Source organism: Companilactobacillus huachuanensis (assembly GCF_005404815.1).
Taxonomy (GTDB): Bacteria; Bacillota; Bacilli; order Lactobacillales; family Lactobacillaceae; genus Companilactobacillus; species Companilactobacillus huachuanensis.
On record NZ_BJDF01000016.1, the window covers coordinates 1 to 57,671 of the forward strand.

General features: G+C 36.0%; 55 protein-coding genes (1 of these 55 running past the window's edge). 15 read left to right on the plus strand and 40 right to left on the minus strand.

The features are described from left to right. Positions 1-518: 518 nt before the first annotated feature. The 16 genes from FFM71_RS09495 to rpsU form a co-directional block, all read right to left on the minus strand. Positions 519-1,973, minus strand: a complete 1,455-nt coding sequence (locus FFM71_RS09495) for a C40 family peptidase (RefSeq protein ID WP_137611935.1) — start codon at positions 1,971-1,973, stop codon at positions 519-521. A gap of 11 nt (positions 1,974-1,984) precedes the next feature. Further along, positions 1,985-3,205, minus strand: coding sequence for a C39 family peptidase (locus FFM71_RS09500; protein ID WP_137611936.1), 1,221 nt, complete (start codon positions 3,203-3,205; stop codon positions 1,985-1,987). 455 nt (positions 3,206-3,660) lie between these two features. Next, positions 3,661-4,905: a peptidase T gene (gene pepT, locus FFM71_RS09505; RefSeq protein WP_137611937.1), complete on the minus strand. Its 1,245-nt coding sequence runs from the start codon at positions 4,903-4,905 to the stop codon at positions 3,661-3,663. Between the two features lie 13 nt (positions 4,906-4,918). After that, entirely contained in the window at positions 4,919-5,710 is a 792-nt protein-coding gene (locus FFM71_RS09510; protein ID WP_137611938.1) for a Nif3-like dinuclear metal center hexameric protein, read from the minus strand. Next, positions 5,710-6,399 (minus strand): tRNA (adenine(22)-N(1))-methyltransferase, encoded by a 690-nt coding sequence (locus FFM71_RS09515; protein ID WP_137611939.1) that lies wholly within the window; start codon positions 6,397-6,399, stop codon positions 5,710-5,712. Before FFM71_RS09515 ends, FFM71_RS09510 begins: the two co-directional genes overlap by 1 nt. An 8-nt stretch (positions 6,400-6,407) precedes the next feature. Beyond that, positions 6,408-7,604, minus strand: a complete 1,197-nt coding sequence (locus FFM71_RS09520) for an SAM-dependent methyltransferase (RefSeq protein WP_137611940.1) — start codon at positions 7,602-7,604, stop codon at positions 6,408-6,410. A gap of 280 nt (positions 7,605-7,884) precedes the next feature. Continuing rightward, complete coding sequence (gene rpoD / locus FFM71_RS09525) at positions 7,885-9,000, minus strand: RNA polymerase sigma factor RpoD (RefSeq protein ID WP_137611941.1); 1,116 nt, start codon at positions 8,998-9,000, stop codon at positions 7,885-7,887. Between the two features lie 22 nt (positions 9,001-9,022). Beyond that, entirely contained in the window at positions 9,023-10,849 is a 1,827-nt protein-coding gene (dnaG, locus tag FFM71_RS09530; RefSeq protein ID WP_137611942.1) for a DNA primase, read from the minus strand. Positions 10,850-11,467: 618 nt separating this feature from the next. Beyond that, entirely contained in the window at positions 11,468-13,528 is a 2,061-nt protein-coding gene (glyS, locus tag FFM71_RS09535) for a glycine--tRNA ligase subunit beta (protein ID WP_137611943.1), read from the minus strand. After that, entirely contained in the window at positions 13,521-14,432 is a 912-nt protein-coding gene (glyQ, locus tag FFM71_RS09540; protein WP_137611944.1) for a glycine--tRNA ligase subunit alpha, read from the minus strand. Before glyQ ends, glyS begins: the two co-directional genes overlap by 8 nt. Positions 14,433-15,091: 659 nt before the next feature. After that, the gene (gene recO, locus FFM71_RS09545; RefSeq protein ID WP_137611945.1) at positions 15,092-15,850 is read right to left on the minus strand and encodes a DNA repair protein RecO; all 759 of its coding nucleotides are present in this window, start codon (positions 15,848-15,850) and stop codon (positions 15,092-15,094) included. Next, complete coding sequence (gene era / locus FFM71_RS09550) at positions 15,850-16,764, minus strand: GTPase Era (protein WP_137611946.1); 915 nt, start codon at positions 16,762-16,764, stop codon at positions 15,850-15,852. The genes recO and era overlap by 1 nt, the downstream gene beginning before the upstream one ends. A gap of 2 nt (positions 16,765-16,766) precedes the next feature. Further along, positions 16,767-17,198 (minus strand): cytidine deaminase, encoded by a 432-nt coding sequence (locus FFM71_RS09555; protein WP_506256163.1) that lies wholly within the window; start codon positions 17,196-17,198, stop codon positions 16,767-16,769. Between the two features lie 72 nt (positions 17,199-17,270). Beyond that, positions 17,271-17,741, minus strand: coding sequence for an rRNA maturation RNase YbeY (gene ybeY, locus FFM71_RS09560; protein WP_137611948.1), 471 nt, complete (start codon positions 17,739-17,741; stop codon positions 17,271-17,273). Between the two features lie 15 nt (positions 17,742-17,756). Then, the gene (locus FFM71_RS09565; RefSeq protein WP_137611949.1) at positions 17,757-18,734 is read right to left on the minus strand and encodes a PhoH family protein; all 978 of its coding nucleotides are present in this window, start codon (positions 18,732-18,734) and stop codon (positions 17,757-17,759) included. 213 nt (positions 18,735-18,947) lie between these two features. Beyond that, positions 18,948-19,130, minus strand: coding sequence for a 30S ribosomal protein S21 (gene rpsU / locus FFM71_RS09570; RefSeq protein ID WP_057879777.1), 183 nt, complete (start codon positions 19,128-19,130; stop codon positions 18,948-18,950). A gap of 123 nt (positions 19,131-19,253) precedes the next feature. Between rpsU and FFM71_RS09575 the strand changes: the two genes are divergently transcribed. Next, entirely contained in the window at positions 19,254-20,075 is an 822-nt protein-coding gene (locus tag FFM71_RS09575) for a pyruvate, water dikinase regulatory protein (RefSeq protein ID WP_137611950.1), read from the plus strand. A gap of 519 nt (positions 20,076-20,594) precedes the next feature. Here the strand turns inward: FFM71_RS09575 and FFM71_RS09580 are convergent. The 6 genes from FFM71_RS09580 to hisS form a co-directional block, all read right to left on the minus strand. Further along, positions 20,595-21,494, minus strand: a complete 900-nt coding sequence (locus FFM71_RS09580; RefSeq protein WP_137611951.1) for a deoxyribonuclease IV — start codon at positions 21,492-21,494, stop codon at positions 20,595-20,597. A 175-nt stretch (positions 21,495-21,669) separates the two neighbouring features. Continuing rightward, positions 21,670-22,548: a YitT family protein gene (locus FFM71_RS09585; RefSeq protein WP_137611952.1), complete on the minus strand. Its 879-nt coding sequence runs from the start codon at positions 22,546-22,548 to the stop codon at positions 21,670-21,672. Between the two features lie 67 nt (positions 22,549-22,615). After that, positions 22,616-23,134, minus strand: a complete 519-nt coding sequence (msrA, locus tag FFM71_RS09590) for a peptide-methionine (S)-S-oxide reductase MsrA (protein ID WP_137611953.1) — start codon at positions 23,132-23,134, stop codon at positions 22,616-22,618. Further along, positions 23,135-23,578 carry a peptide-methionine (R)-S-oxide reductase MsrB gene (gene msrB, locus FFM71_RS09595; protein ID WP_137611954.1) on the minus strand — a complete coding sequence of 148 codons (444 nt, stop codon included), beginning with the start codon at positions 23,576-23,578 and terminating at the stop codon, positions 23,135-23,137. 818 nt (positions 23,579-24,396) lie between these two features. Continuing rightward, positions 24,397-26,166 (minus strand): aspartate--tRNA ligase, encoded by a 1,770-nt coding sequence (gene aspS, locus FFM71_RS09600; RefSeq protein ID WP_137611955.1) that lies wholly within the window; start codon positions 26,164-26,166, stop codon positions 24,397-24,399. 2 nt (positions 26,167-26,168) lie between these two features. Then, on the minus strand, positions 26,169-27,440 hold the full coding sequence (hisS, locus tag FFM71_RS09605) for a histidine--tRNA ligase (protein ID WP_137611956.1): 1,272 nt from the start codon (positions 27,438-27,440) through the stop codon (positions 26,169-26,171). Positions 27,441-27,973: 533 nt separating this feature from the next. Here hisS and FFM71_RS09610 point away from each other — a divergent pair. The 3 genes from FFM71_RS09610 to FFM71_RS09620 all read left to right on the plus strand — a co-directional run bounded on the left by FFM71_RS09610 (position 27,974) and on the right by FFM71_RS09620 (position 30,694). Then, positions 27,974-29,275: an N-acetylmuramoyl-L-alanine amidase family protein gene (locus FFM71_RS09610; RefSeq protein WP_137611957.1), complete on the plus strand. Its 1,302-nt coding sequence runs from the start codon at positions 27,974-27,976 to the stop codon at positions 29,273-29,275. A gap of 516 nt (positions 29,276-29,791) precedes the next feature. Further along, positions 29,792-30,319: a histidine phosphatase family protein gene (locus tag FFM71_RS09615; RefSeq protein ID WP_137611958.1), complete on the plus strand. Its 528-nt coding sequence runs from the start codon at positions 29,792-29,794 to the stop codon at positions 30,317-30,319. A gap of 15 nt (positions 30,320-30,334) precedes the next feature. Beyond that, positions 30,335-30,694, plus strand: coding sequence for a hypothetical protein (locus FFM71_RS09620; protein WP_137611959.1), 360 nt, complete (start codon positions 30,335-30,337; stop codon positions 30,692-30,694). A gap of 563 nt (positions 30,695-31,257) precedes the next feature. On the opposite strand, the gene FFM71_RS09625 is transcribed toward FFM71_RS09620, so the two are convergent. Continuing rightward, positions 31,258-31,971: a GntR family transcriptional regulator gene (locus FFM71_RS09625; protein ID WP_137611960.1), complete on the minus strand. Its 714-nt coding sequence runs from the start codon at positions 31,969-31,971 to the stop codon at positions 31,258-31,260. 137 nt (positions 31,972-32,108) lie between these two features. Between FFM71_RS09625 and FFM71_RS09630 the strand changes: the two genes are divergently transcribed. Further along, positions 32,109-32,828, plus strand: a complete 720-nt coding sequence (locus tag FFM71_RS09630) for an SIS domain-containing protein (RefSeq protein WP_137611961.1) — start codon at positions 32,109-32,111, stop codon at positions 32,826-32,828. 577 nt (positions 32,829-33,405) lie between these two features. Here the strand turns inward: FFM71_RS09630 and FFM71_RS09635 are convergent. The 10 genes from FFM71_RS09635 to FFM71_RS09680 all read right to left on the minus strand — a co-directional run bounded on the left by FFM71_RS09635 (position 33,406) and on the right by FFM71_RS09680 (position 43,239). Then, complete coding sequence (locus FFM71_RS09635) at positions 33,406-33,801, minus strand: hypothetical protein (RefSeq protein WP_137611962.1); 396 nt, start codon at positions 33,799-33,801, stop codon at positions 33,406-33,408. An 11-nt stretch (positions 33,802-33,812) separates the two neighbouring features. Beyond that, positions 33,813-34,436, minus strand: coding sequence for an HAD hydrolase-like protein (locus FFM71_RS09640; RefSeq protein WP_137611963.1), 624 nt, complete (start codon positions 34,434-34,436; stop codon positions 33,813-33,815). Between the two features lie 2 nt (positions 34,437-34,438). Further along, positions 34,439-34,876: a D-aminoacyl-tRNA deacylase gene (dtd, locus tag FFM71_RS09645; protein ID WP_137611964.1), complete on the minus strand. Its 438-nt coding sequence runs from the start codon at positions 34,874-34,876 to the stop codon at positions 34,439-34,441. Further along, positions 34,876-37,110 (minus strand): RelA/SpoT family protein, encoded by a 2,235-nt coding sequence (locus tag FFM71_RS09650; RefSeq protein ID WP_137611965.1) that lies wholly within the window; start codon positions 37,108-37,110, stop codon positions 34,876-34,878. The genes dtd and FFM71_RS09650 overlap by 1 nt, the downstream gene beginning before the upstream one ends. A gap of 88 nt (positions 37,111-37,198) precedes the next feature. Then, the gene (locus tag FFM71_RS09655) at positions 37,199-37,537 is read right to left on the minus strand and encodes a hypothetical protein (RefSeq protein WP_041501079.1); all 339 of its coding nucleotides are present in this window, start codon (positions 37,535-37,537) and stop codon (positions 37,199-37,201) included. A 10-nt stretch (positions 37,538-37,547) separates the two neighbouring features. Beyond that, positions 37,548-38,297 carry an RsmE family RNA methyltransferase gene (locus FFM71_RS09660; protein WP_137611966.1) on the minus strand — a complete coding sequence of 250 codons (750 nt, stop codon included), beginning with the start codon at positions 38,295-38,297 and terminating at the stop codon, positions 37,548-37,550. Beyond that, the gene (gene prmA, locus FFM71_RS09665; protein ID WP_137611967.1) at positions 38,278-39,195 is read right to left on the minus strand and encodes a 50S ribosomal protein L11 methyltransferase; all 918 of its coding nucleotides are present in this window, start codon (positions 39,193-39,195) and stop codon (positions 38,278-38,280) included. The genes FFM71_RS09660 and prmA overlap by 20 nt, the downstream gene beginning before the upstream one ends. Before the next feature lie 519 nt (positions 39,196-39,714). Next, positions 39,715-40,116, minus strand: coding sequence for a hypothetical protein (locus FFM71_RS09670; RefSeq protein WP_137611968.1), 402 nt, complete (start codon positions 40,114-40,116; stop codon positions 39,715-39,717). Positions 40,117-40,470: 354 nt separating this feature from the next. Further along, positions 40,471-42,675 carry a glycoside hydrolase family 31 protein gene (locus tag FFM71_RS09675; RefSeq protein WP_137611969.1) on the minus strand — a complete coding sequence of 735 codons (2,205 nt, stop codon included), beginning with the start codon at positions 42,673-42,675 and terminating at the stop codon, positions 40,471-40,473. 381 nt (positions 42,676-43,056) lie between these two features. After that, entirely contained in the window at positions 43,057-43,239 is a 183-nt protein-coding gene (locus FFM71_RS09680) for a hypothetical protein (RefSeq protein ID WP_137611970.1), read from the minus strand. A 672-nt stretch (positions 43,240-43,911) separates the two neighbouring features. On the opposite strand from FFM71_RS09680, the gene FFM71_RS09685 reads away from it, so the two are divergent. After that, the gene (locus FFM71_RS09685) at positions 43,912-44,418 is read left to right on the plus strand and encodes an aminoacyl-tRNA deacylase (RefSeq protein WP_137611971.1); all 507 of its coding nucleotides are present in this window, start codon (positions 43,912-43,914) and stop codon (positions 44,416-44,418) included. Between the two features lie 41 nt (positions 44,419-44,459). On the opposite strand, the gene FFM71_RS13820 is transcribed toward FFM71_RS09685, so the two are convergent. Next, a complete protein-coding gene (locus FFM71_RS13820; protein ID WP_263390696.1) occupies positions 44,460-44,594 on the minus strand; it encodes a hypothetical protein in 135 nt (44 codons plus the stop codon). A 151-nt stretch (positions 44,595-44,745) separates the two neighbouring features. Between FFM71_RS13820 and FFM71_RS09690 the strand changes: the two genes are divergently transcribed. After that, positions 44,746-44,925, plus strand: a complete 180-nt coding sequence (locus FFM71_RS09690; RefSeq protein ID WP_137611972.1) for a DUF2207 domain-containing protein — start codon at positions 44,746-44,748, stop codon at positions 44,923-44,925. 332 nt (positions 44,926-45,257) lie between these two features. Here the strand turns inward: FFM71_RS09690 and FFM71_RS13440 are convergent, their stop codons facing one another. Continuing rightward, entirely contained in the window at positions 45,258-45,431 is a 174-nt protein-coding gene (locus FFM71_RS13440) for a hypothetical protein (protein WP_171000528.1), read from the minus strand. Positions 45,432-45,529: 98 nt separating this feature from the next. Between FFM71_RS13440 and FFM71_RS09695 the strand changes: the two genes are divergently transcribed. Continuing rightward, positions 45,530-46,756 (plus strand): M20/M25/M40 family metallo-hydrolase, encoded by a 1,227-nt coding sequence (locus FFM71_RS09695; protein WP_137611973.1) that lies wholly within the window; start codon positions 45,530-45,532, stop codon positions 46,754-46,756. 118 nt (positions 46,757-46,874) lie between these two features. Then, the gene (locus FFM71_RS09700) at positions 46,875-47,420 is read left to right on the plus strand and encodes a TMEM175 family protein (protein WP_223876521.1); all 546 of its coding nucleotides are present in this window, start codon (positions 46,875-46,877) and stop codon (positions 47,418-47,420) included. A 34-nt stretch (positions 47,421-47,454) separates the two neighbouring features. On the opposite strand, the gene FFM71_RS09705 is transcribed toward FFM71_RS09700, so the two are convergent. From FFM71_RS09705 to FFM71_RS09715, 3 genes are all read right to left on the minus strand, one after another. Then, the gene (locus FFM71_RS09705; protein ID WP_137611974.1) at positions 47,455-48,108 is read right to left on the minus strand and encodes an RpiB/LacA/LacB family sugar-phosphate isomerase; all 654 of its coding nucleotides are present in this window, start codon (positions 48,106-48,108) and stop codon (positions 47,455-47,457) included. Positions 48,109-48,969: 861 nt separating this feature from the next. Next, complete coding sequence (locus tag FFM71_RS09710) at positions 48,970-49,443, minus strand: Rrf2 family transcriptional regulator (RefSeq protein WP_137611975.1); 474 nt, start codon at positions 49,441-49,443, stop codon at positions 48,970-48,972. A 30-nt stretch (positions 49,444-49,473) separates the two neighbouring features. Next, complete coding sequence (locus tag FFM71_RS09715) at positions 49,474-50,055, minus strand: NAD-dependent epimerase/dehydratase family protein (protein WP_137611976.1); 582 nt, start codon at positions 50,053-50,055, stop codon at positions 49,474-49,476. A 113-nt stretch (positions 50,056-50,168) separates the two neighbouring features. Here FFM71_RS09715 and FFM71_RS09720 point away from each other — a divergent pair, with 113 nt between their 5' ends. The 4 genes from FFM71_RS09720 to FFM71_RS09735 all read left to right on the plus strand — a co-directional run bounded on the left by FFM71_RS09720 (position 50,169) and on the right by FFM71_RS09735 (position 52,956). After that, positions 50,169-50,600, plus strand: a complete 432-nt coding sequence (locus FFM71_RS09720; RefSeq protein WP_137611977.1) for an SRPBCC family protein — start codon at positions 50,169-50,171, stop codon at positions 50,598-50,600. 86 nt (positions 50,601-50,686) lie between these two features. Then, entirely contained in the window at positions 50,687-51,682 is a 996-nt protein-coding gene (locus tag FFM71_RS09725) for an aldo/keto reductase (protein WP_137611978.1), read from the plus strand. Between the two features lie 123 nt (positions 51,683-51,805). Continuing rightward, the gene (locus FFM71_RS09730) at positions 51,806-52,363 is read left to right on the plus strand and encodes a TetR/AcrR family transcriptional regulator (protein ID WP_137611979.1); all 558 of its coding nucleotides are present in this window, start codon (positions 51,806-51,808) and stop codon (positions 52,361-52,363) included. Between the two features lie 8 nt (positions 52,364-52,371). Then, a complete protein-coding gene (locus tag FFM71_RS09735; protein WP_137611980.1) occupies positions 52,372-52,956 on the plus strand; it encodes an NAD(P)H-dependent oxidoreductase in 585 nt (194 codons plus the stop codon). A 285-nt stretch (positions 52,957-53,241) separates the two neighbouring features. On the opposite strand, the gene FFM71_RS09740 is transcribed toward FFM71_RS09735, so the two are convergent. Next, entirely contained in the window at positions 53,242-54,063 is an 822-nt protein-coding gene (locus FFM71_RS09740; protein ID WP_137611981.1) for a Cof-type HAD-IIB family hydrolase, read from the minus strand. A 329-nt stretch (positions 54,064-54,392) separates the two neighbouring features. Here FFM71_RS09740 and FFM71_RS09745 point away from each other — a divergent pair, with 329 nt between their 5' ends. Continuing rightward, the gene (locus FFM71_RS09745; protein WP_137611982.1) at positions 54,393-54,659 is read left to right on the plus strand and encodes a hypothetical protein; all 267 of its coding nucleotides are present in this window, start codon (positions 54,393-54,395) and stop codon (positions 54,657-54,659) included. A gap of 147 nt (positions 54,660-54,806) precedes the next feature. On the opposite strand, the gene FFM71_RS09750 is transcribed toward FFM71_RS09745, so the two are convergent. Next, the gene (locus FFM71_RS09750; protein ID WP_137611983.1) at positions 54,807-55,628 is read right to left on the minus strand and encodes a Cof-type HAD-IIB family hydrolase; all 822 of its coding nucleotides are present in this window, start codon (positions 55,626-55,628) and stop codon (positions 54,807-54,809) included. A 249-nt stretch (positions 55,629-55,877) separates the two neighbouring features. Here FFM71_RS09750 and FFM71_RS09755 point away from each other — a divergent pair, with 249 nt between their 5' ends. Then, on the plus strand, positions 55,878-57,671 hold the 5' portion of the coding sequence (locus FFM71_RS09755) for a cation-translocating P-type ATPase (protein ID WP_137611984.1). 981 nt of this gene lie beyond the right edge of the window; 1,794 of the gene's 2,775 nt are visible here — the first part of the coding sequence; it begins with the start codon at positions 55,878-55,880; its stop codon lies beyond the right edge, outside the window.

Consider the following 57,671-nt stretch of genomic DNA (forward strand, 5'->3'; position numbering starts at 1 on the left):
GTAAACGACTAACTTGATCATCGGAAAGATTGATGTGTTGTTTAACAGGTCTGATATCTGATTTCATAAAATATATCCTTTTTTGAATTGATTATATCAGAATATAAAAGTGAGAGCTATACTCCACTAGTTGGAAGAGCTGAGAGTATTCAATTGCAGCGAAAGTGGCGTTATTGCTTCAGCAATTACACCATCGGGCGTTTGAAGACTCGCGGGTTTTGCGAGGCTTCAAACGAGGTCCGAGACCGCTTCCCAGGCTCGGGCCGTTCCGCGCAGCAATTGAATACTATCAGCTCTGGAAACGGCATACTTAACTAAACTCTCAACCTTTAGTTAACAAAATGAGTTGTACCACACCTAAGTGATTCTTTAAGTGTAGTACAACTCATTTATGTAATTACTTATATTTAAATTGGTCAGAAGACCTGACACGACCGACTTTTAACTAAATCAAAGGACGCACCCCGATTGGGATTACCAAGTTCTTTTGATTATATTATTTCACACCTACTAATTAATTAGGCAAATACACGTTTAACACCAACAATGTTTCCACGTGATGAATAGATTGAGTGAACTTGGACGGCAAATGGCCATGATTCAATCATTGTATCTGAGTTTAGTAAAATACCAACGTGCCAAACAACACCAGTTGATGAATCAGCGAAGAAAATCAAATCTCCACGTTGACGATTATTAAAGTTTACACGAGGAAGTCTGTTATCAGCCCAGTAGTCACGACTATTCCATTCATGACCTGGTTGAGCGTGCTGAATATTTGAAATTGGTGATGAATCAATACCAGATGCGTAAAGTGCTTGAGTAACCAATCCAGAACAGTCAACACCATATGATGGCATTGAAGCAGCACCTGAGATCCAAGGTTGACCAAGATATTTGTAGGCTTGGTTGATCATAGCTTCAACATGGTCTGAACGAGTGCTTGTAATATTGGTTTGTAATGGAGCAACATATGAGTCGATACCATACCATGTGCTCTCGACAAATCCCATAGCCTTCCATGTAGCCAAGTTAACAACACCTGTTACAGGAAGACCTTTTCTTGATTGAAGAGCTCTAACACTAGCAGCTACAGAACCATCATAGATTGTATGAGCATTAGAATAACCAAAGTATTTTCTTACTAAATATGTCTTAATACCTTCAACACCGTTGTATAGATCATACCCAACAGCACCACCTGAAGATTGAATTTGACTGTTATGAATTTGTAACCAACCATTTGGATTTTGATATGCAGCAGCAGTTGTAGCATCGTCACTGTTTAGCCAAACGTTGTTAGCAATTTGATAGTAAGTCAAACCATTAACTTTATCAGTTTTGTTGTATCTCCAAACAGAATTAGCTGCTTGGTTTGCTTGACCATTTCTAACAAATCCTTGGTCATTACGTGAAAAGTTAACGGCACCTGATGATTTAACACGAATAACACCATCGGCAGCGTTACCGTATGTCAAAACAACATCTTGGCCGTCGGTGAATTCGTTGGTAGCAACACGATAGTATGTCTTGCCATTATATTCTAGCTTTTGATCAGTATACCAAGCTGAATTAGGTCCAAGTTGACGATCAGTAATTGCAGTACCATCTTGTTTGTAAAGCGTTGTTGCTTGATTCTTAGTTGTGGCTACACCCTTTATTTGAGTGATATTTGAAGCTGTAGAGTCAGCCTGTGTATCAGCATTTTGATCATTAGTACCCGTTGTGGTTGCTTGGTCACTAGTTGTGTCTGCTGTATCAAGTACATTTTCTTGAGCATTGGCTGTATCATCAGTAGCTGTTGCAGGTGTATCAACTGCTTTTTGATCGTCTGTAGTTGTTACAGCTTGAGTAGCTTGAGAAATTGCTTGATTATTGTTAGTTGTGTCAGCCTTAACATTTTGTTGCGTTGTAACAGCCAACATTGTTAGTGCCATACCACAAATAAAAGATAGTTTTGCTTTTTTATTCATCTGTTTATCCCCTAATAACTTATTGCACGTCTATTTTGCGTGTTCCAATTGTTAATAAATTGATTAATCCCCATTTGAAGTGTCTGATCGGTCCAACAGTCATTGTAATAAACATAATTTGGATCGTATCCTGTGACAACCAAAGCGTGGTATGGGAAACCATACAATGTATGCCATGTTACAACTGGATGGCCAATATCAATTTGATACTTGATTGCATCGAAATTTTGACCTGTTAAATCTTTAGCCGTTCCCGCATATTTTTCAACTAGATTCATCAAGGCTGATGGAAAAATTGTGATACCCGTTTGATCCCATGGTTGACCAATGTAACCATAACTAGGATTGCTACTACGTGGCATTTCACGGGCCATTTGCATCTTATTAACTTTGGCACCAGCATACTGAAGCATCATCGTTACGGCAGTAATTTCACAGCCATTTGGTAATTCAGGACGTTGTGCAATCAAAGGTACACCAGAAATCCATTTGGAATCCTTGTATTGACCGTTATTAATAACGACATAATCTTGTGGAACCCAAGTATCATTACCGATTTCATACCATTCTTTGCCGTTAACTTTGGCATAATTGCTTACTTTCCACGTACTACCCGTGGGCACATTGTTACCTTGATAAGTAGCTTTGTTACCATAGTGTAAGAATGTGTGAGCATTGGACCCCTTTTGGTAAACGACCGTTGCATTACCTTGGTAGGATTGAACATATGATGTAAATGTTCCATTATTGCCATTAGCAAATTCATCCGTAGCAACCCGGTAATAATTATTACCATCACTCATCGTCATATGAGTATCTGTATACCAAGCGGTATTTGGACCCAAAGCACGATCAGTTATTTGTGAACCATCGGCACGATGTAAATATGTCAATTGACCTCCAACATTGTACACACCATCAACAGGTTGTGATTGTACTTGTGATGGGTTAGCAGTAGTATCGTTAGATGTTTGAAAATCCCGTATCTGTGTTTGCGTAGTAGTTTGAACTGGTTCCTGTTCCCCTTTTGATTCATCAGTTGTTGCTGTTGCAGCATCCGACGTTTTATCTGTAGCTGGTTCGGTCGCTTCTTTATCAGCAGTTGTCGCGATACTTTGGCTAACGGTTGATTCATCATTGTTAATTACAGTGTCAGCTTTAACAATATTTGTTGAAAGCAGACAACTGGACGCAAATAAAGTTGCATAAAATAGTTTCCTTTTTAACCCCATATATTTTTACCCTTCATTTTAAAAATAAAAATAGATACTTTACTTATCGAAATGACCCTATGACATTTGGAATAAGAGATTATATCAGTAAATTTTTTATTTCCATGCAATGGCTTTTATAAATATTTTAATACAATAAGTATACCATCAGAATAATAAAAAAAAGAACAGCATCCGTTAAAAATCGGAAGTATTCCTAATTTTATGATTTTATTTTCTAACAATCATTTACAATCCATATTATGTGACTATTTGTTGATATTTATAATAATTCAGGTATAATTTTGTTTTTGTTTTGTTGTTTAAGATATATGTTTTCGTAAAACATATATCTTAATATTCGATGTTTATATTCAGTTAAGGTTACATAAGATATTTTTATTGAAGCTGAGAGTACAAAAAATAGGAGTTGATAATTTTACGATTATCAACTCCTATTTTCCAAATTTTTAATATTATTTCTTTTGACTATTTAATCTAATAATTTCAAGAACGACATCAACGGCTTTTTCCATAGCTTCTTCAGAAACATATTCAAAGCGTCCGTGCATATTCTCTCCACCAGCAAATAAGTTTGGTGTTGGCAAGCCCATAAATGAAATTGTTGATCCATCAGTACCACCACGAACTGGTGCCTCATCTGGTTCAATATTCAAGTTCTTCATGGCTTCTTCAGCAATTCTAACAACATCCATGTGATCTTTCATAATATCATACATGTTGTAATATTGATCTTTCATATCAATCTTAACAGTACCCTCACCGTGCTTTTCGTTCAGAGCCTTTACGATCTCAGTAATTTTATTCTTACGAGCCTCGAGACCATCACGCTTGAAATCACGAATGATATAAGACATGTCAGTATGATCAATTGTACCTTGTTCATCGCACAAGAGATAGAATCCTTGATCACCCTCAGTCATTTCCGGAACTTCATCTGCTGGTAACATGCTTTGGAATTCACTAGCAATCAACATTGAGTTGACCATGATACCCTTGGCACCTGAAGGATGAACATCCTTACCAGTAATGTGAACTTTCAAACCAGCAGCACTGAATGTTTCAAATTCAAGTTGTCCAACAGGACCACCATCAACTGTATAAGCAAAGTCAGCACCAAAATCTTTCACATCAAAGTGGTCAGCACCTGTACCAATTTCCTCATCTGGTCCAAAGCCAATCTTAACTTTGCCATGTTTGATTTCTGGATGATTGATTAAGTATTCCATCGCAGTCATGATCTCAGATACACCTGATTTATCATCTGAACCTAAAAGAGTGTCACCACTAGTAGTGATAAGTGTTTGACCAGCATAATTCTTCAATGAAGCAAAGACTGCTGGGTCGAGTGTATACTTACCTGCCTCATCAAGCTTAATAACACTCTTGCCATCGTAATTTTCAACGATTTTTGGTTTAATATTCTCTGAGTTAAAATCAGCAGTATCAACGTGAGAAAGCAATCCCAAAACTGGAACATCATAATCAATATTTGAAGGTAATTCAGCGGTCAAATATGAATCGACTTTGCGAATCTTAACATCGTTCATACCAATTTCCATCAATTCCTCAGCTAACTTCTTGAGAAACTCTGTTTGTCTCTCAGTTGAAGGAATTGTCGTGGAGTTTTCGTCCGAACGAGTATTTTGCTTTGCATATTCCAAAAAACGTGGAATCAATTTTTCATATTTTATTGCCATTTTTATACGCTCCCTATAAAAAATTATATGGTTCTGTATCCACCTCTGATTGTACTATATCTAATTCCAATTTATTAGACCTTTTCCAATCATTTAGGATATTTGCCATTTCTTTAATAAAGATTGCTTCAATATGATGTCCTGGATCAATCACATTCAACCCGTTAGCCATCATATCGTGTGCTGTGTGGTAATAAACATCGCCTGTAATAAAAGTATCGGCACCAGCTTTTAAAACCTCTGGATAGAATTTACCGGCGTCTCCTCCGATAATAGCGACTTTGTGAACCTTTTGACCTAAGTCTGATTTAACATAACGTAAATTTTGGACATGATATGCATCACGAACCATCTTGGCAAAATCCACTAAATCCATTGGTTTCTCAGTTTCACCCATTCGACCAATCGAATAGTCATCATTTTCATCTAAGAAACGGACATTTTGAAGACCAAGTTCTTCCATTAACCAATCGTTCATCCCACCATGTGCCTTGTCTAGATTAGTATGACTAGCGTAGACAGAAATGTTATGTGATAACAAATCACGATACATTTGATTTTGTGGTGAAGCCAAATCTAAATTATGAGCAGCATTAAACATCACTGGATGGTGTGCCACGATTAAATCAACCTTCTTATCGATGGCCTCTGCCACAACACTGGGACGAACATCAAGAGTTGTCATAACACGATTGACCGTCTGTTCTTTGTCGCCAAGTTGAAAACCAGTAGGATCGCCATCCATCTTAATTGATAATGGGGCAAATTCTTCTATTTTATTAATAATATCCTGAACTTTAACCATTAGATAATCTCCTCAATATATTTAATATATTGGTTCATTACATCAATTTTTTCTTGATCAATCTTTTTAGCGTGTTTCATATTAGCGACTGCTTTATGGTAACCGTTTAATTTATGCTGCCACTTAGCAATAAAAGTTGGTGTCTTTTTCTGCATCAAGATGGGTCCCATCAAAAATTCTGCTTCGTTCAAGACGACAGGTGCAGTGACTTTTTGGGCTTTGATAATTTCGTAAACGTGATGATCTTCTTCGACAATATCTTCATCAACAATTGCAAAGTTATTTTCAACCAACCAGTGACGTACAAGCGGTTCACCGATATTAGGTTGTAATACTAAAGTTTTTACATTCGATAATTGCTCAGAAGTTGCTCGGGTCAAAATACTTTGAATCAGAATTCCACCCATACCGGCAATCACTACTGTATCAATTAAATCATTAGCTTTGATAACGGCTAGACCGTCACCCAAACGAACGTCGATTTTGTCACTAAGGCCAAACTTTTCAACATCTTCTTTAGAACGCGACATTGGTCCTGGGGCAACTTCACCAGCAATAGCATAATCAGCCATTTTTTCTTCAAGTAACTCCACTGGTAAATAGGCGTGATCTGATCCAATATCAGCCACTCTTGTATGTTTATCAACCATTTGGTAAACGGCTTGTAATCTCTTTGAAAGTAAAGTCACTTTAACCTCTATTCTGCAGTCTTTTTGTCTAAGTCTGTCATGTATTCACGTGTCATTGGCATAGCAGTACCACTAGGTCCATTCGTTAATAAGAACTGGATAACATCAATGTTACCACTTTCAAATGAGGCCGCACAGGCTTGAAGATACATGTCCCACATACGAACAAATCTTTCACCGTACATTTCATCAACTTGATCTTTAACTTTGTTGAAGTTACGATCCCAAATTTCCACGGTCTTTTGGTAGTGACGACGTAATGGCTCTAGGTCATCAATCTGGAGACCAGCATCTAAGATATGACCAACATTTTCTTTAACATCAGGAATGTAGCCACCTGGGAAGATATATTTAACTAGCCAAGCATCCACGCCGACACCATAATGTTGACCAGTAATACCATGGATCAAAGCATTCCCGTCAGGTTTCAAAAGTTTCTTGACCATTTCGAAGTAACCAGGCAAGTTTTCCTTACCAACGTGTTCGAACATACCTACGGAAACGACATGATCAAATTTTTCGTTAACCTCACGATAATCCTCGAGCATAACTTCCATTTGATCACTGAGATTCTCATCTTGAATTTTCTGATTAACAAAGTCGTACTGTTCTTGACTAAGAGTAACACCCTTAGCCTTCAATCCATATTCTTTTGCTGCAGTGAACATCATTGTTCCCCAACCGCAACCGATATCAAGGATTGTTTCACCCGGTTTAGTATTCAACTTATTCAAAATATGGTGCACCTTGTTCATCTGTGCTTGTTCCAAAGTGTCTTCTGGTGTGCGGAAATAGGCACATGAGTAAGTCATGGTATCATCAAGCCATAATTTGTAAAAATCATTACCGATATCATAGTGTTCTTGAATTTCTTTTTTATTTCCTTCTTCAGTGTGACTGAACTTAGGAATGTATTTCTTCAGCTTTAAACTGGACATGAAACTATCCGATTGTGTATAAGCAGAAGTAATCAATTTTTGAATTGAACCGTCAATTTCAATCTTTTTGTCCATATAGGCTTCACCTAATGTCAAAGTAGCATGCTTAACAACTTCAGAAATTGGAACCTTTTCATTAAACTTGATAGTTATATCAGATTTCCCCTCTGGTCCATAACTATTTTCTTTGCCATCCCAATAAACCACTTTAATAGGAATAGTAAAGGAACGTGAAAATATTTCATCATAAATCTTTTTATCTAACATAACAAACCTCCAAAAAATAGATATATTAATTGTAAATCAAATCTTGAAAGAATATAAACTAAAAGTGCTATTTTTTCAGAAACATATTTACTAAAACGTCTCTTTTATCAAATGTTCTCTATCATGTTATTTATCTGTCCCCATCATTAATTAATTAGATAATTATAAGAATTTTGATTTTCAATAATAAAAAATGAAAATTTACGTCACTTTGAGGCAGAATATTTAGAAAAACAAAAAGGCCACCATAATGGCAGTCTTTTAAAATAAACAAATTTTATTATTCAAGGAAATCCTTAAGTTGTTTTGATCTTGAAGGATGACGCAATTTTCTTAATGCTTTGGCTTCAATTTGACGAATTCTTTCACGCGTAACACCGAACACTTTACCAACTTCTTCAAGTGTTCTTGTGCGGCCATCATCCAAACCGAAACGAAGACGCAGAACATTTTCTTCACGGTCTGTCAAAGTATCAAGCACATTTTCCAATTGTTCCTTCAATAACTCATATGATGCGTGGTCTTCAGGACTAGTTGCATCAGAATCTTCAATGAAGTCACCCAAATGAGAGTCATCTTCTTCACCAATAGGTGTTTCCAATGAAACTGGTTCTTGAGCAATCTTCAAGATATCACGAACTTTACCAGTTGGCATATCCATTTCAGCACCGATTTCTTCAGGAAGTGGTTCCCGACCTAGATCTTGAAGTAATTGACGTTGAATTCTGATCAATTTGTTGATAGTTTCAACCATATGAACAGGAATACGGATAGTTCTAGCTTGGTCAGCAATAGCACGAGTAATGGCCTGTCTGATCCACCAGGTTGCATAAGTTGAGAACTTAAATCCTAGACGGTAATCAAATTTTTCAACAGCCTTCATTAGACCCATGTTACCTTCTTGAATCAAATCCAAGAATTGCATACCACGTCCAACATAACGTTTAGCAATTGAAACAACCAAACGCAAGTTAGCTTCAGCAAGTTCTTGTTTAGCCACTTCATCACCTTGTTCAATCTTCAAAGCAAGGTCAACTTCTTGTTGGGCATTCAACAATGGAACACGACCAATTTCCTTTAAATACATACGAACTGGATCATTAACTTTAATATCAGTTGGTGAGGTAGTTTCTTTCTTAGTCTTGGTAGCTTCCTTCTTTTCCTTTAGAAGCGCAAGTTTACTAGGATTACCCTTTTCGTCAACAACACCAATACCGACATCTTCAAGTTCACTAACAAAGTTAGTTAAGGCATCGCCCTTAAGTTTATAAGGTTTGATGATTTTTTCTTGCAAATCATCTTCGGTGATCTTACCTGTTTTCTTAAGGTCTTTAATAAGCTTCTTTGTTGCTGCTTTTAATTCTTTTGATACTGCTGGTTTTTTTGCTGTAGCCATATATATTTTTCCTCCAGTATGCTTAATTGCTAAGGATTCTTCTTACATCAACCAATTGCTTCACTAATTCCATCTGCAATTTGTTGTCACCGACCATCGCCGCCTTTTTGAGTTGTTCGTTTAGCTCGTCTAACTTAACTTCTAAATCAGAATTTTGGATATTATGTACATAATCATCAATTTCTTGATCATTATATTCATCAGGCATATTCATCATTTCTAATTCTGCCAAAAGATTTTTGTCGCCATTATCTAAAACATTCATGAAATCGGAAACATTAATTTCATCATCGTCGACATCATCCTGCTCCACATATGCTAATAGCGCGTCAAAAATTCGTTGGTAATTTTGATGAATAAAGCTAAAGCCTTCACCTTTTAAGTTAATTCTGACCTCAGGAAAGTTAATCGCCCAATATAATAAGAAACGTTCAGACTTCTCTAAACGATTATATTTAGGTCTAACACTCGAAGTGGTTGTCTCTATGGTACGTTGTTGAACATCTTTATAATTATTGGCTGGTTGTTGAACTGCTTGTTGACGTTTGAGTGCATCTAATTCCTTATTGATAGCTTCCTTAGACACATGCATTTCGTCAGCGACCTTGCCAACATACATATCGATTTCAACCGGTGATTGTAATTTTACTATTTCGTGTAACGATTGATTCAGAAATTCTAACTGATCATGTTCATTATTCAGGTTATAGTTCCGTTTAAAATAATTTAGGATAAAAGCAATTGGGGTTTGAACGCCACCATTAGCCAAATTCTGAAATTTTTCAAAGCCTTCACTCCTGATATATTCATCAGGATCTTTCTTGTCTGGAATACTAATTACACCATAACTGAAACGTTCATCCGTTAACTGAGTTAAAGCACGATATGTAGCTTCAACTCCGGGATCATCTCCATCATAACAAACATTGATCTTATCGGTTAATCGGCTCAACACATAAAGCTGCTGGTCAGTCAAACTGGTACCCATTGATGCAACACCATTGGTAACACCAGCTTTATATGCACTAATAACATCCATGAAACCTTCAAATAAAATTACGTTGCCCTTTTCACGAATCTCTTTTTTGGCATTATTCAGATTGAACAACGTTTTACCTTTATTAAAGATTTCCGTCTCCGGACTGTTGAGATATTTCGCCGTTGAGGCTTCCTTATCCAAAATACGTCCAGAAAAAGCAATGATATTACCTGATTCATCAGTTATAGGAATCATCACTCGGTCGCGAAAACGGTCGAATAATTCACCTTCCTGATTTTCAGCGAATAGCCCTGATTTTTTCAAGACATCTTCGCTGATATCTCGGTCTTTGAAGAACTGTAACAACAGATTATTATTATTAGGTGCATATCCGATTCCAAAAGTCTGAATTAAATCATCCGAAAGATCACGATTCTTTAGGTACTTCAAAGCTGGAGTACCATTTTCAGTCTTAGTCAAAATGTGACTATAAAGTTTAGCCGCATCGGCATACATTTTTAACAATGTTTGACTGTCAGAATTCTGATATTGCGTGCTTCTAGCTTCATATTGATCAGGAACAGAAATATTTCCCATCTGGGCAACTTCAATCACTGCTTCAGGGAAAGTCTTGTTCTCCATCTCCATGATGAACTTATAAACATTGCCACCACGACCACAACTAAAGCAATGAAAAATTTGCTTGTCCTCTGCAACTGAAAACGAAGGAGTTCGTTCTTCATGAAACGGGCAAAGTCCAAACAAATTCTTACCTGACTTCTTTAATTGTACATACTTACTGATAACATCGACAATATCTGTCTTCGAGGTAACTTCATCAATGAATTCCTGAGGAATTCTCGTTGCCATGGCCGTCACCTCCTCATATGTTTATAAAAACAGAGAAATATAATCTAACACATTAGTTTTAGTAAAACAAACATGTTGTATTGTTCCACGAGCGACTAGAAATAAAACAGTGCTCCCATAAAAGTGCAAAATGGGACCACTGTTCTCTTGTCAACTACTTATTATACACGGTTGTTTGTAAAAGTCTATATAAACGACTACAAAATATTTACAATTAGCAATCAACAAATTAAAACAATATTAAGGTGATAACCATCTTCATTACCTAATATGATCAGCGTTTCATTCACATTTTAATTATTTACACAATCTTAGTAAATGCTATACATTCTTAACAAAATTAATAGATGACATGTCGCACACGATGAATGTTTTTCATCGGCATAATTTACTAGCTAAAGGTTGAAAGGTGAAAAACTAATATAACCATTGTTGTTACAGGCATAGAACAAGTTCACTTAAAAGTTTTCATTTTATTTGTTCCTGCAATTAAAAAATAAACTAGTTGGAAGAGCTGAGAGTATTCATTTGCCGCGAAAGCGGTGTAATTGAATACTCTCAGCTCTGGAAACGGCATACTTAACTATAATTTCAACCTTTAGTTACTAGAACAAAGCATTATTTAGTAACAACCTTGGACAAATCACCCAAGTTTTCAATCAAGTGATTTGCAATAACTAATTGTGTCAAACGATTGTTCTTAACACTTTCATCTTTAGCCATGATCATATTTTCATCAAAGTATGAATCAATTACAGGACGTAAAGCAGCTAATTGTTTGAATAAATCTTCGGCATTGTCATCACTGACTTTAGCGACTTGCTCCTTTAATTGTGATTCTGAAGGGTTTTCAAACAACTTTTCATCAACTGTTAAATCATCTGAGTAACCAAACTTAGCTTTTTTAGATAAGTTAACAATTCTGCCAAGAGCTTCCATAACAACCTTGAAATCATCATCTTTAACATGATTTTGAAGAACTTCAGCAACATCGATCATTGCAATTGGATCAACATTTGAGCCAGATGCAACTGCGTCAATAATATCATTTCTGATATCTTTTTGATTTAACAATTGACGTACACGATCAATCATGAATTCATTGATAGCCTTTTCGTTCTTGCCGAGATCAAGCTTAGCGGGAACTGTTAAGTTGACTTTCAAGAAGTCTTGTAAGTCCTCAAGATTTAATGACCATTGATAATTATCAAGAATTCTGACGATACCATAAGCTTGACGACGCAAAGCATATGGATCATTTGAACCACTTGGAACCAAGTCAACGGCATAGAATGTCACTAGCGAATCGATCTTATCAGCAATAGCTAAAGCAGCACCTACTTTACTTGCAGGCAAATCACCTTCAGCTGAAATTGGCATGTAGTGTTCACGAACAGCTTGTGCAACCGCCTTAGTTTCACCCATGATCTCAGCATATTTTTCGCCCATAACACCTTGTAATTCAGGGAATTCGTCAACCATGCTTGTTACCAAGTCAAACTTATAAATATCACTGGCACGTAATAGATCCTTTGTTTCAGTGGCATCAAATTTGAATAATTTTGCCAAATGTTCAGCAATTTGATGAACTCGAGCCATTTTTTCAAACATAGTACCAATTTTAACGTGGAAGTTAACTGATTTAAGTTTTTCAACGTAATCAGCAATTGTCTTCTTTTGATCTTCCTTAAAGAAGAAATCAGCATCTTCAAGACGAGCAACCAAAACTTTTTCATTACCACGAACAACGTTTTCAATATGTTCTGAATTACCATTTCTAACACCGATGAAATATGGTGCAAGTTTGCCTTCTTGGTCACGAACATAGAAATATCTTTGATTATCCTTCATTGAAGTAATCAACACTTCTTCGGGGATTTCCAAATATTTTTTGTCGAATGAGCCAGCAAATGTAGTTGGAAATTCAACTAAGTTGTTAACTTCTTCAAGCAAATCAGGATCAACATCGATATCCCAGTTGTTATCAGAAGCAATCTTGTCGATTTGGTCCGAAATAATTTGTTTACGTTCTTTAGCATCAACGATTACAAATTGTGATTTAAGCTTTTCAACATAATTTTGTGCATCATCGATTTCAACGTCTTCTCCTAAGAAACGGTGACCACGTGTCATGCGACCAGATTCAATATCAAGAATCTTCACTGGAACTTCTTCGGTATCAAGTAGTGAAACTAACCAATGAATTGGACGAATATATTCGAAATCGTATGAACCCCAACGCATTCTGGTTGGGAATGTGATGGCCTTGATAACTTCATCCATATGGCTCAAAACATCTTCAACTTTTTTACCATCCTCATGCTTTTGGATGTAAGCATATTCAACACCTTTTAATTCTTCAAAGAAAATATCGTCAGGTGTCATCTTTTGACCACGGGCAAAACCTTGAGCAGCCTTAGTCCAGTTACCATCAGCGTCCTTGGCAATTTTCTTTGAGGGACCTTTAGCCTTAATATCAATATCAGTTTGTTTTTCGGCAATACCTTTAACAAAAATAGTTAAGCGTCTAGGAGTTGAAAACTTTTCGATTGAGTCAAAAGAAATACGATTTTCCTTGAGAAACTTTTCAGCTCTTTGAGCAAATTGATTAACACTCTTTGTTACAACATGGGCTGGCATTTCTTCCAAACCGATTTCTAATAAGTAATTTTTAGTCATTTTCGTTCTCCTTTACTGCATTGCTATTTGCCAAAAGTGGGAAGCCACGTTTCTTTCTTTCTTCAACGAAGGCCTTAGCAACCTTGTGAGCCATCTTTCTGATTCGTGATAGGAAAGCTGCACGTTCAGTAACAGAAACGGCACCACGGGCGTCCAGTAAGTTAAATGTATGTGAACACTTCAAGATGTAGTCATAAGCTGGATGAACTAATCCTAGATCCATCAAACGATTAGCTTCTTTCTCATAAGCATCAAAGAAAGTGAATAACATATCTTGATTGCTTTCTTCAAATGAATACTTTGAATGTTCGTATTCTGGTTCTTTGAAGATATCACCATAAAGTACGCCATCGCCCCATTCCAAGTCGTAAACAGAGTTAACATCTTGAATATATGAAGCTAAACGTTCAACACCATAAGTGATTTCACTAGTTGTTGGGTGACATTGAAGTCCCCCGACTTGTTGGAAGTATGTAAATTGAGAAACTTCCATACCATCAAGCCAAACTTCCCAGCCAACACCGGCACATCCCATTGAAGGATTCTCCCAGTTATCTTCAACAAAACGAATATCATGCTCCAATGGTTCAATTCCCAGAGCTCGTAGTGAATCAAGGTAATATTCTTGGATATTTTCTGGAGCTGGCTTCATAACAACTTGGAATTGATGGTGTTGGTATAAACGGTTAGGGTTTTCACCATAACGACCATCGGCAGGACGTCTTGATGGTTCAACGTAGGCTGCATTCCAAGGCTCTGGTCCAATTGCACGTAAGAATGTATAAGGACTCATTGTCCCGGCACCCTTTTCTGTATCATATGCTTGCATCAACATACAACCTTTATCACCCCAAAATTTTTGAAGTGTTAGAATCATATTTTGAACATTTAACTTCTTTACCATTTTTTCTCCCTTCAGGCAAAAACACAAAAAAATCCCTTGCAGTGTACACTTAGGCACTTTCTGCAAGGGACGAGTATTCGCGGTTCCACCCTAATTCAGGACCGAAGTCCTGCTCTTTTATATTCAAATTAATCGTACGCCATAAATCTGATCGAAGCTTTCACTGTCCTTCGTCGCTGTTTCAACATAAATCAATATAACCATTTTTTGGATAATTGTCAATTTAAGTTGTTGGTTTTGCTGCCGTCTCCGGTGGCCAAGAGAAGTAATCTGCTGTGAGGACCGGTTCGAGCCAAAGTACGGTCTCGAACCTCGCTTTTGAGCCGAAAACCACGTCTCCAAAGTCGTCCGTGGCGTAAGAGCTAAAGCTCTAACGCCACCTTCACTGCAGATTACTTCTCTTGGCCACCTCCGACTAGATATTACTGGATAAATGTTAAAAGGCGAAAAATTTTCTGTCGCATCTTGAAACCAAACATAGCAAGACTATATCTAATTTTTAGTATTAAGGACTAACGGTCGAAAAACGAAAAATTAATATAGCCATTGTTGTTACAAGTCTAAAGCTAATTTATTTAAATAAGCAGAAGTGTTTATTTTACCGTTCCGCGCAGCAATTGAATACTCTCAGTTCTGGAGACGGCATACTTGAATCGAATCTAAATATGCCATCTTTTCATTTTATCGATAAATGTCTTACTCTTTGGATAATATCCCACTGTTCCAAGATAGATGGAATCAATTGCATGTTGAATCAAATCTTTATTATTCTCTTTGATTTCAATTTTACCCACTTGATCTAAGCCGATTTTACTGAACAGTCTAAGAAAATACACGATGCGTTTGGGAATGTGTAATCGATGAATGTCGCTATCAAAATGTTTTGAACACAATAGGCCACCTAGAAGAACTGAAAAATCAAAGTTTCCCTCGGTTTCTCCTCCAACGACACAAGAATCCATATTTGGTGATACTCCAAAGGCATCCAGTAACTTCATCTGCATAATATTAACGATAATCTGGGCATCATAGCCATTTTCAATGTATAACAAGGCCTTAAATAACTGACGATACCAAACATCGGGTACGGGGTCATCAATAAATGCTTCGTGATATAAATCAAATAAAAATGTTGCATAGGCGTTTAATTCAATATCTTGCATAATTTCATCAAACTGCTTGATATCACTAGCAGAATTTAAGAATGATAATCCATTATCCTTGATTACTCCTGAGTATTCGCCATATGAAAATGTTATCACCGAACCTGATATTTTCGACTTAGCATTCTGTGTTCCTCGTACAAAAAAGGTTTTAAAACCATATTCTTTGGTTAAAATTGTGACTAATGCATCCCGTTCTTTGTAACGTTGGCGCCGAACTACAATACCAAAAAAATTAGTAGGCGTGTTGGCCATTAATCTTTCAAGTCCTTCATTGAATATCCAGCACTAGCCAAAAATGCCTTATCATCACGCCAGTTCTTCTTCACACGAACCCAAAGTTTTAAATTGATCTTTTCGCCAAGCAAATGTTCAATTTTAATACGCGAACCGATACCGATATGTTTCAACATGGCACCGCCACGACCGATAACGATTGGTTTTTGACTATCACGCTCAACGTAAATGTTTGCTTCTACTTGAAGCTTTCCGGCTTCACTACGTTGATTCATTGATTCTACAACAACGGCAATTGAGTGAGGAATTTCGTCACGCGTATCTTCCAAAATCTTTTCACGAATCAATTCTCCGACGATGAAATATTCAGGGTGATCAGTAATTTGGTCATCGGCGTAATATTGTGGTCCAACAGGTAAATGTTGTGTCAAAGTATCGATTAAATCGTCAATATTATTACCATTAGTAGCTGAAATAGGAATAATTTCGGCAAAATCCATCAAATCTTTGTATTCATCAATTTGAGGAGCCATATCATCAGGATTGATCAAATCAATCTTATTAAGTACTAAAAAGACTGGTGCCTTAACCTTCTTCAATTCTTCAATAATAAATTTATCACCAGGGCCTGATTTTTCACCAGCTTCAGTCATGAATAAGACAGCGTCGACTTCTTTTAATGCTGAAATAGCGGCCTTATCCATATATTGATCCAAGTCATTATGTGGCTTGTGGATACCAGGTGTATCCAAGAAGATAATTTGGCGTTCGTCGTCTGTATAAATTCCTTGGATCTTGTTTCTGGTTGTTTGGGCCTTTGGCGAAGTGATGGCAATTTGTTCCTTAATAATGCGGTTCATAAAGGTTGATTTACCAACATTGGGGCGTCCAATAATGGCAACGAAACCTGATTTGTAATTTTTATTATCCATAGTTAATCCATGTCCTTATCACTGAATGCTAGTGGCAAAATTTCTTTAAAGGTATATTCTTTAAAATCATTGGTGTTATTTGCTAAAAATACGGTATCCTCAGATCCCATAAACTCGCTCATAACTTGACGACATGCGCCACAGGGTTTAGATAATTCTTCGGTCCCATTGATGATAACAATTTTAGAAATGTGCTTAGCACCTTCAGAAATAGCCTTGAAGATGGCTGTTCTTTCAGCACAATTTGTTAAACCATATGAGGCATTTTCAACATTAACACCAGAATAGATTTTCCCATCGTCACACAGAATGGCAGCGCCAACCGTGTAATGCGAATAAGGAGCATAGGCATTAGTCATAGCCTTATTTGCTACATCAAATAATTGCTTCTCATTAATTTCCACTAGTTCAGTCTCCTTTTTTGTATATCTCAGTTAATAATTATAATACAGATGATCGGTCAAAAAAAAGAATATCGGGCTTATCGTCCAATATTCTTTTTTAATTTATTTCTCTAAACCATATGCACTCAAAATTTTCTCTTGTAAACCGATCATAACCTTCTCTTCTTCAGGTTTGATATGGTCGTAACCATTTAAGTGCAAGATACCGTGAACAATCGTATAACCCAATTCGCGGTCAAATGAATGTTCATAATCTTGGGCATGTTCATCAACAATTTCGACACTGATGAATAAATCGCCTAAATCAACTGGCAAATCAGGAATTTGTGCTTCTAAGTAATCTAACGAGTCCTCACCATCATTGATAGCGAAACTGATTACATCTGTTGCTCGGTCAGTATCTCGGTATTCTTTGTTAATTTCATGAATCTTATCTTTAGTGACAAAATGGATCGACAACTGCGTGTTGTCCTTTAGTTCCAATTTGTTAAAAGTAAATTGGACAATATCTTTCACCCAATCTTCACGTGCTTGATCAATTAAATTATCATCATTATAAATTTCTAAGTCCATAATAATCCCCAGTAATTATTTTTCGATTTTATCTGATTCATCGTAAGCATCAATAATTTCAGCAACAACCGGATGTCTAACAACATCAGCTGAACTGAAATTAACGAATTCAACATGTGGTAAATTTTTCAAAATTGATTGTGCCTGAACTAATCCACTGCGAGTGTGTCCGGGTAAATCAATTTGAGAAATATCACCGTTGACGATCATCTTTGAACCAAAGCCTAAACGAGTTAAGAACATTTTCATCTGTTCACGAGTCGTATTCTGAGCTTCATCCAAGATAACAAATGCTTCATCCAAAGTCCGACCTCTCATATATGCCAAAGGAGCTACTTCGATAACACCACGCTCAAGTAAACGGCTAGTATGATCTGAGCCCATAATGGCATATAAGGCATCATAGATTGGTCGCATGTATGGATCAACCTTTTCCTTCAAATCACCTGGTAGAAAGCCTAAGCTCTCTCCAGCTTCAACTGCAGGACGAGTTAGTACGATTCTTTGAACTGAACCTTGTTTCAATGCGGCTACAGCCATAACTACGGCCAAATAAGTTTTACCCGTACCAGCTGGTCCAATTCCAAAAGTAATGTCATTATGTTCAATGGCATTAACATATTGTCTTTGACCAAAGTTACGTACTCGCACAGGTTTGCCACTAAAATCTTTGATCAACTCGTCTTTATAGAGATCACCGAAGTAATCCAAAGTTCCTCGTTCAAGCATCTTAAGACCACTGACAACATCAGCAGAACCTAGACTAATTCCAGATTGAGTTAGTTCCATCAATTTTTTCAACAACGCCATTGCATTGGTAACATCACTTTCAACACCAGTTACGTCTAAACGGTCACCGAATGCATGAATCGCAACATTGAGACCCTCTTCAATCAAATGCAAATTACTGTCATTAACGCCAAAAAGGTTAACTGCATTTTGAGGATTTTTGATCTGAATGCTTTTTTTAATTTGTTCAACGTTTTCTGTCAATAAATTTCGACCCTCCCGTGTATCACCTGATATAACAGTACATCAGGTAACACAATTCACTTTTACGGTGCATATCTTGGCACTTATTATTTTACCACTAACATAACACTTGTTCGACTCTGGACTGCCGTTTCCGAATTATATAATTAAGAGCAAAAAAAGGCCTGACAGGCATAATTGCCAATCAGGACCTATTTTCTTAGAAACTATCGATTAACGACGTTTCTTATTGCGCTTACGGGCAGCCTCAGACTTTAACTTCTTCTTGACACTTGGCTTTTCGTAAAACTCGCGTTTTCTATATTCTTGAAGAGTACCACTCTTTGAAACTGAACGTTTGAATCGACGAAGAGCATCATCAAGCGACTCGTTTTCACGAACGACGGTTTTTGCCATATGATAATCCCTCCTTCCGATTTAAAACGTAACTGTACTATTGCTCTAGCAGTTCATATGTTATTATAACAAAAAGAAGCTAATGTTCAAATATTTTTTTACATTTTTTTGGAGGAATTTATTATGAATCAAAAATTAGACGTTTTTGTTCTGTCCGATGGTGTCGGAGAAACTGCTCTGAGAGTTGCTAGAGCAGCATTTATACAATTTCCAGAGATGGATAGCACTTTTACAAAATATCCATTTATAAAAAAAGATGATCAGTTAAAAAACATCTTAAACATGGCAAAAGAGAAAAAAGCTGTGGTTTTACACACAATTGTCTCAAAAGAGATCTGTGAAATCATCAACGAATTTTGCCAGAACAACGGGATCGTTTATTACGATATTTTGAATCCAATCATCGGAACTTTCTCACAAATGACTCACCAAACGCCTTTACGAAAAAAAGGTTTGCTCCATGAACTTGATAAAAATTACTTCGATATGATTTCGGCTATGGAATTTACCATCACAAATGACGATGGTCAAAATCCTAAAGGACTTCTAGAAGCCGATTTAGTTCTACTGGGAATTTCTAGAACCTCGAAAACACCATTATCACTCTATCTAGCCAATAAAAACATCAAGGTTGCTAATCTACCATTGGGACCAACAACTAACCTACCAGAGCAATTATGGGACGTTGACAAGAAAAAAATCATTGGCTTGACTAATGATATGAATGTTTTGCTTAAAATTCGTCGTCAGAGAATGATCGCCTACGGATTAAATCCCGATACAACTTACTCTGATAGCGATGAAATTAAGAAGGAACTTGATTATTCAAATCAAATTTACAAAGAACTTGGTTGTCCAGTAATCAATGTTGCCGACCGTTCAATTGAAGAAACAGCTGCAATTATTATGGAAAAGCTTAATTTTAACGGTTATCAGAACAGCTAAAACTATTTTTTAACAAATACCAAACGAGAGTTGAACAAAATAGGGGCAATTTTCGAATATTAAGACAAATAGGCATCATAATCCGATTTTGAATTATGATGTCTTTTTTAATCCGTTAAATACATCCATCTTAGTCTGTTAGCTTTTGATTATCAAAGCTTAAAACATTTTTAATATAATCTAAAGGTATTCCTGCCATTGACTCCATGGAAAAAAATCCAGCTAAAGGTTGAAAGGTGAAAAACTAATATAACCACTGTTGTTACAGGCATAAAAAAATAAACTAGTTGGAAGAGCTGAGAGTATTCATTTGCAGCGAAAGTGGCGTTATTGCTTCAGCAATTACACCACCGGGCGTGTTGAAGACTCGCGGGTTTTGCGAGGCTTCAACCGAGGTTCGAGACCGCTTCACAGGCTCGGGCCGTTCCGCGCAGCAATTGAATACTCTCAACTCTGAAAACGACATACTTTCAACCTTTAGAAATCCAGCTTAAACCACACTTAAAGCCTTTTGAATATCTATTCTCCAGCAATCAATTTATTCTTCATTTCTGGATCAAAGACATTATTCCGTAACATTTCAATTTCAAGCTTATATGGGGCAACGCCCTTCTTATCGTTTTCATCCTTCTTAACGTAAGGAGTTTCCATAATCTTAGGTACATTTTCCAACTGTGGATGACGCGCAACATAGCTCAATGCATCGAACCCAATAGTACCAAAGCCAATATCATCATGACGATCCTTATGTGAACCCATTTCATTTTTCGAATCATTCAAATGAATCACTGATAATTTATCTAAGCCAATAATATGGTCAAATTCATTCAACACGCCATCAAAATCATTTTTAACATCGTAGCCAGCATCGCTCATGTGACATGTATCCATCGTTACTGATAATTTATCATTTTGTTGGCAGTTTTCGAAGATCTCGGCAATCTGTTCAAAAGTAATTCCAACTTCAGTTCCTTTGCCAGCCATAGTTTCAATTGCCACACTGACCTTTTGGTCCGGCATGATAGCTTCATTCAGTGCTTGACCAATTTGTTTTAATGCCACTTCAGGTTCGGCTGTCAGATGTGCTCCTGGGTGAAAACTGATAGCTTCAATGCCTAATGCATCAGCACGTAAAAATTCATCATGCATAAAAGAAATCCCAAATGGTAGTTTATCTGGTTTAACGGTATTTCCAAGATTAACGATGTATGGTGCATGACCGATAATGTGCTCAATACCATATTCTTTTAAAAGCGCCTGCCCTTCAGGAATTCTCATTTCTGAAACGTCTTTGCGTCGCGTATTTTGTGGAGCACCTGTAAAAATCATCATCGCGTTAGCACCATAACTGTGTGCTTCTTCGGCTGAACCAACAAGCATCTTAGGTGCCTTCATTGCAACATGTGAACCAATTATCATCAAAAAACCTCCCTGACTTAACTACCCGAATTATATCATACGGGATAAGTCCCCAATAATAGTAAGACTAAACTATTTCCATTAAAATTAAAGAGACACCGTAAGCCAAAATAGGATTACGGTGTCTCTTTAATTTTATACTCGAAAGCTGACAATTTTTGTCCCACTCTCGTAATTAATATATATGAGCCTGATAGAACCGGCCCATGACTGTGACCGTATCGGTAACACTCACAAACGCATGTTGATCAGAGAGAGCCATCGCATTTTCCAAATCGTGTAATTCAGAACGTGAGATAACTGTGAAAAGAATCGTCTTTTCTTCGTGCTTATAAGCACCTTCAGCATCATGCACAATTGTTATACCACGGCGCATTTCATTTTGAATTTGTGTAATGACGTTTTTAGGCTTAGAGGTAACTATCATAACTTGAAGTTTTTGATCCTTGTTGTAGATCATATCAATAACTTGACCATTGATGAAAATACTAACTGCACTGTAAAGCGCATGCACCCAACCGAACAAGAATCCAGCACAGACAACAATGAAAACATTGAACATAATATTAATCGTTCCGACACTCTTACCTGTTTTCTTACGCAAAATAATTCCTAAAATATCGATACCACCAGTTGAAATACCATTTCTCAAGGCCATACCCGTACCAAAACCATTCGCAGCAGCACCAAAAATGGCACAGACTAGTGGATCAGCCGTAATTTTTACTGGCGGTAATAAATGCATCATCAAACTGGCTAAGGCTACCGCAATTACCGTGAAAACAGTAAATTTGTGGTCGATTTTACGCCAAGAAAGTACAAATAACGGTGCATTTAATCCGAAGTACATTACCGCAGTTGAAAGATTAAATGGTAACCACCGATGTGAAATTGTCGAGATCAACTGGGCAGCACCGGTAACACCAGAACCATAAATTCCACCTGGTGTCCAGAACATGTTAACCGCAATTGAAACAGCAATTGAATATAAAAATGCTATTGAAATTTTGGATAAGTTCTGATGTCTTTCAATCAGCTTATCTAATTCACCCATTCTAAAAGTCTCTCCTAGTCGTCATAAGTTACCTAAACATATTAGCACAAATAGCAAAGTTTTCAGCTTATTTTTGATGTTTTTTCATAAAACTAGCGCGGCCACCACTCTCTTCAAGTTCAAAACGTTCGGGATTCTTTTTATAAAAGTCTTGGTGGTAATCCTCGGCAGGATAGAAAGTTGTTGCTGCTTGAATTTTCGTCACAATTGGATCTGAAAATTCACCTGAATCGGCCAAAGACTTTTTTGATGCTTCAGCAATTTCTTTTTGAGTTTCATTTTGATAGAAAATAATCGGGCGATAGCTGTCACCGCGGTCTTGAAACTGTCCCATAGCATCTGTTGGATCAGCGATTTGCCAATATAATTCAACTAAATCTTTATAAGTAACAATTTCACTATCAAAAGTTATTTCAACTGATTCCGCATGCCCTGTGGTTTCAGTACAAACTTGTTCGTAAGTTGGATTAGCAACGTGACCGCCACAGTATCCGGATACGACCGAAATAATACCTGGTTGTTCATCAAATGGCTTGACCATACACCAGAAACAACCCCCGGCAAAAATTGCAGTTTCTTTTTTCATCTATTCTGCATCCCCATTTTCAACGTATTCTTTATAATCAGTATATCCCTGTTCATCCATATCTTCATAAGGAATGAATTTTAATGACGCTGAATTAATACAATAACGTAATCCACCACGATCCTGTGGCCCATCAGTAAAGACATGGCCCAAATGAGAGCCAGCTGATTTACTTGTAACCTCAGTCCGCTCCATTCCAAATGATTGATCACGATGTTCTCTTAGCTTAGAAATTGGTTCGGTGAAAGATGGCCAGCCACAACCTGCATCGTACTTTTTAGCAGATGAAAACAAGGGCTCTCCGCTAGTTATATCAACGTAAATCCCCTTTTTATAAAAATCATCATACTTACCAGTAAAAGCACGTTCAGTAGCCGCATTTTGAGTCACTTGGTATTCTTCGTCAGTTAGATTGGTTAGATCTTTCTTATATTCTTCAGACATCAAATCACTCCTTCGCTTATATACAATTTAGTATATGCTTTCACTAAATTATTTCTAGATATTTGCTTATTATTGGTTGTTAAAATTTGCCGTCTCCAGAGCTGAGAGTATTAACCTGCTATGCGGACTGGTCCGAGCCTGAGGAACGGTCTCGTACCTCGGTTTGAAGCCTTACCAAAGATCGGTAAGTCTCCAAACTCGCCCGGTGGTGTAACGGCTGAAGCCGTAACGCCACAACCACAGCCGGTTAATGCTCTCAGTTCTTCCGACTAACTTATTCTTTGATAATAGTAAACTGATTCAATTTATTTTTAAAATTTTGTATCAATCAACAAAAATAGATTGTATCGCACCTGAAATTACCAAGCATAATACAATCCATTTTCATGTGATTAAAAATATAAACTCATAAGAAATCATTCTATTTAATAAAATCAAACTAGTCATACGAACTTATAATATTTACCTGCCTAAGGTTGAATGGTGAAAAACTAATATAAACATTATTGTTACAGGCATAGAACAAGTTTATTTAAATAAGCAGAAGTTTTCATTTTATTTGTTACTGCCATGAAAATATAAAATAGTTGGAAGAGCTGAGAGTATTCATTTGCAGCGAAAGTGGCGTTATTGCTTCAGCAATTACACCACCGGGCGCGTTGAAGACTCGCGGTTTTTGCGAGGCTTCAACCGAGATTCGATACCGCTTTTTGGCTCGGATCGTTCCGCGCAGCATATGAATACTTTCAGCTCTGGAAACGGCATACTTAATTAAACTTTCAACCTTTAGTTACCCGCATGATAGTAAATTGAGTTAACTAGTCTTTCTTACTAACTTCAATTCCAAGATCGTCCAATTGTAGTTTTGCAACTTCAAGTGGAGCATGTGTCATTGGTTCAGTAGCATTTGAATTCTTAGGGAATGCAATCACGTCACGGATATTGTCTTTACCTGAAAGCAACATGGCAAATCTATCCAAACCGATAGCCAAACCACCATGTGGAGGACAACCGTATTGCAAAGCATCCAATAGGAATCCAAATTGTTCATAAGCTTTTTCTTTAGTAAAGTCCAAAGCCTTCAACATTTTTTCTTGAATCTTGTAATCGTGGATACGAATTGATCCACCACCAAGTTCATAACCATTCAAGACGATATCATAACTTTGAGCATATGCTTTATGAGGATCTTCGCCATCATTTAGATAATGAACATCTTCTTCATTTGGCATTGTGAATGGATGGTGAGCAGCAGTCCAACGTTGAATTCCTTCATCGTATTCAAACAATGGCCAATTTACAACCCAGATGAATGCAAATTCATTAGGATCGTACAAGTTTTGTTCCTTAGCAATAGCTTTTCTCAAGTAACCTAAGGCGTCAGCAACAACCTTTTTCTTGTCGGCGACGAATAGCAATAAGTCATCGTTTTCAAGGCCAAGACGTTCAACTAAAGCTGCTTCTTGAGGCTTAACGAATTTAGCAACGCCACCAGCTAATTCGTTGTCATTATACTTAGTCCATGCCAAACCTTTGGCCCCGAAACGTTTGATATATTCTTGATATGCTTCAATATTCTTTCTTGAATACTTGTCAGCTCCACCTTTAACAACAATGGCCTTAACTTGACCACCATTGTCAATGGTACCCTTGAAGACCTTGAATTCAGAATCTTGGAAAACATCATTCAAGTTTTGCAATTCCATACCAAAACGAACATCCGGCTTATCTGAACCATAACGATCCATCGCATCGTCCCAGTCGATTCTTGGGAATGGTGTCTTAACTTCGATACCTTTTTCATCCTTCATAACACGAGCAATAAGTCCTTCAGTAACAGTTTGAATTTCCTTCTTGTTCATGAAACTTGTTTCAATATCGATTTGTGTAAATTCAGGTTGACGATCACCACGAAGATCTTCATCACGGAAACAGTGTGCTAGTTGGAAGTAACGGTCAAATCCACCAACCATCAACAATTGTTTGAACAATTGTGGTGATTGTGGAAGAGCAAAGAAACGTCCTGGATAAACACGTGAAGGAACAAGATAATCACGAGCGCCTTCTGGTGTTGATGGTGTCAAATTAGGAGTTTCAATATCAATAAAACCATTGTCATAAAGATATTCATTAACAGAATGCTTGATTTGAGCACGTGTTCTGATAGCCTTTTGCATCTCAGGTCTACGTAAATCAAGGTAACGATACTTTAATTTAGTTTCTTCAGATGAATCGATATCATCTTTAATTTCAAATGGTGGTGTCAAAGATTTGTTGAGAATTTCAACCTTTTCAACAACAACTTCAACTTTACCAGTCTTCATATCATCATTAGTAGCACCTTCACCACGAAGTCTAACGGTACCCAAAATATTAACAACATATTCTGATCTAAGGTTTTCAGCTACATCAAGGGCCTCTTGATTATCAGTATTAAAAACTAATTGTACAATTCCCTTATAATCTCTAAGATCAACGAAAATCAAGCCACCCAAATCACGGCGTCGTTGAACCCAACCATCTAAAGAAACTTTTTTGCCAACAAACTCTTCTGTAATGTTGCCACAATATTCTGTTCTTTCTTCCATGTTTATCCCTCGATTTTTTTCAATTCTTCGGCCAAATTTTCCAACGATACACTGACTTGTTCGCCAGTTGCCATGTTTTTAACACTAGCTGTATCATTTTCCAACTCTGAATCACCAATCGTCACCGTATATTTAGCATTTAGATTGTTGGCGGTCTTAAATTGAGCTTTGATTTTTCTTTGTAGATAATCTTTATCTGCACAGAATCCAGCTCTACGCAAGCTAGAAAGAATTTTCACTGAAGCACGTTCAGCTTTTTCTCCAATTGTTACTAAGTAAACATCTAGATTATTTGCACTTGGAAGATCTTCATCCTTCAACAGCAACATCAAACGCTCAACACCAAGTCCAAAACCGATACCTGGTGTTTCTGGTCCACCTAATTCTTCAACTAAGCCATTGTAACGACCACCAGCTAGGACGGTAATCTCTTTATTGTCAAAAGCAGGATCGGTTACCATGAATTCAAAAATCGTATGGTTATAGTAGTCAAGACCACGAACCATTGTTGAATCGACCTCATAGTTGATGTCTAAATCATCCAACAGATTCTTGAGATATTCAAAACGTTGTGCTGATGCATCATTCAAATAATCTAAAATTGATGGTGCATTAGCAACGATTTTCTTATCATTATTATCTTTACTATCAAGGATTCGTAGTGGATTTTTTTCCAAACGAATTTTCGAATCATCACTTAATTGGTCTTTAAATGGTGTGAAATAATCAACTAATGCCTTGTGGTAGGCTGCTCTTGACTCTGGATCGCCCAAAGTATTGATAGCAACTTTCAAATTCTTGATTCCCAAACGGTTCAAGAATTCCAAACCAACAGAAATAATTTCGGCATCTAATTCCGGAGAATCAGAACCAAAAGCTTCAACACCGATTTGGTGAAATTGACGTTGACGACCTGATTGAGGACGTTCATATCTAAACATCGGACCCTTGTACCAAACTTTGTAAGGCTTGATGTGTTCTGGTCCATAAAGTTTATTTTCAACGTAAGCTCGAACGACACCAGCTGTTCCCTCAGGTCTCAAAGCTAAACGTCTGTCACCTTTATCTTTAAAATCATACATTTCTTTTGAAACAATATCAGATGTGTCACCTGAAGATCTTTCAAAAACTTCATATGATTCGAAGATTGGCGTTCTTATTTCTGAAAAACGATATTTATTGAATGTATCTTGAGCGATCGATTCAACATATTGCCATTTTTGAGATTCTCCAGGCAAAATGTCCATCGTCCCTTTCGGTTTTTGATAACGCATATAATCCTCCTTAAATAAAAAACACCCTTGTCTAAATAAGACAAGGGTGCAGTTTGCACGGTACCACCTAGTTTTTTTGCTGCAGTTAACGCCTGCCAAACGATTAAAAGTCACACAATCAGTCGTTATCTGCTCTCAGCCACCAGATTCTCTGTAAAACGATTTACTTGATTACGAATATACTTATAAATTATCCAAAATGACTCAAATTGTCAAGTTTGTTTAGTTATGTTTGCGTTTTCAAAAATGTTAAAAGTAATAGTTTATTGAAATATGCAGTTTACAGCTCTGTAGACGGAAAGGTAAAATTGTCCAATTCTGAAGATGAGCAACCTTCAAAAAAAGTTATTTTGAGGTACTTAAAACGTGAATTTTTCAATAATTTCGACTTTTATACATAAATATACGAACAATAGTTCTAAAAAGGTAAAATTTATTACAAATTTACAAACTATTCTTTCAACTTAACGCTATATTAAGTAATATATAGGGTGTACAAACATAAGTAATTTGACAATGAAGGAATCAGTTAAATGAAAAAGACTATTAAATTTTTTATTAAAAACCGGATTCTTGTTGCCATTTTGTTATTACTCGCCCTTTCGAGTTGGTCAACAGTGGCTTTAGCTAGTGCTAATGCTGTTGTCGTTCAGTCCGACTCAGTAAATGTTCGTGTTGGTCCAGGATTAGCCTATGCTAATATGGGTCAAGTTAAAAAAGGTGACAAATTGGCCATCTTGGACGAAAAAAACAAATGGTATCAAGTCAGATTATCCGGAGACAAAATTGGCTGGGTAGCTAGCTGGTTGATCGATAACACAGATGTAAGTTCGGCAACCAATAAAGTTGGAATCGTCAAAGTCCCTAACACAACCGTCTTCAAGAATGCCGATGCCGGTAGCAATGTTTTAGGAACGATTGAACAATCACAAAAAGTTACTATTATGTATCAGGAACAAGATTGGACACAAATTTTATACAATGGTACTGCCGGTTGGGTCAAGTCGAGCTTTATCCAAGGTACTCAAGAAACATCAGGTTCGTCCAACTCTTCTACTACTTCCGACAATAACATTAAGAAAGTTACCGTCACACAACCAAATACAAAATTACGTATCGATCCAGATCAAAATGGCCGTGTCATTAAAACAGTTAAAGTCGGTAAGCAATTTGACTACTTAAGTAAAGATGGCAAGTGGTATAAAGTCCGTGATGCTGATGGATCAGTTGGTTACGTTGCCAGTTGGGTTGTAACAATCTCAGGTACCAAGAGTGCTGTGAAGTCTGCTGCGACAAATATTTCAGAAGCTACAATCGTGATTGACCCTGGGCATGGTGGCGATGATTCTGGTGCTGAGTCGAAGAAGAGTACTTATGAAAAGAACTTTACCCTCGCCTATGCTAAAGCAATTCAAAGTGACCTAGAAAAAACTGGTGCTCGAGTGGTCTTAACTCGTTCTGGAGATGACAGTAAATCATTAGGTGATCGAGCTCGTCTCTCAAGTAAGCTTCAAGCTGATGCATTTATCAGTTTGCATTTTGACTCCAGTGCCCAAGCAAATGCCGGTTCTGGTGTCACAACTTACTATTACAACAAGAGTAAAGACGGTACCCTAGCTGATGATTTAAATAATCAACTCAAAGGATTGCCAATCGGAAATCGTGGTACTGCTCAAAAGGACCTCTATGTCTTGCACTACAATAGTCAGCCATCTGTCTTGATTGAATTAGGATATATCAACTCAAAAACAGATTATAAACATATTAATTCTGCTGCTTATAAAGCATCCGTCGCTCAAGATGTAACTAATGGTCTGAAAGAATATTTTAAATAAAATTCAAAGAACTGTCATTTGTTAATTAAATGGCAGTTCTTTTTGTTATTGTCTAAAGGTTGATGTATTATGCCGTTTCCGGACCTGAAAGTATTCATATGTTGCGCGGTACAATCCGAGGCTTTCGTTTTATTTTCGTTAAATTATATTTTTGTACTCCACAGAATCATAATATTTTATTAAATTCATGAGTACATATGAATACTCAATCATTCTTAAAAAACGATGAGAATTCACTTGTATATTCAAGACAAATTTCATAAATTATAAGGATATTCATATTAAATTGCTTTAATCAATTATAAAAAGTATCATATATCCCATTCCCTTTCACAATCAACAACATACAGCTTTATCTAGTTTGATTCTTCTAATTTTTATTTCTATCTGAAAATAAAAGACCCAAGCCAGATGTGAATGTTGATATAATGGTTTTACATCGGAAAGTCCAATAATAATCTCAAGGCCGGAACGGTCAAATTTCAACACATTAAGTAATAATCGGAGGTTTTATCTATGAAAGTTTACTTAATTCGTCACTCTCAACCAGATTTTAAACAAGTAGATCAAGCTGGTTACGTTGGCTATGGGCGCGACTTAACTCGCTTGACCCCCTACGGTATTAAAGTTGCGCAGAAAACGGCTCTAAATCCTATTTTCGACCAAATGCAGTTACTCTTGATTTCTCCATACACTAGAACCATGCAAACTGCCATGGAAATTGTCAAAACTCATCCTGCCTTACCCACCCAAGTTGAACTAATGCTGCACGAATGGCGGCCTGATTTGACTGGTCGTAAATTGACTGGCTATCCTCAGGTCAAAGCAGCGTATAATGATTATTTAAACAATACTCATAATTCGGATATGGATTATGAAACTGCTGAACAGATCATATCCCGCGTTAAATCGGTTCTAGATAAATATAAAAATGATTATGACTGTATTGGCTGTGTAACACATGGACAAGTTATTAGGCGGATGAAAGGTATGGATATGCAGACGCAAATTCCATATTGTGGAATTTATCAGCTTGATTATTAATAGTTTTAACACTTTGTGCTATTTAAGTTTAGTGACTGCAAATTTATAAAACTCACTGGGGGATCAATCATCAAAAACTTTGATAAATCGCTACCTACTAAAGATAGTCGTGAACTTTACGATGAAAAACAAAAATTACCAAAACTTTTTAGAACCTACAATCGACGTCAATTCTTCGAGTTATTGATTGGCCTAGCCACCCTTGTTGTCCGTGGAATCGGAATATTGTTCCTAATTGCATCCCTAATGGATCTGTATTTCTTCTCGACAGTCTACAAAGTCAGAAATATGCACACTGGTGAAACCTTTTTGATGGAACGAAATGAATGGTCACATTATCGAAAATTGTATAAGGAACAGAACAAAAAGGCTTAGTTATAGCTAAAGTCTCTTTAAATTTGGTTAAAAGCTGGCCGTTTTATTAGACATAATAATTTCTGATGAATTCAAATTTTTAATTATAGGCAAATTACATAAAATGAGTTGTATCACACCTAATGGACCAAATAATTAGGTGTAATACAGCTCATTTTGTTAGTTTTAATATTTAATGATTGACACAAATGCTTTAAAAATAATTATTGAAATACTTCTATAACCAATTACTTATTGCTTTTAAATATACAGCATTAAATTTATTTACCAATTTAGTTAAATGGCAAGAGATTACAATTGGACATTCTTATTATTAAAAAACTAGTTGGAAGAGCTGAAAGTATTCATTTGCAGCGAAAGTGGCGTTAGAACTTTACTCTTACACCACCGGGCGTGTTGGAGACTTACCGGTTTTTGGTAAGGCTTCAACCGAGATTCGAGACCGCCTTTTGGCTCGGATCGTACCGCGCAGCATATGAATACTTTCAGCTCTGGAAACGGAATAATGCATCAAACTTTCAACCTTTAGTATGCAGAAAAAAATCATAACAAACTATATTTTTTCAACGTTTTTGAGTAATCGACACATAGGAATATCTTTCAGCATGATACCAAGATTCTGTATATTCCAATGGCTTTTGTTCAATATCGTATAGCGTATCGACAACTTTTAAGGCAACTCCACTTTTTTTACCATACAAGCTCTCAGCAATTTCATCAACAACCTTGGTCGCACTGACAACTTCCTTATCGTACGAAAATTTCTGTAGATATTCTTGTTCCAAAATTCGATAAAATGAATCATTTTCAAAATCATATTTTTCTAAATTGGGAAATAATTCAACTGGCGTATAAATAATTTCATAAGCCACCGGCTGATTATTTGCCAATCTTAACCGCTTAATACAATAGCAACGTGTTTCTTCTGGCATTCCCAACGTTAATCGCACAATTTCTGGTGGTACAACTTTCTTGAAACTCAAGACTCGGCTACTTGGTGTCAATCCTCGTTCTTTCATCAGCTCCGTAAAACTATGAATATACTGACTTTGTTGTAAGATACGCTTATTAATAAAAACACCTTTGCCCTTTTCCCGATACAGCAATCCATCTGTTACTAAAATATCGAGTACTTGGCGTGCTGTCATTCGACTGACCGAGAAGCGTTCCATTATTTCCTTTTCAGTCGCAAATTTCTTATTATCAGCGGATTTCATATGTTCAATTTCAGCATGTAGTTGTTTCGTTATTTGTTTTGTCGAAAGTTTTGTGTTCAATTTAAGTCACTTCCCAGTTTCTTGATAAAACCATTATATATTATTTCCGTATACATTATTGTATAAATTCAAAATTATAGTACAATCAATGTATAATTATTGTATATACAATATCAATTTGGAAGGAACTTTAAATTATGAATTTAATGCAGCAGTATTACCAAACTATTAATCGTGACATGAATTATGTAATTACTAACGAATCAGAATCTATCAAACAGGCATCAGATATGATTGATAGCAGTGTTAATAACGGTCATAAAGTATACTTTTTTGGCACTGGTCATTCATATATTGTCGGTCAAGAAGTCTTTGCTCGAGCTGGCGGCTATGCTGACTTCGTCCCGATTTTGGAAAATGAACTGGGAATGAATCATGCTTTTAAGAGTACTCTGATTGAACGAACTACGGCATATGCTGATGTCATAATGGGATTATATACTTTCAAAAAAGATGACGTTATCGTGATGACATCAAATTCAGGACGTAATGCTCTATTAATTGAGTTGGGATTACGTTTGAAAAAAATCGGTGTTCATATTATTGGAATCACCGCTTTAGAGGCTTCAAAAAATAGTAAGAGTAGACACACATCCGGATTGCATTTGTATGAAATTGCCGATGTTGTTTTAGACAACCGTTCTGTTTATGGAGATGCAAGTATCAATCATTCAGACGACATCAAAACCTGCCCCACTTCAACTATCATGAGCTGCTTCATTGCCCAACTCATTGTTAGCGACTTTGTTGAACGTCAAGTCCAAACTGGAAAAGATGTTCCAGTTTTCAGAAGTAGCAATATAGATGGTGGCGATGAATACAACGAAAAATTATTCGATAAATATAAACGCAGTTAAACGTTGGGATAGTCAAACAGACCGTTAGGAAACCAGAAGAAGCTAGTAATTTAAAGACTCCCCACTTTTTTTGGCATTTCTTTCTTAACTTTAGTTATAGAAGCATCTTATTAATTATTTTAAAAGTTTTTTGTGCCCATCATTAAATATTAGAATTTAAAAAAATGAGTTGTATCTCACCTAATTATTTTTTTAAGTGTGATACAACTCATTTTTTGCGCTCTTTTTTATCCAATTTACTTATAATTAAAAATTATTAAAAATCCAAATCCATCAGAAATTATTTTATCTAATAGAAAACAATTAGTCGGAAGAGCTGAGAATATTCACCAGCTGTGGGTGTGGCGTTAGGACTTTACTGTTACACCACCGGGCGAGTTTGGAGCCTTTCCGGTTTATGGAAAGGCTTCAAACCGAGGTTCGAGACCGTTTCTCAGGCTCGAACCGGTCCGCATAGCAGGTGAATATTCTCGGCCCTGGAGACGGCAAACCTTTAACCAAATTTCAGAAAATACCCTTTTTGTTAATCCTTACATTAAATGACCATATTTAAAAAAGCTAATATGTGCCGGATCACTTATTCGCTATAAGGGTGAATACAATCAGCCAAACGCGACTGAATATAATTTAGTTCTGTGCTTTTCAACTCACGACTCTCTTTAATTGTTTTAACAAGTCCTAAAATGGTTTCTTTATCCATTTCATTACTCAAATCCAAACAATATCCATTGCGACGTAAGAAAAAGTCCATTGCAGCAATCGCTGTCTGGGTATTATATTTATCAAAAATATCATCACAAATAATTGTGCAAAATAAATGTGTCAAATAAACGTTCAAATTGTCGAATTGCTTTAAAAATTCGACGTTACTTTGAAGTCGTTTCTCACTGAAGGTTATCTCTTCACTATCTTCAATGGCCAAATGAATTGCTACGATTTGGTCGTAAGTTAATTTTTCAAGTTTGTTATCCATATTTACATCCATTAAATTATTTTTTCGATTTCTAACAAATCGCTGACCTGATAATCATAATCAAAGTCAACTTTCTCTGAATTCAAGAGAATCGTCTGTGCCCCGACACTATGGCCAAAATCAATATCAATTTTACGGTCACCAACAACCCAAAGATCTTCTTTTTTGAGATCATACTTTTCAATCAAGTAATCTAACATTTCTGAATCAGGCTTACGCTTAAAATCATCAGCAACAGTTACAATTTCCTTGAAGTAATGTTCAATGCCCAAGGACTTAGCCAATGGATAAATTGATTCATCACGATGTGTCACAATAAATTGCATGTAATGTTTATCATCACAATACTTCAAAATATTTTTAATGTGAGGAATCAGGGTGATTCTATCGTGATAGTCCTTCTCATATCGATAATAACTAGCGTAGAAAACCTTAACGGCCTGTTCTACGTCCTCTTGGTCAGCCAATAATTCGGTGACAAATTTTCGTACTGAAGTCTTCTTGGCCTCTTTAAAAATCGTATCTTTAGACAAGCTAATGTCAAAGTTCTCGCGCAGAGATTTCTGTGTAGCTGAGACAATCCCCGGATAACTATTGGCAATAGTATCATCAAAGTCCCAAACAATGCTTTTCATATTTATCTCTCCATTAAAATAGTCACTGGTCCATCATTAGTGAGTGATACTTGCATATCAGCACCAAATTCTCCAGTTTCAACGGTCAAACCGTACCCTCTCAATAAATCATTGAATTGATCATATTTTTTACTTGAATCTGCAAAATTTCCAGCTCCAATAAAGCTAGGACGATTGCCATGCTTAGTATCTGCATATAGAGTAAATTGAGAAATGGATAAGATTTCACCATTGACGTCATTTATCGCTAAGTTCATTTTATCATCAGCATCAGAAAAGACACGCATATTTGCTATTTTGTGTGCCATATATTCGATTATTTCGTCAGTATCAACATCCGCAAAAGCCACCAACAAACAAAATCCCTGATCAATTTGACCAAGGATTTTGTCGTCAACAGTGACTTTAGCTTGAGATACTCGTTGTATTACAACTTTCATTAAGCTACCGTCCTCTTGATTTCATAGACATTCGGGATATTCTTCAATTTTGAAATAATACTATCCAAATGTTCCTTATTATTTACACCAATGCTTACATGAATAATCGCCATTTTTTCTTTATCAAGGCGACCGATCACATTATTGAGCGTATTAGTATTCGAGTTGATTACTTGCAAAACTTCATTGATCAAACCATTACGATTGAATGCATAAATGTCCAATTCAGCTGTATAACGTTTTTCTTGGGTAACATTATCCCAGCTAACATCGATAAAACGCTTCTTTGCTTCTTCACTTTGAACATTTGGACAATCTGCCCTATGAATTGTCAGCCCACGACCTTTAGTGATATAACCGACAATTTCATCCCCAGGAATGGGGCTACAACATTTAGCCAAACGAATTAATAAATTATCAATCCCTTGAACAGAAATGCTTGTATTAGCATTATTGCGCTCTTTTTTTAGTTTTGGACTGTCACTTTGAGGTTGAGTAATCTTATTGTCATCCGTATTAGTGATAACTTGATCCTCAAGCTCTTTTTTCTCGGCTTCTTTCTTACGATCCGGATCTTCACTAACTAACTTGTGAACCACGTTTATTGGTGAAAGCTCGCCATAGCCTACTGCATTGAAAAGTTCATCAGGTTCGGTATAGTTGAAAATCTTCATAGCAATTTCCAAATGTTTCTTATCAAGATATTTTTTGCTCGATAGAGAACGATTCTTCAATTCATTTTCAATTGATTCACGACCAAGGACAATATTTTCTTCACGGTCCTTAGTTCTGAAATAACGTTTGATTTTATTGCGGGCACGAGAAGTATAGACGACATTGACCCAATCACGACTTGGTGAAGAACTGGAATTTGTCAGCATTTCCACGATATCGCCATTTTTTAGTTGATAATTCAAAGGTACCATGCGACCACTGATTTTGGCTCCAACAGAATGATTACCAACCTCAGTATGGACCTGATATGCAAAATCAAGCGTAACCGCACCCTTAGGCAATTCAATAACCTCACCTTCAGGTGTGAACACATAAACTCGGTCATTGAAGATTTCGCCTTTCACTGACTTCATGAAATCAGAGGCATTATCAGAGTTTTCCTGTAATTCAAGAATTTCACGGAAAACATCGATCTTCTGCTCGTTGTCATCTAAATTGACGCCTTCAAAGTTGCCTTCTTTATAAGCCCAGTGAGCAGCAACACCATATTCAGCAACTTGATGCATTTCAAAAGTTCTAATCTGCACCTCTAATGGTTGCCCTCCTGGTCCGATGATAGTCGTATGTAAGGATTGATAGCCATTTGCCTTTGGTACCGCAATGTAATCCTTAAAACGACCAGGGATTGGTTTCCATTTGGAGTGAATTGAACCAAGGACTGCATAACAATCCTTCACTGAATCAACGACAATACGAATAGCCAGCAAATCATATAGTTCAGAAAATTGCTTGTGCTTATCACGCATCTTTTTATAAATCGAATAGATATGCTTGGGACGACCATAAATATCATATTTGATACCTAAATCGTCGACATTCTTCTTGATGTAGTCAATTGCTTCCGCAATATAAGCTTCTCTTTGATCACGTTTGCTATTCATCAAATGAACGATTCGGTAATATTGTTGGGGATTAATATAATGTAGCGATAGATCTTCTAGCTCCCATTTGATCTTGCTAATACCTAAACGATCGGCCAAAGGTGCATAAATTTCCAGTGTTTCATTAGCAATTCGACGTTGTTTATCAGGTCGTAAAGCCTTTAACGTTCTCATATTATGTAAACGATCAGCTAATTTAACCATGATGACACGCAAATCCTTGGCTGTTGCTAAAAGCATCTTTCGGTGATTTTCAGCCAACAACTCTTGATGTGAGTGATACTTATACTTACTAATCTTAGTAACACCATCAACAATGGTAGCAACTTGATCACCAAATAATTCGCGAACATCCCCTAATGTTACATTGGTATCTTCCACGACATCATGCAAATAACCAGCAGCAACAGTGTATGGATCCATGTGTAATGAGGCCAAAATTTCTGCCACTTGAGTTGGGTGAATAATGTATGGCTCGCCAGTTGCACGTTTTTGTTCCTTGTGAACGTAAGCTGCAAACTGGTAAGACTTATTGACAAATTCGACGTGTTCATCATTCATGTATTCACGACAAATATCTAAAACTTCTTCTGGTGTATAATCTTTAATTTTTTTCATGAAATATTCACCCCGTTACAATAAAAAGCACTCAGCGAGTGCTTTTAAGTTTACATATCATTATGATTAACTTATTGCTAATAAGCAATTATTTTTCTTTATCAAATAAGAAATAAATTAAAATACTTAAAACCAAGTATATACCTGCTAAAAAGTATCCATAGCGCCCATATTTAACGAAAACGCTGATAACAAATATTACTGGAAAAATGACTAAATTATAAAAGGATAAGTCATATTTTTTAGAGAACCAACCAATAAAACTGGCAAATAAGATATTAATAATAAAGAACAGCCAGATAATACGATTTGTTCTACCCAGATGGAACAGGTTAAACAGAATCGGCATAATAAATACCAATATGATTGAGATTAATGCGATGTAAGTTGTTTTTGATTTTTCAACTTTATTCCAAATATTTTTCACGATTTGTTCCTCATTTTACTGTTAGTTCGTACTTATATGATAGCACTGATAAGAAGTACATGGGGGCTGTTTCTGCTCGCATGATTCGAGGTCCCAAACCAACTGACAAGAAATTAGCCTGATTTAGAAAATCAATTTCATCTGGAGCAAACCCACCTTCAGGTCCAAAAGCGCATAGAACTGACTTGTAACCTTGATTTAATGTTTGTGCTAATCGACTAATCTCGCCCTGTTTAGCTGATTCTTCATAGGCAACTAGATTAGCTTCTGCCTTATATTTCAGTAAGTCTGTCAAATTATCAACATAAATAACTTGCGGAATAATACGTCTCTTAGACTGTTGCGCTGCATTTTTAGCAATTTCTTGTAAACGAGCCAATTTCTTTTCGACAACATTTTTCTTCCATTTCATAATAGAATACTTGGAATCGAAGAAAATAATCGTCCTAGCGCCTAGTTCAGTCGACTTCTGTGTAATCCATTCAATCTTGTCCTTTTTCGATAATGAACAGGCAACGGTCACTGATACCGGCATTTCGGTACTAGGATTGTCGACTAACTCGACAGTAGTTATGATTTTTGCGTCATCGACATCAATTTTAGTAATCGTTGCCACATATAATTTCTCACTGGTATCAACTAAGTAAACAACGTCACCATTCTTATGCCGCATAACCTTTGCCACATGTTTAAAGGTTTCTGGTTCGTCAATGACAAAAGTATTGCCACTGATAATATTTTTAACGAAGTATTGCTCCATCTTCCGCCTCGTACTCTTCTTTTCTTCTACAAATTAACGTTGACCAGCCTTTCAAATGGAAAGCTTCTAAGACCATAAAGCCTTGCTCTGACATCTGTTCAGTGATCAACGCTTCCTTTTCATTAATAATACCTGATAATACGACAAATCCGTTAACATTTAAATGTTCATCGATATCAGGAATGAATTGTTGAATAACGTCCGCCAACATATTGGCAACTATCACATCAACTTTACCATTAACACCATCAAGTAAGGAATTTTCAAATACTTCAATATCCTCACAGCCAGGGTTCAATTGAATATTTTCCTTAGCTGCACGAACTGCCTCTGGATCGAGATCATAGGCTTTGATGTCCTTAACACCCAACAAACGTGCCTGAATTGACAAAATTCCTGAACCTGTACCAACATCATAAAGTGAATTGGCATCTCCCAAAATCAATTCTAAAGCTTGCATACATGAGTAAGTCGTCGGATGCGTCCCTGTTCCAAAAGACTTACCCGGATCCATAACAATAATATGTTCATCATCATATTTAGGCTGATAATCGACCCAATTGGGTACGACCGTTAAATAACGACTAATTTTTACTGGATGATAATACTGTTTCCATTCATTTTCCCAACTACTATCGTCAAGCTCACTGACAGAGACCTCAACACCGGCTATATTAAAGCCAAATTCAGGTAATTTTTTTATTTGAGACTGTAAATTGTTTAGAATTGATTCATTATAGTTTTTTTCATCAAAATATGAATTAATTTTTGTTTTCACACTATCATTTTCATCATCAACCATTTCAGTTCCATTAGCGCCAACGCGCATAAAGACATCTGAAATAATTTCAGGATCAAAGTCATTCGGAATTGAAACTGATAATTTTTTCCAAAGCATAAACGTTCCTCCATTGTTAATTAAATTGTTCTTTGCCGTCTACAGAGTTGATAAATTGTTCTTTAGTAACTGAGTTATAAAAGTTAATTAAATCAACATGTAATTTTAATTTATCCTTTTATCCCTTATAAAATATGTAAGAGATATTTATTCATAAAAAAGCGTTGATTTCTAAAATAAACGTAAGGCTAAAAGACAAAAATTTACATATCGATCATTATTACAAACCTAGGGCTAATTTATTCAAATAATCAAAAGTCTTCGTTTTATTATTCCTGTCATTAAAAAACAAACTATTTGGAAGAGCTGAGTGTATTCAATTACACCACCGGGCGTGTTGAAGACTCGCGGGTTTCGCGAGTCTTCAACCGAGGTTCGAGACCGCTCCTTGGCTCGGGCCGTTCCGCGCAGCAAATAAATACTCTCAGATCTGGAAACGGCATACTTAATTAAACTTTCAACCTTTAGTTATTAATAAGATTACTAGAAAAGGCACACAAAAAAAAGACGTTACCGCCTTTATTTAATGAAAATATTAATTGAATTAACAAATTCCTCTTGACTAGTTCTTATTTTTGACCGAGCTTCTTCTAAAACCACTTGATTTAAAGCATTGTTCTCGGTATCAAGGCAGTTGAGTGCATCAATCAAATTGATAAAATAATTGTTCAATTTTTCAGCCATCGGACTGTTTTGTAGGTTGTATTTATCGATGTAGGAAATGCACAGCTTCATAAACCGATCAATATTTGAAATATAATTATCAGCCAATCGTGAATAAGTTTCATATCTCAGCGCTTCACCTCTTTCGATAACCTTCATTGTTTTGAAATATTCCATGAAGACCTCATTATATGTAACGAACTTTTCTAAGAGAACATTTGTCTCTAAAATACGATATCTACTTGTCATTGCTGTCATGTGCTACACCTCTTTTTTTCCTTTTTTACATAATATCATATGAATTTAATTATGAAAAGTATAAGTTTATATTTATATACACTTTTCTATTTTTTCGAAACGCTATTCTAACGGTCTTTATATAGAAGCAATTTTTTTAAATTAAATTTCAATGTTAAAAAAATAAGTTAATTGCTTTTAAAATCAAAGCAATTAACTTATTTTTAAAGACGGTCCTAAGGGTTGAAAATCAAAAAATTGATATAACCGTTGTTGTTACAGACCTAGCGTTAATTCATTTAAACAATTACACCACCGATCGAGTGGATTTTGCGAGGCTTCAAACAACCTCAGCTCTGGAAATGACATACTTAACTACGAGTTGTAAGAATGCCTAATATAAGCAACTTCACTCAGGCTGCTCCGCAAATCATTATTCTCCAATGTATTTATTAAATTCATAAATGAAGCATATTTATACTTCTCGTCGTTAAATGCATCCGACAATTGTTGTTTCAAATCAAAACTGATATAAGCTCTTTGTAGCCTGTTGTTAAACTCTTTATCTACAGCGCGTCGATTATCATGATGGGTCTTCAAGGAAATTTGTCGATACTTTGGGATAATATTATCCGGATCATTCACAATCCACTTCAAAGATTCTTCTAATTCATTCCAAGTAAATAAAGTCTTTGCAATTTTATCCCCTAAATGCTCAACCATTTCATAACTGCCATCCCGTCCAGCAAATACTTCCACTTGAATATTAGTTGGCAAATTTTCTAAATCATTCATATAATCAGGATTTGTTACAATCAAGCTTCCCAACCGCACAAATACTGGGATTGTATTGCTATCCCGATAAGTTTTGATAACTGTATCACCACGATATCGTAGATGGCTGAAATAATCGACCCAATCGCCGGATGGTAACCAAGTTTTGCTATAAGCCATTTGTGTTTTATCATCGTGGGGGCTCGTAATTGGTGAAATTAACATCTCTGAACCAAAGAAATACTCATTTTTCATCGCATAAGCTTCAGCTTTTTCCGGATAGTCGTAATAAAGTGGTTTAACTAGCGGAATACCTTCAGTATGCGTTTTATAATTGGCTGTATCGATATAAGGAACTAATTTTGTCCGCAGACGCATAAACTCTTCCTGTGTATTCTCAAAATCAGAGCGATAATTCCAAGGTTCCTTACCACTGAAAGTATTATTGGATGAATGTAAACGATTTATTGGACTGAAAACACCAAACTGTAACCACCGTGTCGCTAATTCACCATCAAAATCACCATGCATGTGGCCACCAATATCATGACTCCACCATGTATAACCAATATTAGCAGCTGTAGCTGTAAAATATGGTTGAAAATCTAATGACTTCCAAGAAATAACTGAATCACCTGAAAAGCCTAATGGATAGCGATGTGATCCCGGGCCTGCATATCGGCTGAGGATTAATCCATTGCCGTTTGTCCGTCGATCATTATCCGTAAAGTGATAATAATTCAGCAACCACAGTGGATCCATTTTTTTTGCATTCTTGGCTAAACCTTGTTGCCAATCCAACCACCAAAAATCAATTCCTTCATCCTCTAATTTGTGATGAACATCATTGAAATACGCTTGTCGAAACTTTTTATTATCCAATTCAAACGTTGCTGGTTCATTTTTTTCTACATTTAATTCCAAATCCTTAGCGACTGCTGGATAGACGTCTTCAAATGCCCTTATACCGGCAGCCGGATGAACATTCACTGTTACCTTTTTCCCGTCATCATGTAGCCATTGCAAAAGCTTTTGATGCTCTGGAAATAGCTCTGTATTCCACGAATAACCAGTCCAACCAGAACCAAATTTCTGCGGAATATCAACTTTATGCCAATCCATGTCTAACACTGAAACATTGATTGGTACCTTCTTCTTGTCAAACTTTCTCATCAAAGATTGATAACCAGCTTGCGTATATTGGTAATAGCGGCTCCACCAATTACCCAAGGCAAACCGGGGCAACAGTGGCGTTGGGCCAGTTAATTGATAAAAATCAGTTAAAGTTTTCTGATAATTACGCCCATAACAGAATAAATAACCATCCGTCACCAAATTATCACGAGCCTTAAAAGAATCAGATTCTTGTTGATAAATAAACGATTTCGAATCATCCAAGTAACTGTACCCGTCGCGTGACATAATACCTTTATCTAGCGGAATCGCCCCATTTGCGTGATCAAGTGTCCGAACAGTTCCCAGAAGATTCTGTTGGTGATCATCATTATCTTCTCCAAAATACCAACGATTTTGATAAACGGAATATGCTTTTTTAATATCAATATAGAGTGATTCGGCTGAAAAATTTCCACCATCATAGTATAAGTGAAAACCCTTTGTATCAATCTCCACTTCATGACCATTGGAATTACGTAAAACACCTACTTCTGGTTCATCAAAATCTCGATTAAGCACAGTTTGCGTAGGTCGATCTTCAAATTTACCTGTGTCATCTTCCTCAATTCTCAATAAATAATCAGTAATAACTGTAAAGCGATAGGTTTTCCCAACAACTACCCTGTTCATATTAATGGTCCTCCGATTTGTAAAAATAGTTACCTTGATAAATTCGAAAAAGAACAATTTTTCAATCTTAAGTTATAAGCTAAAGGTTGAAAGATGAAAAATTAATATAACTATTATTTGCCTAACTATTATTGTTACAATCCTATGCCACGAAAGTGGCGTTAGGACTTTAGTCCTTACACCACCGGGCGTGTTGGAGACTTACCGTTTTTTGGTAAGGCTTCAACCGAGATTCGAGACCGCCTTTTGGCTCGGATCGTACCGCGCAGCATATGAATACTTTCAGCTCTGGAAACGGCATAATGCATCAAACTTTCAACCTTTAGTTATAAGTATAAAAAAAGGGGCACCCATGTTGAACATGAATACCACTTTAGTTTATTACTTATCGTTATTTTGAGATACCCGATTTGGCCCATCAACAACTTTTTTTCGTAAGGATTCATTATCCTTAAATAACTTTTGAGCCTCGGATAATTTTTTAGGACTATTCTTAATTTCTTGAGAAATTTTACTAAAATCATTCTTGGCAGGATCTTCTTCATGTTTTTTGAAAAAACTCATACTAATCGCTCCTTATCCTGTTGTAACGCTAATAATTATATAACAGTATTATGAAAATACACCTGAAAAATAAAATTAATTTTCTAAGTACGAAGGACTATTCACTTTTAAAAATTATTAGCTTTGTTATTATATACTATATAGCGTATCGTGCTAGTTAATGTGCCGTTTCTGGAAACGATGAATGCTTTTTATTTGTTCATTAAAGATTGAAAGTTTGATGAATTATGCCGTTTCCAGAGCTGAAAGTATTCATATGCTGCGCGGTACAATCCGAGCCAAAATGCGGTCTCGAATCTCGGTTGAAGCCTCACCAAAAAACGGTAAGTCTCCAACACGACCGGTGGTGTAAGGACTAAAGTCCTAACGCCACTTTCGCGGCAAATGAATACTTTCAGCTCTTCCAACTAGTTTTTTAATAATAAGAATGTCCAATTGTAATCTTTTGCTATTTAACTAAATTAATAAATAAATTGAGTTTAGGACTGTTACAGCATTGTTTATTTCACATTTCAAGCTTCTGTTGTTCATTTATAACACACATAATTATTTTTTCTATTATACATAAAAATTTATTGAAGGTACATTTATTAAACACAATGGTTTTTAAAGATAAATTACTAACTAGTTCCATACATTAATTAAGCTTAAAGTTTTAGGGGTTGAAGAAAAATGAGTAAAAAAAAGAAGATACAAAAAACATTAGTTGAAAAGATTCTTGATAAGGAAAAAGTTGATTATGTTCCCATGACTTTTCAAACAGAAGCCGATGGTGATACTCAAGAACTTGTAACTGACAAGAGCACTCAGGATGGATACAAAATTTATAAAACCTTAGTTTTAACCGGTAATAAAACAGGTCCATTAGTTGGAATGTTACCTCTCGACAAACACTTAAGTTACAAAATGTTAGCTAAATTATCTGGTAATAAAAAGGTCGGCATGGTTCCTTTGAAAGATTTAATTAAAACCAGTGGCTTTGAACATGGAGCCAATAGTCCGGTGGGGATTCATTCATTGCACAATTATCCGATCTTCTTTGATAATGAAGCTGACCGGTCCGAAAAGATTATTGTATCTGCAGGCAAAGTTGGCCAATCCGTCCTTATCGAACCACATGCCTTAGCAAAGGCCGTTAACGCAACATTTGGTGACTTTGCGGTCGATAATCCAGAGTAAAAAAAAATCGCCAACGACCGAAGTCATTGACGAATTAGTTTCTATGCAGCTTTATTGTTTTTTAGATTAGTGATAGCTTTTTCAATAGTTGTACCGTTGCCAAAGTTATTGCTATTATTAACATCAACTGCGGTGAATAATTGATCATTAAGATCTAATAAAATTCTGTATTTCATTATTCACATCTCCTTTATGTTCCGTATCAAAGGGTAGCGACTGATTGTTATAATACTTGCTTTTAGAACTAAAGTCAAACAAAAAGTTTATTACTTGACTTTATCGTGATTTTGAATAAAATTTAAGTTACCACAAATAAAGGAGGACTAAATGAACAATATTTGGAAATACATTTTGGGATTCTTCATTGCCCTACTACTCTTCTCATTCTTCATCCATGTAATCTTTCCACTGATTGTCATCTTGGCAATCATCGGTGGTATTTATTATCTCTATCGAAGACATCAAAACAATAAGTACACTCCTGATGGTCGTAAAAAAGTTAACTAAGTTTTGCCTCCTTGGCCTAATCAGTTAATCTTTTACCCTTATGGTACATATTGGTACGCTTAATAATTATAAAAATCAAACTTAAATAAAGTACAAGCCAGTAATCCGTATATTCAAAAGATTACTGGCTTTTTTCTGTATTTAACTGAAGGTTGAAAGGTGAAAAATCAATCCATCAATTGCTATTACAGGTTTAGAGTTAATTTATTTAAATAATCAAAAATCTTCATTTTATTCCCGTTATTAAAAATAATAAACGAGTTGGAAGAGCTGAGAGTATTCATTTACATCACCGGGCATATTGAAAACTCTCAGATCTGGAAATGGCCTACTTACTTACTTGGTCTATCAATATCAGCAGTGGCCGAGATCAACAGTAACACTGCTCCAGCAACTGCTGCAGAAATTAAATTAGCATTGCTGAACCACTTGAAAATAAAGCCTAATACTGCCACAACTAAAAGTAAAATACCTAACCAACGGTCAAGTTTCATTAATAAATTCATTTTGCACGTCCTTTTATTATTAATTTTGCGTAAAGAATACTAAAATAGATTATGAATTGATAATTACTAATATTATACATTATCTTGGAGGGCTAAAAATGGATAAAGCACAAAGACTAGGTGTTTTAGATGATTTAATCAAGTTGGAGACAGTTAACGGTCGAGAGGAAATCGTTGCTAACTATCTTAAAGATTTATTTGAACAAAACGGAATTGAAGTTGAACTTAACAAGTATGATGAAAATCGTTATAACTTAATCGCTACAATCAAAAAAGACAACGGAAAATTTCTTGGTTTCACCGGTCATGAGGATGTTGTTGGTACAGTTGATGACAGCAAGTGGAATTATGGTCCTTTTAATCCTAAACATATTGATGGCAAGATTTTCGGACGAGGTTCATCTGATATGAAAGGTGGCTTAGCTGGTATGGCTATCGCCTTGATTGAATTGAATGAAGATTCTAATTTCAAAGGAAATCTAAAATTTATTGCCACTGTTGGTGAAGAAATTGGTGAATTAGGTGCAGCCAAACTAGCCAAAGAAGGTTACGTCGACGATGTTAATGCTTTAGTGGTTGGTGAACCAAGTAACTCATCTTCTCGACTTGTTTTGGAAAAATTAGTTGGTGCTGGTTTAATTGAAACTAACGGTCAAAAGCCTGAATCACGTATGGCTGCCTTTTGTGCCCACAAAGGTTCAGTCACATACAAAGTTATTTCTCATGGACGCGCAGCTCACAGTTCAATGCCAGAGGTTGGTATCAATGCCCTCGACAATTTAGTTGCCTATTACAACAAACAATCTGATTATTTCAAGGAAATCGTTAAAGCTGACGATGACATACTTGGAACAACTAAACCATCCGTAACCATTATGAACGGTGGTAAACAAGAAAATACCATCCCTGATTATGCTGATATGACTGTCAAAATCAGAACTATCCCAGAATATAATAATGACAAGATTATTGATGAATTAAAAGAGATCATTGATAAGATGAATCAAGCTGATCCTCGAATGAACTTGGAATTTCAACTATCCAGCAGCAATTGGCCCGTTAAAACTGATATTGATTCTAACTTCATGAAACTAGTTCGTCAAAGTTACAAAGATGTTCTCGGAATTAATATTTTAACCGTTGGTGCTCCTGGTGGTACTGATGCCTCACAATTTATCAGAGCTAACCAAGACTTAGATGTTGTAGTTGCCGGACCTGGTAATGAATCAGCTCACCAAATTAACGAATTCGTCTTTGAAGATGATTACTTGAAATATATTGATATTTACAAGGCAATTGCTACTAAGTACTTTGAAAAAGACTAATCGATCATTAGAAAACAATAACCGTCTCTCCTATAAATGATTTGGAGAGACGGTTAATTTTTGCCTAATGTTCACATAATAAAAATAATCAAATTATGAAGAAAGAAGTAACAAGCAAATGCTGAAAAAAGAAAGATTCGAGGCCTTCACCGATGCTGTCATTGCAATCATTTTAACCATATTAGTTTTGGAACTTAAATTACCTGGAAATGATCATTCCATTCATGCGTTGATTAAAATATTGCCCAAATTTGCTGCATATATAATGACTTTTATCTTCATAGCAACAATGTGGGTCAATCACCATTTTCTCTTTTCCCAAGCGAAAGGCATAACTAACCAAATCATTTGGACTAATTTTGTCTGGCTCTTCATTGCTTCCCTTTTGCCAGCTACAACTGCTTGGTTAGGATCCGATATCTTTGCACGTACTTCGGCCATATTATACGTGATTAACGTTGTATTATTTAACCTAGCTACCTTACTTTTACGTCGTCAGGTAACCTCCAAAAATAATCTTAATAACATGCAAAATCTAAGCCGTAAGGAACATATTTCAATGGCTGTTAACCTGCTGACTTTAGTAGTCACCTGGTTTTTCCCACCTTTTCCCCTTTGTTGGACTCATTATCAACATCATAGTTTGGTTGCTTCCTCATACTAAAGAAAGTACAACTCTTTAATACAAACTATCTTCCCTATTTGCTTTTTGATGATTGTTTAATCTTAGTGGTCTTTTTTAGATAGTCTACTAATTCATTTTCGGTACCGTTCTCAAAAATAAATTCAAAAACATCATTTTTGCGATAAATAGAATCTAAGAATTTAGCATCTAGCCCATCCATGATTTCAATCATATTAGTTTGAGATAATTGTTTTATTTTTTGTTGTATTGTCGCATCATACTCTTTACGTTTGGAAGAATCCGCTGGATAGCCAACATTCATCGGACCATCAAATAACTTTTCCAATGTGAACTTCAAATTCAATTCACCTGACCAACCAAAATTTAAACCCAATGGAACCGATGCACAATTACCATGATTGATGCGTCCAAACAAATACGCATCGCTTGGAGTTGGCAAATAACCACACGTTACGTTTGGCAAACTGTTACAAGAGATATCCATACCGTTCCCAGAACTGCAACCGGTTACCACATAATCTACCGCCTTACTGTTCAATAACAATCCTACTAATATTGAAACTTGAACATATGACAAGATTGGATCTCCTTCGAAAACGCCAAAGTTTAAAACCTCGTCTGAATCATTGGTAGCAGCTTTGGTAGCCTCAAAAAGCACTTCATTCCTACTCATACGAGTGGTTTCCTGAATTACTGCAATTTTCAAAATCAAGACATCCTTTCTCTAACAAAATTTGCTAATAGCAATAATAATTACCTGTTAAACATATTATAAATTGTTTTATTATTACAAATGACCAGAAACGTACATTATTATTATTGGCAACTGACATTTGACTCCAATCATTTACTTTATGCTTAGAAAATTATTAATTAGACAACGTGTGAGTTATCATTAAATTATTACTTAGGGGCGAACCCATGCAAAAAGTTTTCAGATTATTTTTAATATTACTGTGGATACTATTTTTAGTGTTCTTCATAGTTTCAGGTTCAAAGAATGGCTGGCAGTCGGTCACCCCACTCATAGAGCACAATAGACCACAAGGGATATTTGGTTGGTTGCTAACTATACTGATAACCTTATCTGTAGTTGATATTTTTTATTACAACTCAACAAAATCACAACAATAGATTTAAATGCAAGATGAGAGTTATAAATAAATTATATAAAAATGAGTTGTACCACACTTAATTGATTGGTTCTTTAAGTGTGATACAACTCTTTTTTGCTAATTATAATCTGAAAATTGAAAGGTGAAAAAGTAATATAAACATTGCTATGACAGTCCTAAATTCAATTTATTTACCAATTCATTTAAATAGCAAAAAACCACAATTAGACATTCTTATTATTAAAAAACTAGTTGGAAGAGCTGAAAGTATTCATTTTGCAGTCAAAGTGGCGTTATTGCTTTAGCAATTACACCACCGGGCATGTTGGAGACTTACCGGTTCGGGGTAGGGCTTCAACCGAGATTCGAGACCGCATTTTGGCTCGAATCGTACCGCGCAGCATATGAATACTTTCAGCTCTGGAAACGATATAATGCATCCAACTTTCGGACTAATGAGGTAAATTATCATACCAATCTACAACACCATTTTGAAAACTATCGGATTCAAGTAATTGATCAAGAGTCATTGTTTTCAACACTCCAGAAAAGGCATCATTAGCCTGACTAAAAGTCTTCAAAGTCTGTTGCTCACTCTCCTGAATATGTACATTATCGCCTGGGAATAATTTACGAGCTAAATGTAAATTTGGTAATTGTAAATCATCAATATCTTCAATGGCCTGACAAACATCATATAAAGAGATAGAATCAATCGGTTTCAAAAGTGTAAAACCACCTTCTTTTCCAGCATTAGATTCTATTAACTCTGCCACTACCAACTTTCGAAGGATTTTTTTCAAATATGAATCTGAAACTTCGAGACGTTCACTTAACAATTGACTTTTTAAGGGGCGATGGTCAGTCTGTAAGGCCATCATTAGCAATACATAAATCCCCTGTTCAATACTCTTACTAATTTTCACAATTAATCCTCCCTTATTGCTGACCAGTAATTAATGTGTTGTAGCTAACAACTTCTCTCGCAACTCATCAACAACGTTATCAACTAAAACTGGTTTCATATTGGGAATGATTGTGCCAACCACTTTCAACAGTGGAACCAGTTTAGACATCGAATCGGACCTACCCGCGCCATAGACCAACGTAGGTTCTACAAAAGCCAAGGGAACGCTGCTTTTTTGAAGTTGTTCAATAATACGTGTCTTAGTCATTAGAAATTGCTTTGGACCGAGTTTACCACCAACAAATCCCATTGCTTGAACATGATATTCGGTAGCTATCGTTGCCATCATTTTAGCTGGATCGTCATTAACTGCTTTAGACGCTGCGGGATCTTTTTCTGGTCGTCCAATCAAATCGACAACGTATGCAATTTCTATCGGTAAAATTGCTTTCACTGCTGATAGATTCTCAATATTGACGGCATAATTATGAATCTTCGATCCTGTTAATTGATTTCTGCCTGATCTTGATAAGATCCAAAATTCTGCATCACTATCTGTCTGCTGCCATCTTTTTGTTAGCTCACGGCCAATATAGCCATTGCCACCTAATAATACAATATTTGTCGTCATATTATCATCCTCTTTCAATAGACTTTTAATATCCATGGATATATAATATCTTTAAATATACTTTTAGTCAATTATTTTAACTAATTTGCTAAATCACTTGAAAGGGTTCAATTATGTTAAAAATTCACGTTCAACAATCTATTAAGGCCTCACCTCAAAAAGTATTTTCTTGGTTAGCAAATTCTGAAAACTATCGTCACTCAAAACTTGTCTTTTATTCTAAATGGCAAGATATTAATACTAGTGAGAACGCCATTCGTCAAATCATTACCATTGGCGGTTGGTTTCAAGAAAAAATTAAAACTATCACACCTGACGAACTCATAACTTATGATATTCAGCAATCTTTTCCGGCCATGATTACAAGAGGAACAGGTAAAATTACTATTCGTACCTCCAAAAATCACACAACAATCGTGGATTGGCAACTCTCCTTAAATTTAAAATATCCTTCTTTGACTAATATCATTCGTAAAATCGTTACTAGTTTGTATGCAGACATCCTATTAACTGCCCTATATGAATTAGAGATGACAGACAAATAAACGAAGCTTGGTTGCGACTACATTCTTGAGTAACCGTTTACACAGGTTTACTATTAAAGAGTATGAATAATTAGGAGGTTGAGGATATGTATTCTGCATCAGAGGATCGATACAAAAATAATTCTGTCCGTCACGCCGGTAAAACTGGCTTGATGTTACCACCAATTTCTCTTGGTCTGTGGCGTCACTTCGGTAGTGCTGACCCATTGAGTGATCGTCGTGAAGTGATTTTACACGCCTTTGATAAGGGTGTTTTCCATTTCGACGTTGCTAATCATTACGGTGATGGTCAAGTCGGTTTCGGTAGTTCTGAAGAACTATTAGGAAAAATTTTGAAAGATGATTTAAAACCATATCGTGATGAACTTGTTATCTCAACTAAGGTTGGTTATGAGATTCACGATGGTCCTTACGGAATTGGTACTTCACGTAAATCGTTGCTCCAAGGAATCAATGATTCACTAGCTAGATTAAATTTGGACTATGTCGATATTTATTACGCCCACCGCTACGATGATAAGACACCAATTGAAGAAACCGTTCGTGCTCTAGATGATATTGTTCGCTCAGGCAAAGCTTTATACGTTGGAGTTTCTAATTATGAAGTTCCTGAATTAAAAAAGGCTATCGCCCTATTTAAACAACTTGGTACGCCATTTGTCTTAGATCAAATGAGTATGAACTTATTGAATGACCACGTTGAAACCAGTGGCATAGCTCAAGTCCTTAGGGACAATGGTGCTGGGGTAATTGCTTATGGCCCTCTTTGTGAAGGACTCCTATCTGATCGCTATCTTGGTGGAATTTCAAAGGATTTTAACATTCACCATACCAATGCCAGCCTACTTGACAAGGGACCAGAAGCTCTGGTAGCTAAGTTAAACAATTTGAACAATATTGCTAAAGACCGTGATCAAACACTTAGTCAAATGTCATTAGCTTGGTTACTACGTGATCCGGTTGTTGCCAGCGTTATTATCGGTACTACTAGCACTGAACATTTGGACGAAAATCTTAGGGCTCTTGATAACCTTGAATTTTCAACTGATGAAATTGAACAAGTCAATAAATTAATCAAATAAAACCGACCGTGATTAGTGAGTAATTAAATTTCCGATGGAGATTTAATTGCTTTTTTTATGCATGTTCACGGATTCTAGTTTTATAAAAATTTGCTTAATACTTTCAATAAAAAATTTTTTTTTATGGTTGGCCTAACTAATCAAACAAAAAATAACATCATTAAATTGACAATCAAAATCATTGATGAATTCGGATATACTAATATTTCTTTACGTAAAATGGCAAAAGAATTAAATCTCACCACCGGTGCCTTTTACAAGCATTTCTCTACAAAAGAACAACTTTTCTCAGAGGTTACCGTCAAATTATCAAAAGATATTGCGGCTGATGCTATTAAAAATTTGAATAAAAGTGACATCCCTGAAAAACAAATTCTGCAACTTGCCTATTCTTTCTTAAACCAATATCAGGAACACCCCAATATCATGGAATTCTTATTCTTTAATCCCACATCTAAAAGTACAATTGCTGATTCAACGACTGGTTTTGAATATTTGGATTTAATCAATCATTTAATTGCTAAATTAATTATTAAAAGAAATTTAGATAAAGATAAAAATACTTTGTTCATTCAACTTTGGTCTTTTATTCAAGGATATGGGAATTTGATTAGAAATAATTCAGTTCAACTTGATAAGAATCTTATTAAAACCACACTAAATGATTTCTTAAGGGAGTAATTTATATTATGACAAATTATCTTATTATTTATTGTCACCCATGGAATAAAAGCTTCAACCATGCGGTCTTAACACATGTTACACACAATCTAGATGTTCATCATGCCCATTATAAAATAATTGCTTTATATGCCGGACATTTTCAACCAATCTATAATGAAGCAGAAATGAGCTTATTTCATTCTGGGCAGACCAATGACCCAAAAGTAACTGAATATTTATCTGATTTGCAAACATCCCAGAAGTTGATTTTTATTACGCCTATTTGGTGGAATGACGTCCCTGGTATGTTAAAAGGATTTTTTGATAAAGTTATGAAAGAAGGACCCGGTTTATCACATATTGTAACTAAAACTGGTATCAAAGGTTTACTTACTAATTTATCTGAAGCTTACGTACTCACTACTTCGACTTCTCCAACGTTTTATTTAAAATTATTTTGTGGTAATGCCATTCAAAAGGTTTTTGTTAAAACGACTTTGAAGCAAATTGGCGTACAAAAATCACGATGGATAAACTTTGGTAATATTAGTAATTCAACTCTTACAAGTCGCCAAAAATATCTCCAATATATTGAAAAAATTGATTTTTAACTAAAGGTTGAAAGCTTAGATAAGTATGCCGTTTCCAGAACTGAGAGCATTCAATTGCTGCGCGAAACGGCCATGTTGAATTTTATAAGAATCAAATCTTAGTTATTATCAAAAAAAATGAACTCGAAACTGAATTATTCAGTTTCAAGTTCATTTTTTCGTTCGAGCAAGAATTCAAAGTCGTCAAACTAGATTTTAATTCTACTATTATAACTTTAATGGAATCTGAAGATATATTGTTATTTTGGTAATATGGAACGGCTATCATTTAATCCGTAGGTTCAATTACAAAATAAATTTATCAATAACTTCAGCTAAGGCATCTTGATTATTGTTGGCCTTAGTCACATATTTTGCGGCATCTTTTACCGTGTCAATACCATTAGCAACACTGACCGGCAATCCAACTGCCTTCAACATTGGTAAATCGTTACTATTGTCACCAGCTGCAATAATCTCTTCTGGTTTAATCCCTAATAACTTCCCTAACTGAACTGAAGCACTACCTTTATCAATTCCAGCTGGATTAAATTCAACATAGCGTCCAGATGAAAAAGTCACCGCCAATTTACTTGGATCAACTTTACTTTGAACAGCAGCACGCATAGCTTTACGTTCATCCACAGTTGGTAAGGCCATGATAACTTTCATAATATTTTGATTTTTGAATTGATCAAAATTCGGTGTCTTCATAATTTCAAATGAAACACCTCGTGTCTTCAAATAGTTAGAATCATCCGGTGTCGGATTATAAATATATAACACATCTTGAGTATAGACATGAGTAGCCGCAGAGGAATCGTCCGCCCCAACTTCAAAAACACTCTTAGCAACATCAAATGGCATCGCATTAACAATCAGTGGTTTATTATTCTTGTTTTCCAGAACTAAACCACCATTATATGAAATTGAATACTGATTGGATTGATTACGCAGATGCATTTTCTCTAAATCATTTTGAAATGACGTGTAGCTCCGACCAGAGTTAACTACAAAGTGAACTCCTTTAGCCGTAGCAGCTTGAATAGCAGCTGCATTTTTTTCAGATAAACTTCCATCATCGTTCATCAATGTCTCATCAAGATCGCAAACAATCATTTTATACATAATAAAATCCTCTCAATTTTTAGCACAATTTTTTAAATACTACCTATCCACTTTATCGAACTACTCATGTAAACGCAACCACCTGAGTTTATTATCCTTTTTCTCAGGCTTAAGATAATTCATTGGACTATTTTGTCACAGTTCCTTTTTTAGTATAATTCTAAAGGTTGAAAGTCTAATTAAATTTGCCGTTTCCCGAGTTTGAAAAAGGTATTATTACAACTCAAAAGGATTCACCGTTAGCACCTGGACGAAAAAGCCAGAGCTATCAATAGCAAAGCCAAAAAAGTATCCATTAGCAAGAAAATGAAGAAGCCGATTTAATCGGTTTGGCACGTCCAATTGTTTTGATATCCGATTTACCCAATCAATTTGAAATTGGAAATTTTACTAAAATAAACTTACATCATCTCACAACAAAAATTAACAGTTTAGATAAAAAAGTTGGTCCTTTAGTTGGCTTAAGCTACTATCAACAACAAATGTTCCGGACTGCTAAAGGTTTACCTGTACAAATAACTGACAGTGCCTGGAGTTCACTAGGATTTTCTTTCAAACGACGAGGACTATCTGCCCTAATTCCTCAACGAGGATAAAAACATTCTAGAACTTGTCCTTAAACACGCTACATACATGTACGAAAAGAGTATTTACACTTAACCAAAGAAACAGGATAATCCGATTTTGGATTACCCTGTTTCTTTGGTTAATGCTTGAAAGTTGACCAGGTTTGGTCCAACTCTTTAGATCAGGCGACTCAAAACATTGAGTACACCCTCGTCATTATTGGATTCAGTATGATGATTAACTGCACCCTTAATTTTATCTGTTGCATTAGCCACAGCATACCCATAGGGTGTCAATTCCAACATGCTCAAATCATTTTCATTATCACCAAACGTCATAATTTCATCGTCAGCAATATTGAATCTATTTTGTAATTCACGTAATCCGGCAGCTTTATTGACTGAGTTTTCGCTGATCAATTCCGTATTGTAACCAGATGTTTGACTGGATAACCCGGCTGGTAAAGCTTGACGTAACTTAGATATCACGGCTTTAAAATCGACTTGGTCTGCAAATGTCACGCCAATACTAGTAACTTGATCTTGTAAAACTTTCGGCGTCACGGTTGGCAAATTATTAACACGTTGCAAGTGATTGTAATAATGATAAGTTAAATCAAAGGCTGCCTGTGAAATTGTTTGATCAACATAAGCTGACTTAACTCCAACAACCAAATGTTCAGCAATATCAGTTGGCTCAAATTGATGGTTAATAATATCCAAGGTTGCTGTCACAGCCTCTGCTGGCATTGCCTGAATCAATAATGGTTGACTGTTGCTGTAAACTGCCGCGCCATTTTGAGAGACAAAATCCATTTCTGTTTTAAATTCGTCAAATTGATCTAACAAACGCTGATATTGCGAGCCACTGGCAGCGACTACACGAACATCCTTAGCTCGTAATTCTTTTAAAATCTCACCAAAGCGTTGATGATTATATGTATTTTGATCATTTAGGAAAGTTCCATCCATGTCAAAAGCAACTAATTTAATGGTCATAAATTTATCTCCTTAAAAATCATTATTTTATGATATCACAAAATGCACCATTTTCCGAAAAAAGTCAGCTGCAACTCTTTACTTTGTGCGTTTAATTAACTACCATTGCTCAGTGAATTAAGTGTTACTTTAATACTTATTTTTATATTAGAACTATAATTACGTTAATGAACGGGATGAAAATTTTCTAATTTAAAATCCAATTTCATTGTTTCATGAGGGTTTTTTCAAAAAAAGATGGTGAAAAAAATGAAGGACATTCATGTACAAAATTCTAAAGAAAATTACGCTACTGAGTCAATTGAACAATTACTGAACCACTTGCAGACTACTACAGAAGGCTTGAGTCAAAACGAGGCCACTAAACGACAAGCAAAATACGGACCCAACATGATTCACCACAGCCAACAAAAGTCACAGATTAAGGCTTTTTTGAAAAATTTTATTAGTCTGATGGCGATTCTTTTGTGGGTCAGCGGTTTGATTGCCATTTTTACTGGCTCGGTCGAATTAGGTATCGCGATTTGGCTAGTTAATATCATCAACGGTATTTTCAGCTTTTGGCAAGAGCATAAGGCTGCCAAGGCAACTGATTCTTTGATGGCGATGTTACCAACATACACTCAAGTATTTCGTGATGGTGCAGAAGAAAAATTAAATGCCACTGATTTAGTTCCTGGTGATGTTTTCAATTTACAAGCTGGTAACTCTGTCCCTGCTGATGCTAGATTACTCGAGGCAACCTCGATTCAAATTGATCAGTCAGCCTTAACTGGTGAAACAGTTCCTGAATCTAAAAATGTTAAATTTTTACCCGGTGAAGGTAAATTTTCCGAATCAAATTTAGTCTATGCTGGAACTACTGTTGGGGCCGGAACCGCCAAAGCTGTAGCTATCACAACTGGTATGCAAACTGAATTTGGTAAAATTGCTTCACTAACTCAAAAACAAAATAAGGAAATTAGTCCACTACAATTGGAATTAAATCGATTAACAAAGCAGATTTCACTAATTGCCATGGGTATTGGTGTGGCCTTTTTCGTGGCTGCAATTCTCGTTGTACATAACCCTGTTGCACAATCATTTATCTTTGCCTTAGGTATGATTGTTGCCTTTATTCCCGAAGGACTTTTGCCAACAGTCACATTATCATTGGCCCAAGGTGTCCAACGAATGGCTAAAAAACACGCTTTGGTAAAGGATTTAAATAGTGTTGAAACCTTAGGTGAAACTACCGTCATTTGTTCTGATAAAACTGGTACTTTGACACAAAATCAAATGACCGTTAATAATATCTGGTTGTCTTCAGGCGTATATACAGTCTCTGGTCAAGGATATGTCAATAACGGTACTATTCAAAGAAAGCAGCAAAAAATTGATTTTCAAAATGATCCGGATTTGAAACAATTACTGACCATCGCTGCATTTAATAATGATACAACCGTTGAATATGCTAAAAATACCAAAAAGCCGAAGATTTTAGGTACACCAACTGAAGCTGCACTAGTGATTTTGACCCAAAAGGCTGGCTTTCAAACTAAAGAATCATTGAAAGAGAGCCCTCGGCTAAAAGAATTACCCTTCGACTCCGACCGTAAGCGAATGACCACAATTCACCAACAAGGCAACCAATTATTATTTGCAGTTAAAGGATCTCTGAGTGATCTTCTAAAACAATGTTCGACTATTCAAGAACACGGAAATATTCGTCCCATAACAAGTGCCGATCAGACCGCTATCAGCCAAGCTAATCGATCATATGCTACTAAGGGGTTACGTTCATTGTCATTCGCCTATCAAACAATTCCCTACAATGGCAAAGATCAACTTGATGATTTGACCATTGACAATGTCGAAAAGAACTTAACTTTCGTTGGTTTAACAGTCATGGCTGACCCCCCTCGTCCTGAAATTTATGATGCTGTCAAGAAATGTCACAACGCTAAAATTAAAATTATCATGGTTACTGGCGATAGCGAAATCACTGCCAAATCAATCGCCGTTAAAATAGGTATCACAAGTGACAAAGCCCGTGTCGTTACT

Bases quoted from the DNA above. Each gene is read 5' to 3' on its own strand.
- FFM71_RS09520 (WP_137611940.1), bottom strand. From the start codon at position 7,604: ATGTTAGATAAAAAGATTTATGATGAAATATTTTCACGTTCCTTTACT.
- FFM71_RS13440 (WP_171000528.1), bottom strand. From the start codon at position 45,431: ATGAATTTATTAATGAAACTTGACCGTTGGTTAGGTATTTTACTTTTA.
- FFM71_RS09615 (WP_137611958.1), top strand. From the start codon at position 29,792: ATGAAAGTTTACTTAATTCGTCACTCTCAACCAGATTTTAAACAAGTA.
- FFM71_RS09700 (WP_223876521.1), top strand. From the start codon at position 46,875: ATGCTGAAAAAAGAAAGATTCGAGGCCTTCACCGATGCTGTCATTGCA.
- FFM71_RS09725 (WP_137611978.1), top strand. From the start codon at position 50,687: ATGTATTCTGCATCAGAGGATCGATACAAAAATAATTCTGTCCGTCAC.
- FFM71_RS09750 (WP_137611983.1), bottom strand. From the start codon at position 55,628: ATGACCATTAAATTAGTTGCTTTTGACATGGATGGAACTTTCCTAAAT.
- rpsU (WP_057879777.1), bottom strand. From the start codon at position 19,130: ATGGCAAAAACCGTCGTTCGTGAAAACGAGTCGCTTGATGATGCTCTT.
- glyS (WP_137611943.1), bottom strand. From the start codon at position 13,528: ATGACTAAAAATTACTTATTAGAAATCGGTTTGGAAGAAATGCCAGCC.
- FFM71_RS09715 (WP_137611976.1), bottom strand. From the start codon at position 50,055: ATGACGACAAATATTGTATTATTAGGTGGCAATGGCTATATTGGCCGT.
- FFM71_RS09650 (WP_137611965.1), bottom strand. From the start codon at position 37,110: ATGAAAAAAATTAAAGATTATACACCAGAAGAAGTTTTAGATATTTGT.
- FFM71_RS09510 (WP_137611938.1), bottom strand. From the start codon at position 5,710: ATGGTTAAAGTTCAGGATATTATTAATAAAATAGAAGAATTTGCCCCA.
- FFM71_RS09690 (WP_137611972.1), top strand. From the start codon at position 44,746: ATGAACAATATTTGGAAATACATTTTGGGATTCTTCATTGCCCTACTA.
- msrA (WP_137611953.1), bottom strand. From the start codon at position 23,134: ATGAAAAAAGAAACTGCAATTTTTGCCGGGGGTTGTTTCTGGTGTATG.
- FFM71_RS09740 (WP_137611981.1), bottom strand. From the start codon at position 54,063: ATGTATAAAATGATTGTTTGCGATCTTGATGAGACATTGATGAACGAT.
- FFM71_RS09670 (WP_137611968.1), bottom strand. From the start codon at position 40,116: ATGACAGCAATGACAAGTAGATATCGTATTTTAGAGACAAATGTTCTC.
- FFM71_RS09630 (WP_137611961.1), top strand. From the start codon at position 32,109: ATGAATTTAATGCAGCAGTATTACCAAACTATTAATCGTGACATGAAT.
- FFM71_RS09610 (WP_137611957.1), top strand. From the start codon at position 27,974: ATGAAAAAGACTATTAAATTTTTTATTAAAAACCGGATTCTTGTTGCC.
- FFM71_RS09500 (WP_137611936.1), bottom strand. From the start codon at position 3,205: ATGGGGTTAAAAAGGAAACTATTTTATGCAACTTTATTTGCGTCCAGT.
- ybeY (WP_137611948.1), bottom strand. From the start codon at position 17,741: ATGGACTTAGAAATTTATAATGATGATAATTTAATTGATCAAGCACGT.
- FFM71_RS09640 (WP_137611963.1), bottom strand. From the start codon at position 34,436: ATGAAAAGCATTGTTTGGGACTTTGATGATACTATTGCCAATAGTTAT.
- FFM71_RS09730 (WP_137611979.1), top strand. From the start codon at position 51,806: ATGGTTGGCCTAACTAATCAAACAAAAAATAACATCATTAAATTGACA.
- FFM71_RS09585 (WP_137611952.1), bottom strand. From the start codon at position 22,548: ATGGGTGAATTAGATAAGCTGATTGAAAGACATCAGAACTTATCCAAA.
- prmA (WP_137611967.1), bottom strand. From the start codon at position 39,195: ATGCTTTGGAAAAAATTATCAGTTTCAATTCCGAATGACTTTGATCCT.
- rpoD (WP_137611941.1), bottom strand. From the start codon at position 9,000: ATGGCTACAGCAAAAAAACCAGCAGTATCAAAAGAATTAAAAGCAGCA.
- FFM71_RS13820 (WP_263390696.1), bottom strand. From the start codon at position 44,594: ATGAAATACAGAATTTTATTAGATCTTAATGATCAATTATTCACCGCA.
- era (WP_137611946.1), bottom strand. From the start codon at position 16,764: ATGGATAATAAAAATTACAAATCAGGTTTCGTTGCCATTATTGGACGC.
- dtd (WP_137611964.1), bottom strand. From the start codon at position 34,876: ATGAAAGTTGTAATACAACGAGTATCTCAAGCTAAAGTCACTGTTGAC.
- FFM71_RS09695 (WP_137611973.1), top strand. From the start codon at position 45,530: ATGGATAAAGCACAAAGACTAGGTGTTTTAGATGATTTAATCAAGTTG.
- FFM71_RS09575 (WP_137611950.1), top strand. From the start codon at position 19,254: ATGAATCAAAAATTAGACGTTTTTGTTCTGTCCGATGGTGTCGGAGAA.
- FFM71_RS09635 (WP_137611962.1), bottom strand. From the start codon at position 33,801: ATGGATAACAAACTTGAAAAATTAACTTACGACCAAATCGTAGCAATT.
- FFM71_RS09495 (WP_137611935.1), bottom strand. From the start codon at position 1,973: ATGAATAAAAAAGCAAAACTATCTTTTATTTGTGGTATGGCACTAACA.
- msrB (WP_137611954.1), bottom strand. From the start codon at position 23,578: ATGTCTGAAGAATATAAGAAAGATCTAACCAATCTAACTGACGAAGAA.
- FFM71_RS09580 (WP_137611951.1), bottom strand. From the start codon at position 21,494: ATGATAATTGGTTCACATGTTGCAATGAAGGCACCTAAGATGCTTGTT.
- FFM71_RS09735 (WP_137611980.1), top strand. From the start codon at position 52,372: ATGACAAATTATCTTATTATTTATTGTCACCCATGGAATAAAAGCTTC.
- FFM71_RS09675 (WP_137611969.1), bottom strand. From the start codon at position 42,675: ATGAACAGGGTAGTTGTTGGGAAAACCTATCGCTTTACAGTTATTACT.
- hisS (WP_137611956.1), bottom strand. From the start codon at position 27,440: ATGCGTTATCAAAAACCGAAAGGGACGATGGACATTTTGCCTGGAGAA.
- recO (WP_137611945.1), bottom strand. From the start codon at position 15,850: ATGGCCAACACGCCTACTAATTTTTTTGGTATTGTAGTTCGGCGCCAA.
- FFM71_RS09685 (WP_137611971.1), top strand. From the start codon at position 43,912: ATGAGTAAAAAAAAGAAGATACAAAAAACATTAGTTGAAAAGATTCTT.
- FFM71_RS09720 (WP_137611977.1), top strand. From the start codon at position 50,169: ATGTTAAAAATTCACGTTCAACAATCTATTAAGGCCTCACCTCAAAAA.
- FFM71_RS09680 (WP_137611970.1), bottom strand. From the start codon at position 43,239: ATGAGTTTTTTCAAAAAACATGAAGAAGATCCTGCCAAGAATGATTTT.
- glyQ (WP_137611944.1), bottom strand. From the start codon at position 14,432: ATGGTAAAGAAGTTAAATGTTCAAAATATGATTCTAACACTTCAAAAA.
- aspS (WP_137611955.1), bottom strand. From the start codon at position 26,166: ATGGAAGAAAGAACAGAATATTGTGGCAACATTACAGAAGAGTTTGTT.
- FFM71_RS09660 (WP_137611966.1), bottom strand. From the start codon at position 38,297: ATGGAGCAATACTTCGTTAAAAATATTATCAGTGGCAATACTTTTGTC.
- dnaG (WP_137611942.1), bottom strand. From the start codon at position 10,849: ATGGCAACGAGAATTCCTCAGGAATTCATTGATGAAGTTACCTCGAAG.
- pepT (WP_137611937.1), bottom strand. From the start codon at position 4,905: ATGGCAATAAAATATGAAAAATTGATTCCACGTTTTTTGGAATATGCA.